Genomic DNA, 57,481 nt, shown 5'->3' on the forward strand with positions numbered 1-57,481 from the left:
CCGGCACGCGGTTGCGGCCGCACTGCTCGCAGGCGGCGATAGCGATTTTCTGCCACTGCTGGATTTTTTTATTCAGCCGTTCGGCATCAAGCTTAACGCCGCAGCGCTCAGAAAACAGCGGCGTAATGGTATTCACGCCCAGCTCTATCGATTTCTGGATAGTGAATTCCATTTTTTCGCCGCGCGACATCACCTGGCCCAGATGCAGATGCAGCGGCGACTCGCGGTCCGCCACTTCGCCTTTCAGCACCGTCACCCGCACGCTCTTTTTATCGGCGTGGGTGATTTCAGCATCGAAGACCTGGTTGCTGCCGTCGAATAAGTGTAATGCCTGACCCGGCCCCATGCGCAGTACGCGGCCAACATGGTTGGCGGCGTCTTCGCAAAGCGCAAGCTCATGGCCCGGGACAATCGGTTCGGGATGGTAAATGCGGGGAATTCGCATAAGGTTATTATCTGCCAGCAAGGGCGCGCCCGGCTTTCTGCGGAGCGCGCGATAAACAATGCCCGCTAGTGTAGGTTAGCGCTTTTGCGCCTGGCAAGCCTGCTGAACATAAGGGTTGTGGTTGCCCTGTACGCGAGCGATGCGCTCGTCGCGGGTACATTCCCACGCCGTTACCGGGTGGAGCTTGTTCCAGGCTTCAAACAGCTGCGTCTGCTGGCGTGAAAGGGAAAGCCTGTACTGGTCGCGCATGTAGAAATAGGTGCGGGCGATGGCGCCGCGGGCGCGGGCAGGCGGCTCAGCGGATTTGTCTTTGAAATCGACCTTCATTTCACACTGTCCGTACTGGCCTTCGCCCCCTTTCCACTGGTTGTAGAGGAAATTTCCACGGTCGCCGTTCACTTCGCCTACCGCAGGTTGCAGGTTATGCAGATCGATTTCCATCTGGCGGTAAACCGGATCTTTATCGCAGTTTTTACGTCCGCCATCCTGCCAGCACTGACGCTGGTGGCCGAACTGCCAGGCGGGCACGACGTGCTCCCACTCAATGCGCGAAGCGCGGTTCTCGTTTTTACGCACTTTGTAGCCGCAAGATGCCAGATCCGGAATGCCCTTTTTCCCCTGCCAGGTAATCTTGCAGCCGCAGTAAAAATCACCCGGTGCGTCAGCGTTTACTTTCACGCTGGCAGCCTTGGCCTGAGAAAAACTATGAATGCCTGCGGCGAATGAACCGCCGGAAAGCAGGGCGGCGGTTAGCGCCACCGTAAGCGAAATTTTGCGAGACATCTTCCAACTCCATGTGACAAGTGCTCGCACCGTAGCGAAGGAAAGCGTCAGAAGCAATTCAAAGGCGCTTAAAATTTCCGGTTCAGGATAAAGGCGGGGTTTCCGGGCGCAATTTTTCGCCGCAGCGCACGCAGCGGTACTCTGTTTCACCGCGCAGCACGCGGTTGTGGCGCCGTACGGTAAGCTGATGTTGCTGGCAACTGCAGCGGTAGGGATAGGTGTTGCGGCGAACGGAGTCCAGTTCAAACTGGTGCGTACGGCGCGCCGGCACGCCAAGCACCGCTTCCATCATCCATTTCCACTCTTTGCCGTGCGGCGCGACGCGTCCGAAATGTTTCCAGACCAACAGATGCGCCAGCTCATGCGGCACCACTTCTTCATAAAACGCCTGCTGGTTTTCCAGCAGCAACACCGGGTTGAGGCGAATTTCGTAGCTCTCAAGCCAGGCGGTGCCTGCCGCCGTGCCGCGCTGTTGATAAACGATTTTCGGCTCGGGATAGTTACGCCCAAGATGAAGGTTTGCGCGCTGCAGGTTTTCGCGCAGGCTGCGCATAACGGCCTGTTGAACGGCGATAGGGAGACGTGGGGTTTTCATAACGGCAGAGCATAGAGAATGGCGGGAAGGAGGGCAAGCGGCGGAAATAAGCCTCCCCCCGTGAGGGGAGAGGCCTGAAAGGTTAGTCGTGGGCGCCAATCTCGCGCAGGCGACGGCCTTTCATCAGGTTACGTTCAATATGCTCAAGCGAAACGTGCTTGGTTTCCGGCACCAGCCAGACGGTCAACACGATAAAGAAGAGGTTCAGCGCCGCGTATACCCAGAAGGTGTTGGCGTTGCCCAGCGTGTTGAGCATGGTCAGGAAGGTGGCGCCGACAATCATGTTGGCTATCCAGTTGGTCGCGGTGGAGAGCGTGATACCGAAATCGCGGCCTTTCAGCGGCTGGATTTCAGAACACAGCACCCAAATCAGCGGACCGGCGCTCATCGCGAAGCCGATAATAAACATCAGCAGCATCGCCACGGCAAAGTACTGCGCGGTCGGAGTGTGAATACCCAGATGCAGCATGGTGCCGAGAATGCCCATTCCCGACGCCATCACGATAAAGCCCAGGATAAGCGTCGGCTTGCGGCCCCAGCGATCCACCAGGCCGATAGCGATAAAGGTCGCCAGCACGTTAGTCAGGCCAACAATAACGGTGCCCCACATCTGCTCGTTGGTATTGGAATAGCCCGCCAGTTCAAAGATTTTCGGCGCGTAGTACATGATGACGTTCATGCCGGTGAACTGTTGCATCACCTGAAGCAGCACCCCCAGGAAGACGGCGCGGCGGAAGTTGCTGTTCTCCTTGAACAGCGCCCAGCCGCTCTGTTTTACCTTCAGGCTTTCACGGATCTCTTCAAGCTCATTGCGCGCCTCGGCGCTGGAGTCGCGCAGACGCATCAGCACGCGCTCCGCATCGTGGAAGCGGCGTTTGGCGGCGAACCAGCGCGGGCTGTCCGGCAGGAAGAAAACGCCAATCAGCAGCAGTACCGCCGGAATGGTGATGACGCCCAGCATCCAGCGCCAGTTGCCGGTATAGCTGAAGGCGGTGTCCGAAAGGTACGCGCCCAGAATCCCGATGGTAATCATCAGCTGATACATGGAGATCATGCTGCCGCGGATTTTTTCCGGCGCAATCTCAGAGAGATAGAGCGGGGCGGTGTAGGAAGCGATACCTACCGCCAGGCCCAGCAGTACGCGGGAAACAATCAGGACTTCTACGTTCGGCGCGAAAGCGGAGCAGAGCGAGCCTGCCACAAACAGCACCGAGCCAATCATCAGACTCTTTTTACGCCCGAGGCTGGATGAGAGCCAGCCGCTGCCCACTGCGCCAACCGCCGCGCCGAACATCATCGAGCTGACCACCCACTCCTGCTGGTGTGAAGTAATCTGGAAATCATCGGCAATAAAGGGCAACGCGCCCGCAATCACGCCAATGTCGAGGCCAAAAAGCAGTCCCGCCAGGGCCGCGAGAAAACAGACAAAGAACGTCATGGCCTTGTTTGAACGCCCCTGTTTTTTATTGTCAGGCATACTGCCCTCCAGTTGGTATTGGTTTTATCGATGTGAATCGTAGGTTAGCGTACCGTAAAATGATGTGATACGAATCACATGAGTGTAATCGGTTACATCAATGTCAAGCTATGTAATTCGCTAAAACCTTTATTTATCAGTTTATTAGTTTAACAGGCAGCGAAGCGGCCGGATAAATTTCAGAGTAAACCGAAGCGGCATGTAACAGAATGCGTTTTTTTACCATGCCGCAGGAATAATCTGAAAGTTTATGTAGCAGAATCACTATGTAATCGCTTTCAGAACGATACGGAAAGACAAACTGCGAGGAAGTATAGCTGGCAGAAAAGAAAGCGCAGAAAAAGCCGCCAGAAATGCAAAAGGCCAGCACGAGGCTGGCCTTTACGGGCAATGCGGCGAAGATTTATTTCAGACCGGCAGCATCACGCAGCAGCTGCGCTTTGTCGGTTTTTTCCCACGGGAAGTTTTCACGACCGAAGTGGCCGTACGCCGCCGTCTCTTTGTAGATCGGGTGCAGCAGATCCAGCATCTGGATAAGACCGTACGGACGCAGGTCGAAGAACTCGCGCACCAGCAGGGTCAACTGCTCGGTAGAGACTTTCTCAGTGCCGAAGGTTTCCACCATGATAGAGGTCGGCTCCGCCACGCCGATGGCGTAAGAAACCTGAATCTCACAGCGGTCCGCCAGGCCTGCGGCAACGATGTTTTTCGCAACGTAGCGCGCAGCGTAAGCGGCAGAGCGGTCAACTTTCGACGGATCTTTACCGGAGAACGCACCGCCGCCGTGACGGGCCATGCCGCCGTAGGTATCAACGATGATCTTACGACCGGTCAGGCCGCAGTCGCCCATCGGGCCGCCGATAACAAAACGGCCGGTCGGGTTGATGAAGAATTTGGTGGATTCATTAAGCCATTCAGCAGGCAGAACCGGCTTGATTATCTCTTCCATCACCGCTTCCTGCAGCGCTTTTTGCTCGATCTCTTCCGCGTGCTGTGTGGAAAGCACTACCGCGTCGATGCCGACGATTTTACCGGCGTCGTACTGGAAGGTGACCTGGCTTTTCGCATCCGGGCGCAGCCACGGCAGGGTGCCGTTTTTACGCACTTCAGCCTGACGCTGCACCAGACGGTGCGCGTAAGTGACAGGCGCAGGCATCAGCACGTCGGTTTCGTTAGTGGCGTAGCCAAACATCAGGCCCTGGTCGCCCGCGCCCTGCTCAAGCGGGTCGGAGCGGTCAACGCCCTGGTTGATGTCCGGGGACTGCTTGCCAATTGCGCTCAGCACCGCGCAGGAGTTGGCGTCAAAGCCCATATCGGAATGCACGTAGCCGATTTCACGCACCGTGTTGCGGGTGATCTCTTCGATATCTACCCATGCGCTGGTGGTGATTTCACCGCCAACCAGCACCATGCCGGTTTTGACATACGTTTCACACGCTACGCGCGCTTTTGGATCCTGTTCAAGGATAGCGTCCAGCACGGCATCGGAAATCTGGTCAGCGATTTTATCGGGATGCCCTTCTGATACAGACTCGGACGTAAAAAGGTGTTTTGCCATATTCTCTTTACCCTGGAGTAATTCGGTTAGTTCAGACTGCTGTGTAAAGGCTTCAGTCCAGTGCGATATTCTGAACGGAAAAACGCCCTCGCGTTTAGCGGAACGGGCTGTCTGAATGTTAATCAGTATAGATGGATTAACTTCTGGATGGCTATTCTAGGTGAAATCTTAACCTCATTTCCAGCGATTTTTACGCGCCGGCGCGCAGGGTAAAGAAAGGCGGAGCGGAGATTTCTGATAAGGACAGCAAAGCGGGCATTTTTATTTTGCTTTTTAACCCTGTTGTCGGTATAAAACGGCGCGCGCGGCTTATGCATTCAAGCGCACGATGGTTCCCCTCGTGTCGCCCACTTCCAGCCGGGTTAAGCAGTGATTTTTAAGGCTTTGGCTTGTCGCATACCCTAACGTATGCGTGGAGGTGATACGAAATAATGAACCATTGTTATCCGCTTATTCTGGCACACCGTTCTGGTGCCTTTTCATCCCCTGCATTCTGCATATCTTCTTTGCAAACCTGCCGATGTTCCACCCATCTCGGCGCTTCTCAGGATTCCCGGGCCGGTTACGCCTGGTGATAACTGAACAAGGGCGCTCCTGAACGTTCAGGAGTTTTCTCGTGGTTTCGCCGACCCGTCATACGGAGTTCGGTTACGTGTTTTACAATGATATGGAAAAGAAACCAGTCGCTCAGCCGGGCGATCAGCGCTATCTGCTGGTGAACCCGTCTGTTTATGGGTTGTTATCGCACTGTAACACTGCGATAGTAGTTAACTGTTTTACACTTTTACTAAAACATGAGGTTCGCTATGTCTGACGACATGTCTTCGGTTTCCCCTTCGTCAGCAGGCGAACAGGGTGTACTACGTTCTATGCAGGAGGTGGCAATGAGCTCCCAGGAAGCCAGCAAGATGCTGCGTACTTACAATATTGCCTGGTGGGGCAATAACTATTACGACGTCAACGAGCTGGGCCATATCAGCGTTTGCCCCGATCCGGACGTCCCCGAAGCGCGCGTCGACCTCGCCAAACTGGTGAAGTCTCGTGAAGCTCAGGGCCAGCGCCTGCCCGCGCTGTTCTGCTTCCCGCAGATCCTGCAACACCGTTTGCGCTCTATTAACGCGGCGTTTAAACGCGCCCGCGAGTCTTACGGTTATAACGGCGATTACTTCCTGGTTTATCCCATCAAGGTGAACCAGCATCGTCGCGTTATCGAATCGCTTATCCATTCCGGCGAGCCGCTGGGCCTGGAGGCAGGCTCCAAAGCGGAGCTGATGGCGGTGCTGGCGCACGCCGGGATGACGCGCTCCGTTATCGTCTGCAACGGCTATAAAGACCGTGAATATATCCGCCTGGCGCTCATTGGCGAGAAGATGGGCCATAAGGTCTATCTCGTTATCGAGAAAATGTCGGAAATCAAAATCGTGCTGGAAGAGGCGGAGCGTCTGAACGTGGTGCCGCGTCTCGGCGTGCGTGCGCGTCTGGCTTCCCAGGGTTCCGGCAAATGGCAATCGTCCGGCGGCGAAAAATCGAAATTCGGCCTCGCGGCGACGCAGGTGCTGCAACTGGTGGAGACGCTGCGCGAAGCAGGCCGTCTTGAAAGCCTGCAGCTTCTGCACTTCCACCTTGGCTCGCAGATGGCGAACATTCGCGATATCGCGACCGGCGTGCGTGAGTCGGCGCGTTTTTATGTAGAGCTGCATAAGCTTGGCGTGCAGATCCAGTGCTTTGACGTGGGCGGCGGCCTCGGCGTGGACTACGAGGGTACCCGCTCTCAGTCTGACTGCTCGGTAAACTACGGGCTTAACGAGTACGCTAACAACATTATCTGGGCTATCGGCGACGCTTGCGAAGAGAATGGGCTGCCGCACCCGACGGTGATTACCGAGTCGGGCCGTGCGGTCACTGCGCACCATACGGTGCTGGTCTCCAATATCATCGGCGTGGAGCGTAACGAGTTCACCGACCCGACGGCGCCAGCTGAAGACGCGGCGCGCCCGCTGCAAAGCATGTGGGAAACCTGGCAGGAGATGCATGAGCCGGGTACTCGCCGCTCGCTGCGCGAATGGCTGCACGACAGCCAGATGGACCTGCACGACATCCATATCGGCTACTCCTCCGGCACGTTTAGCCTGCAGGAGCGCGCCTGGGCGGAGCAACTTTACCTGAGCCTGTGTCACGAAGTGCAAAAGCAGCTCGACCCGCAGAACCGCGCGCACCGTCCGATTATCGACGAACTGCAGGAGCGTATGGCGGATAAGATTTACGTCAACTTCTCGCTGTTCCAGTCGATGCCGGATGCGTGGGGCATCGATCAGCTGTTCCCGGTGCTGCCGCTTGAAGGGCTGGACCAGGCGCCCAGTCGCCGCGGCGTGCTGCTGGACATTACCTGCGATTCCGACGGCACCATCGATCACTATGTCGATGGCGACGGCATCGCCTCGACCATGCCGCTGCCGGAATACGATCCGGATAACGCGCCGCCGCTGGGCTTCTTTATGGTGGGCGCTTATCAGGAAATTCTGGGCAACATGCACAACCTGTTTGGCGACACCGAAGCGGTGGACGTCTTTGTCTTCCCGGACGGCAGTGTGGAAGTGGAGCTTTCCGACGAAGGCGACACCGTGGCGGACATGCTGCAATACGTGCAGTTGGATCCAAACACCCTGCTGACGCACTTCCGCGATCAGGTGAAACAGACCGGGCTTGACGAGGCGCTGCAGCAGCAGTTCCTGGAAGAGTTCGAAGCGGGACTCTACGGCTACACTTATCTGGAAGACGAGTAAGCGTCGTTTCGCTGGAATCACGGGGCAGGGAGGCGTTGTTCGCCGCCTGCCCGATCCGCCGGGTTAACCGTCAGCGGAGGCAGAGCGTGAGCGTCACAGGCTTGAACCTGATTGAATTACCAGCGATAATCCGCCGCAATAAGCTGTATACCCATCAATCCCTTCCTCGTCGGGTTTAACGACGCGGAGGGGATTTTTTTTATCTCTTTTTTCACGTAACCAAGAGGTCATGTTCATGAACACCTTAGGCCATCAGTACGACAACTCCCTGGTATCCAACGCCTTTGGTTTTTTGCGTCTGCCGGTAAATTTCCAGCCGTACGACAGCGACGCGGAGTGGGTCATCACCGGCGTGCCGTTTGATATGGCGACTTCCGGCCGTGCGGGCAGCCGCTTCGGACCGGCGGCTATTCGTCAGGTTTCCACTAATCTCGCCTGGGAAGGCAACCGCTTCCCGTGGGATTTCGACATGCGCCAGCGCCTGAACGTGGTGGACTGCGGCGACCTGGTTTACGCCTTCGGCGACGCGCGTGAAATGAGTGAAAACCTGCAGGCGCATGCGGAAAAACTGCTGGCGGCAGGCAAACGCATGCTCTCTTTCGGCGGCGACCATTTTGTTACGCTGCCGCTGCTGCGCGCCCACGCCAAACATTTCGGCAAAATGGCGCTGGTGCATTTCGACGCGCACACCGACACCTACTCTAACGGCTGCGAATTTGACCACGGCACCATGTTCTACACCGCGCCGAACGAAGGGCTGATTGACCCGACCCGTTCCGTACAGATTGGTATTCGCACCGAGTTCGACAAAGACAACGGCTTTACCGTGCTGGACGCGCCGCAGGTTAACGATCGCTCCGTGGCGGACGTTGTGGCGCAGGTGAAGCAGATTGTGGGCGATATGCCGGTCTACCTGACCTTTGATATCGACTGTCTGGATCCGGCGTTCGCACCGGGCACCGGCACGCCGGTGATTGGCGGGCTGACCTCCGATCGCGCGCTTAAGCTGCTGCGCGGTATTCAGGATCTGAACATCGTCGGGATGGACATTGTAGAGGTGGCGCCGGCTTACGATCAGTCTGACATCACCGCGCTTGCCGCGGCGACGCTGGCGCTGGAAATGCTTTACATCCAGGCGGCGAAAAAAGGCGCGTAAGACAAGACAAAAAAGCCGGCGTTAACCGGCTTTTTCAACAGGGCGGGGGGCGTTAAGCCACCCCGCTTTTTTATTTGATGCCGTCGGCAGCCATGCGCTCGCGAATATGCTCGGCGCGTGCCGCGGAAGCCGGGTGGTCGTCAAACATTGAGCTCTGGCGGCCTGCTTCCTGTTGCGCGAGCTTCTCGAAGCTGGTGGCGAGGCCCAGCGGGCTAATGCCGCGCTTACGCAGCAGATCGTAGGAGTAATCATCCGCTTCGGATTCCTGGCGCTGCGAGAACTGCGCATTGACCAGCTGTTCGCCCAGCGCGCCAAGCTGCGACTGCGACAGGCTACCGACGATGCCGCCTGCGGAAGCGGCGGCGGCGCGTACGGCGTTAGTGCCGAGCGCCACCTGCATGCCGCGCTTCACATGGCCCAGCGCGACGTGACCCATTTCATGGCCGATTACCGCTTCCACTTCGTTGTCGGTCATCATATCCATCAGGCCGCTGTAGACGCGGATGCAGCCGTTCGCCATGGCGAAGGCGTTCACATCTTTCTGCATATAGACCTTGTAGTTTACCGGCTGGCCGTTGATGTTGTCGCCAAGCGCCGCGGCGATCGTTTTCAGGCGCTGGGCGTACTGGCTGCTGGCCGGGGCGATAGTCGCCTTGCTGTCCAGCTCTTTACAGGACTCATCGCTTAATGCTTTTACCTGCGCATCGCTTAACGTGTAAGCCTGAAACGCCTCGGCGCCGGAGGTAAGCAGGCCGTTGGAATCCATGTTCTGACAACCGCTCAGCAGGGCCGCCGCGCCCATAGCGAGCAGAATCGCGCGCATCTTCATGTGTGTGCTTCCGCAAAAGTGAATAAAAAGGGTATAGCCTCGCCAGCGGAGTTTACCGGCATGATGAGCAGTATAAAGAAGTCAGTACGCAGTGAGCGAGGCCGTAGCGCTTTCTGCGCACATGATCCAGAGATTTCTTAGGCAACAAAAGGATGCTCCATGTACATGCCCATCCGCTTGGGTTACATTGTTTGCCACTTTTTCCGGGCGTAGCCCATAACGCGTGGTAGTCAAGTCGTTACTAAGGCGTGGCCTTTAACTATCCGATCTGGAGTCAAAATGTCCTCTCGTAAAGAGCTTGCCAATGCTATTCGTGCGCTCAGCATGGACGCAGTACAGAAAGCCAAATCCGGTCATCCGGGTGCCCCGATGGGTATGGCTGACATTGCCGAAGTCCTGTGGCGTGATTTCCTGAACCATAACCCGCAGAACCCGAGCTGGGCCGACCGCGACCGTTTCGTGCTCTCTAACGGCCACGGCTCGATGCTGATTTACAGCCTGCTGCACCTCACCGGCTACGACCTGCCGATCGAAGAGCTGAAAAACTTCCGTCAGCTGCATTCCAAAACCCCGGGCCACCCGGAAGTGGGTTACACCGCAGGCGTTGAAACCACCACCGGTCCGCTGGGGCAGGGCATCGCTAACGCCGTGGGCATGGCTATCGCGGAGAAAACGCTGGCGGCGCAGTTTAACCGCCCGGGCCACGACATTGTTAACCACTACACCTACGCCTTCCTGGGCGACGGCTGCATGATGGAAGGCATCTCCCACGAAGTTTGCTCACTGGCGGGCACGCTGGGCCTTGGCAAACTGGTGGCGTTCTACGACGACAACGGCATTTCCATCGACGGCCACATTGAAGGCTGGTTCACCGATGACACCGCTAAGCGTTTTGAAGCTTACGGCTGGCACGTCGTGCGCGGCGTGGATGGTCACGATGCGGACGCCATCAAGCGCGCCATCGAAGAAGCGCGTGCGGTAACGGACAAACCGTCCCTGCTGATGTGCAAAACCATCATCGGCTTCGGCTCGCCGAACAAAGCGGGCACGCATGACTCCCACGGCGCGCCGCTGGGCGATGCGGAAGTGGCGGCGACCCGCGAACAACTGGGCTGGAAACACGAGCCGTTCGTGATCCCGCAAGAGATCTACGCGCAGTGGGACGCCAAAGAGATGGGCTCCGCGAAAGAGCGCGCATGGAACGAGAAGTTCGCCGCTTACGCCAAAGCCTTCCCGCAGGAAGCCGAAGAGTTTACCCGCCGCATGAAAGGCGAAATGCCAGCGGACTTCGCGCAGAAATCGCAGGATTTCATTGCGAAACTGCAGGCGAACCCGGCGAAAATCGCCAGCCGTAAAGCCTCTCAGAATGCTATCGAAGCGTTTGGCCCGTGGCTGCCGGAGTTTCTCGGCGGCTCAGCGGACCTCGCGCCTTCCAACCTGACGCTGTGGTCTGGTTCCAAAGCGATTAACGAAGACGCTGCAGGCAACTACATTCACTACGGCGTGCGCGAGTTCGGCATGACCGCTATTGCCAACGGCATCGCGCTGCACGGCGGTTTCCTGCCGTACACGTCTACTTTCCTGATGTTTGTGGAATATGCCCGTAATGCGGTGCGCATGGCGGCGCTGATGAAGCAGCGTCACGTGATGGTCTATACCCACGACTCCATCGGTCTGGGCGAAGATGGCCCGACTCACCAGCCGGTTGAACAGCTGGCGGCGCTGCGCGTAACGCCGAACATGAGCACATGGCGTCCGTGCGACCAGGTAGAATCTGCGGTCGCGTGGAAATACGCGGTTGAACGCCACGATGGTCCGACTGCGCTTATCTTCTCTCGTCAGAACCTGGCGCAGCAGGAGCGCAGCGAGCAGCAGCTGGCGGATATCGCCCGCGGCGCTTACGTGCTGAAAGATTGCGACGGCCAGCCGCAGCTTATCTTCATCGCAACCGGTTCTGAAGTGGAGCTGGCGGTAGCGGCATGGGAAAAACTGTCTGCCGAAGGCGTGAAGGCGCGCGTGGTTTCCATGCCGTCGACCGACGCGTTCGACAAGCAGGATGCGGCCTACCGCGAAGCGGTGCTGCCGAAAGCGGTTAGCGCGCGCGTGGCTATCGAAGCGGGCATCGCGGACTACTGGTTCAAATATGTCGGCCTGAACGGTGCGGTAGTAGGCATGACCACCTTCGGCGAATCCGCGCCAGCGGAGCAGCTGTTCACCGAGTTCGGCTTCACCGTGGATAACGTGGTAAGCCAGGCGAAATCGCTGCTGTAATCACATTTGTTAAAGTGAAACCAAACGGGAGGCCTGGCGCCTCCCGTTTTTTATGCATCTTTTTAGTCGCCCGGGTATTTTTTAAGCAGCACCTGAGTAAACGGCGTGAGGGTATAGTCTGATATTTCCCACGCTTTATACTCCAGCAGATCGTCCGCTATCTCCTGTATCACGCTGTTGAGCTCAAGGTTTTCCAGCCACGCCGTCCGGATAGCCGTGACGCCATACATCGCGCCCAGAAGATTGCCTGCAATGGCACATGTCGAGTCGGAATCCCCGCTATGATTCACCGCCATCAGCACGCCATGTTCAAACGAGCGGGCCGCCAGTGCGCAATAAACCGCAATGGCCAGCGCCTCTTCCGCTACCCAGCCTTCGCCAAGCTTCGCTATCGCCTCGTGGGACGGCGTCGGCGTTTGGGCTAGGTGTTGCGCAAGCTCAATGGCATGAAGCGTTTCTTCGTGCGCGGACTGCGTTTTCAATAGCGCAATCGCGCTGTCAGCCGCCGCGTGCAGCGTCTCTCCTTGTGCAAGATGGAAAACCAGCACGGCGAGTACGCCGCCCGTAAGCCAGCCGGTAGGGTGCCCGTGGGTAAGCGCGGCCAGCCTGCATCCCATATCGAAAGCCTGCCGGACGGCGTCCGTCTCCTGATTGCGGGCATAAAACAGCCCCACCGGCGCTACGCGCATTACGCCGCCGCAGCCTTTGCTGTTATTACTGGCGGGTTCGCCAAAGCGTTTCATCTCGCGTAGCGCGCTCAGGCAGGTAACGCCCGGCGCACGGGCGCTGTAAAGAGCTTGTTGCTGGATAAGCCAGCCGGAAAGCGAAAAGCCTTTCAGCAGCCCGTGACGGTTATGTTCTCCCTGCGTCAGCAGCCAGCGCTGGTAGGCGTGAGCGGTAGTGCCGGTAAAAGCAGGGGCAATGCCGCGCATCGCGCCGCGCACCCAGCCGCGCAGCAACCCTTCCGCTGTGAACAGTGTCATCTGCGTATCGTCGGTTATCTTCCCTTTGCCGCCCCAGGCCGCTTCGTAATCCGTAATTCCCTGCGCGCCGAAACGCGCCGTAATTTCCGGGAGGCTCAAAAACTCCACCGGACCGCCTAACGCGTCGCCAACCGCCCCTCCAAGCAGGCATCCGCGAAAACGCAGGCGCAGCGTGTTGAGATCAGACAAATTTTCGGAAAGCGGGGCGGTTAACATGGCGGTTTACCAGGGTAAGTCAGATGGTTTCTTATTGTAGGGCGGCAACGTTCATAGCGTAACCTCCCGTTTCTGGTGAAAGTTGTCGCTCTGATGACCAGTTCCAGGCGCAGTAATGCCAGGGGAATGGAATTTATTCCATTAAAAATGTGACGCAGGTCAGAACTTAAGGCGCTTTCCCTGGCCGATCGTTCCTTTTATTCCGGCTTTCGATTATTCTGGCTGAACCGTTTCAGTCGATTAAATGTTCGACAAATAATCAAACAGATGCAGTTTGTGACAGGCGAGGATTCCCCTCAGAGGATGGCTGCATTACTCTGTCAGCCAACTCAATCCGGGAATGCTTTGCAGGAGACCTATGACCCTACGCATAGCGATTAATGGTTTCGGTCGTATCGGGCGTAACGTGGTTCGCGCATTATACGAATCAGGGCGTCGGGCTGAAATCACCGTGGTGGCTATCAACGAGCTGGCGGATGCCACGGGCATGGCGCACCTGTTGAAATATGACACCAGCCACGGCCGCTTCGCCTGGGATGTGCGCCAGGAAGCGGAGCTGATGTGGATCGGCAACGACACCATTCGTCTGCTGCATGAGCGCAATATAGAAGCGCTGCCCTGGCGCGAACTGGGCGTAGATATCGTGCTGGATTGCACCGGCGTGTACGGTTCCCGCGCGGATGGCATAGCGCACCTGGAAGCAGGCGCGAAGAAAGTGCTTTTCTCCCATCCCGGCGGCAACGATCTTGACGCAACGGTGGTTTACGGCGTCAACCAGGCGCTGCTCGAAGCGGATCATCGCATCGTCTCTAACGCCTCCTGCACCACCAACTGCATTATTCCTGTGATAAAGCTGCTCGACGACGCTTTCGGCATTGAGTCCGGCACGGTGACGACGATCCATTCGGCCATGCACGATCAGCAGGTTATCGACGCCTATCACCCCGATTTGCGCCGTACGCGCGCCGCCAGTCAGTCCATCATTCCGGTGGATACGCGTCTTGCGGCAGGCATCAGCCGAATTTTCCCGAAATTTCATGACCATTTTGAAGCCATCGCCGTGCGCGTGCCGACCATTAACGTGACGGCGATTGACCTGAGCGTCACGGTTCGTCAGCCGGTAAAAGCGTGCGATGTCAACCTGTTGCTGCAAAAAGCGGCACAGGGTGCATTTCATGGTATAGTTGACTATACGGAATTACCGTTGGTCTCAACTGATTTTAACCACGATCCGCACAGTGCCATTGTGGACGGCACGCAGACACGGGTGAGTGGGGCGCACCTCATCAAAACGCTGGTGTGGTGTGATAATGAATGGGGCTTTGCTAACCGGATGCTCGACACCACGTTAGCCATGGCAGCTATTGGTTTCAGGTAAGACGCGATTTGCGTCTGCAAAACTTTAGAATCAACGAGAGGATTCACCATGTCTGTAATTAAGATGACCGATCTGGATCTGGCAGGTAAACGCGTACTGATCCGTGCCGACCTGAACGTACCGGTTAAAGAAGGGAAAGTTACTTCCGACGCGCGTATTCGCGCTTCTCTGCCGACCATCGAACTGGCGCTGAAACAGGGCGCGAAAGTGATGGTAACGTCCCACCTGGGTCGTCCGACCGAAGGCGAATACAACGAAGAATTCTCTCTGCTGCCGGTAGTGAACTACCTTAAAGACAAGCTGAATGCTCCGGTGCGCCTGGCAAAAGATTACCTCGACGGTGTTGAAGTCGCGCAAGGCGAACTGGTTGTTCTGGAAAACGTCCGTTTCAACAAGGGCGAGAAGAAAGACGACGAAACCCTGGCGAAGAAATACGCCGCCCTGTGCGACGTGTTCGTTATGGATGCGTTCGGCACCGCGCACCGCGCTCAGGCTTCCACCCACGGCGTTGGTAAATTCGCCGACGTAGCGTGCGCAGGCCCGCTGCTGGCGGAAGAGCTGGACGCGCTGGGTAAAGCGCTGAAAGAACCGGCTCGTCCGATGGTCGCCATCGTTGGCGGTTCTAAAGTTTCCACCAAGCTGACCGTACTGGATTCCCTGTCCAAAATCGCTGACCAGCTGATCGTCGGCGGCGGCATCGCTAACACCTTCGTTGCCGCTCAGGGCCACAACGTAGGTAAATCCCTGTACGAAGCAGACCTGGTTGATGAAGCCAAACGTCTGCTGGGCACCTGCGATATCCCGGTTCCGACTGATGTTCGCGTTGCGACTGAATTCTCTGAAACCGCGCCGGCTACCCTGAAGTCTGTTTCTGAAATCAAAGATGAAGAACAGATTCTGGATATGGGCGACGTTTCCGCTGAGAAACTGGCTGAAATCCTGAAAAATGCCAAAACCATTCTGTGGAATGGTCCGGTTGGCGTGTTCGAATTCCCGAACTTCCGTAAAGGCACCGAGATCGTCGCTCGCGCTATTGCTGAAAGTGATGCGTTCTCCATCGCAGGCGGCGGCGACACTCTGGCGGCTATCGATATGTTCGGCATCGCGGACAAAATTTCCTACATCTCTACCGGCGGCGGCGCGTTCCTCGAATTCGTGGAAGGTAAGGTACTGCCGGCAGTAGCTATGCTCGAAGAGCGCGCTAAGCAGTAATTGATACGGGCGAGGCTTCCTCGCCCGTTGTTTTCAGCGTGCTTTGACTGTCAGGGCTCGCACTTTTTTCTAACGGCCGAAGATACAGGACTACGTAAATGTCTAAAATTTTTGATTTCGTAAAACCGGGCGTCATCACGGGTGACGACGTACAGAAAGTGTTCCAGGTAGCTAAAGAAAACCACTTCGCGCTGCCGGCGGTAAACTGCGTGGGTACTGACTCCATCAACGCCGTTCTGGAAACCGCTGCCAAAGTAAAAGCGCCGGTTATCGTACAGTTCTCTAACGGCGGCGCTGCGTTCATCGCGGGCAAAGGCTTCAAAGGCGAAGGCCAGCAGGCGGCCATCCTGGGCGCTATCTCTGGCGCGCATCACGTTCATCAGATGGCGGAGCACTACGGCGTTCCGGTGATTCTGCACACCGACCACTGCGCGAAGAAACTGCTGCCGTGGATCGACGGCCTGCTGGACGCGGGTGAAAAACACTTCGCCGCTACCGGCAAACCGCTGTTCTCCTCTCACATGATCGACCTGTCTGAAGAGTCTCTGGAAGAGAACATCGAGATCTGCTCCAAGTACCTGGAGCGCATGTCCAAAATGGGCATGACCCTGGAGATCGAACTGGGCTGCACCGGCGGTGAAGAAGATGGCGTGGACAACAGCCATATGGACGCTTCCGCTCTGTACACCCAGCCGGAAGACGTTGATTACGCGTACACCAAACTGAACGCGATCAGCCACCGTTTCACTATCGCGGCGTCCTTCGGTAACGTACACGGCGTTTACAAGCCGGGTAACGTGAAGCTGACCCCGACCATCCTGCGCGACTCTCAGGAGTACGTTTCTAAGAAACACAACCTGCCGCACAACAGCCTGAACTTCGTGTTCCACGGCGGTTCCGGCTCTTCCGCTCAGGAAATCAAAGACTCCGTAAGCTACGGCGTTATCAAAATGAACATCGATACCGACACCCAGTGGGCAACCTGGGAAGGTATCCTGAAGTACTACAAAGAGAACGAAGCTTACCTGCAGGGTCAGCTCGGCAACCCGAAAGGGGAAGATCAGCCGAACAAGAAATACTATGACCCGCGTGTTTGGCTGCGTGCAGCGCAGGTCAGCATGGTGACGCGTCTGGAGCAGGCATTCAAAGAACTGAACGCTGTTGACGTTCTGTAACAATTGCCTTAACTCTTTCTCAGGCCCGCTTCTGGCGGGCCTTTCTTTTTGTTAAATCAACCTGCTGCGTCCTCCGCCCTCTGCCTGTCGCCTGGCGTAATCCCGCCGTTTTGTTTACCCTTAAATCACTTCGCTGCCGTCCTTCGGGCAGTAAATTTTTAACCCGGCCGGGGTCACTACGAGGAGTGCCGAATGGAAGATTTAAATGTGGTAGACAGCATCAATAATGCGGGAGGCTGGCTGGTGCGCAACCAGGCGCTGCTGCTGAGCTATGCCGTCAACATTGTGGCGGCGATAGCCATTATTATCGTCGGGATGATTGTGGCTCGCGCCATCTCCAACACCCTTAACCGTGTGATGGTGGCGCGTCATGTGGATGCGACCGTCGCAGACTTCCTCTCCGCGCTGGTGCGCTATGGCATCATCGCCTTTACGCTGATTGCCGCGCTGGGCCGCGTGGGCGTGCAGACTGCTTCTGTCATCGCCGTACTCGGTGCCGCAGGTCTGGCCGTGGGTCTGGCGTTGCAGGGTTCGCTGTCCAACCTGGCGGCCGGGGTGCTGCTGGTCACGTTCCGGCCTTTCCGCGCCGGTGAATATGTCGACCTCGGCGGCATTGCGGGTACGGTGCAACACGTACAGATTTTCTCAACCACGCTTATCACCGCCGACGGTAAATATGTGGTCGTGCCCAACGGGAAAATCATTGCCGGCAACATTATTAACTATTCCCGCGAACCGGTTCGCCGCAACGAGCTGATTATCGGTGTCTCTTACGATGCCGATATCGATCGCGTGCGTCAGATCCTTACCGATATTGTTATGTCTGACGAGCGTATTTTGAAAGATCGCGACAGAACGGTGCGTATGAATGAACTGGGCGCTTCCTCAATCAACTTTGTTATTCGTTGCTGGAGCAAGAGCAGCGACCTGCAGGAAGTCTACTGGGATATTCTGGAGCGCGCCAAGAAGGCGCTGGACGCGGAAGGCATCAGCATTCCTTATCCGCAAATGGACGTCAATGTGAAGCAGCTTGCGAAGCCTAAGCAGGAGCAGGCGGCTGAACAGGAGCCGAAACCGTCCGCCATTATTACGGAGCCGACGGCCCAGGAGGCCAAACCGGCGCCGCAGGATAAGCTCTCCGGCACCCAGTAAAGATTAAGCCAGCGTAACGCTGGCTTTTTTATGACTATTCCCATTAGCTCTACTTATTGGCGATTAAAATTTTGCGTTTGGGCTAATGAAAAAGGCGCATTACACTTGTTTTCCAACTCAAGAAATTCAGGGAAAAAGAGTGTTAAGCTATTATTTTCAAGGGCTTGCTTTAGGCGCGGCGATGATATTGCCCCTTGGCCCGCAAAACGCCTTTGTGCTCAACCAGGGCATCCGTCGCCAGTATCATCTGATGATCGCTTCGCTGTGCGCGTTAAGCGACATCGTGCTTATTTGCGCTGGCGTCTTTGGTGGTAGCGCCATCCTCATGCAGTCGCCATGGTTGCTGGCGCTGGTGACATGGGGCGGCGTGGCGTTCCTGTTGTGGTACGGCTTTGGCGCGCTTAAAACGGCGTTTAGCCAGCACGTTGCGCTGGCGAATGCCCAGGCGATGAATCAAGGCAGGCTGCGGATCATCGCTACGATGCTGGCGGTGACCTGGCTTAACCCTCACGTTTACCTGGATACCTTCGTGGTGCTGGGCAGTCTCGGCGGGCAACTGGCGGAAACGCCGAAGCGGGCTTTCGCGCTGGGCACCATCAGTGCCTCCATCCTCTGGTTCTTCGGCCTGGCGCTGCTGGCGGCCTGGCTTGCGCCGCGTCTTCGCACCGAAAAAGCCCAGCGCATCATCAACGGCATTGTGGGGCTGGTGATGTGGTTCATCGCTTTTCAGCTTGGCCGCGAAGGTGTTGCGCATATAAACGCGCTGCTCTAAACCTTCTCTGATGGACATTTGTTTTAAGAAAGCTAAGCTTGCAGCCAGACGCCCGCACGCGCAGGACGGGCCACTTCAGTGAAATGCAACACGGAGGAGAAACAGTGAAGTTTAAAGTGATGGCGCTGGCGGCTCTGGTCGCACTTAGCACGGCGAATATTCAGGCGAATGAATTGCCGGACGGCCCGCATATCGTGACGTCAGGGACGGCGAGCGTGGATGCGGTTCCGGATATCGCGACGCTGGCTATTGAGGTCAACGTAACGGCAAAAGACGCCGCTTCGGCCAAAAAGCAGGCGGACGATCGCGTTGCGCAATACCTCGGTTTCTTGCAGCAAAACAACGTGGAGAAAAAAGATATCAACTCCGCGAACTTACGCACCCAGCCGGAATATGAGTATCTGAAAGATGGCAAAGCCCAGCTTAAAGGATATCGCGCGGTACGTACCGTCGAGGTGACGCTGCGTCAGTTGGACAAGCTTAACGATCTGCTGGACGGCGCGCTGAAAGCGGGTCTTAACGAAATTCGCTCCGTATCGCTCGGCGTTGCGCATCCGGAAGAGTACAAAGACAAGGCGCGCAAAGCCGCTATTGACGACGCCGTACGTCAGGCGCAGCAGCTGGCCAGCGGCTTTAAGCGTAACCTGGGGCCGGTGTACAGCGTGCGTTATCACGTGTCGAACTACCAGCCGGGCCCGATGGTGCGGATGATGAAAGCCGAAGCCGCCGCGCCGGTGAGCGCTCAGGATACCTACGATCAGCAAACCATTCAGTTTGACGATCAGGTCGACGTGGTGTTTGAACTGCAGCCGGAGCAAGCGCAGCGCGAATCCGCTCCAGCTTCGCTTAATAGCGCGCCGGGGCAGAACGCCGCGCCAGCGACGAACGGCACCAATGCTAAGTAAAGAAAAACCCGCCGTCCGGCGGGTTTTTTTATTCCTGTCTTAACACCTTATGGCCATATTCCAGCAGCGCGTCGGTGACGTTGCGCATCATGCGGCTTTCCGGCGCAAAGCGATGCCAGTAAAGCATCCGGCGCTGGCAAAGGCCTGGCGTGAGATCGATAAGCTCGCCGCTTTGCAGCTCTTTTTCAATCTGCAAATGCGGGATCATGCAGCAGGTGGTGCCCTGGCGGGCGAGCTGTACAAAGGCTTCCGATGAGTTGACGATGTGGCACGGCACGCTGCCCGGCGGCAGGTCAAAGTTTTGTTGCAGGAAGGCCTGATGCATATCGTCGAGATGGTCGAACGCCACCGCAGGCGCTTTTAACAGCGAAGCGCGGGTGACGCCGTTGGGAAAGTAGCGTTCGGCAAACGCCTTCGAGGCGACAAACAGATAGTCAAGCGCGCCGAGCTTATCCACGAGGCAGCTTGGCAGCGCCTGCGGCTGGATACTTACCGCGCCCACCACTTCGCCCCGGCGTAAACGTTCCTGCGTGCGGGTTTCATCCTCCACTTGCAGGTTAAGGCGAATAGGGGAGTCGACCAGTACCGGCGCCAGCGCAGGCAACAGCCAGGTAGCCAGACTGTCGGCGTTGACCGCCAGCGACAGCAGAAGCGGAGTCGCGCCCGTCTGTTCGTCGCCGAGCCATTCATCCTCCAGCAACTCCACCTGACGCAGCAACGCCAGCAGCTTCTGGCCCTGTTCGGTAGGGCGCGGCGGCACGGTGCGAACCAGCAAAGGCTGGCCAAACATGTTTTCCAGTTGCTTGATGCGTTGCGACACGGCGGACTGGGTGATACACAGCTTTTGCGCGGCGCGCTCAAACCCGCGTTCACGAATGACCGCATCCAGCGCCTGTAGTGTCCTGTAGTCCGGGCGTTTCATCTTTTTAGCATGCTCCTGAATCGTAATGTTTCGCACTATGACATAAATTTTTGCCAGGCACAGGCAGAAACCGCAATCATCGGAGCAGTATGCCTGACGGAAGGAGTCTTTTTCAGCGAGCCTGTTCTATAATGCGCCACAGTTTTCACACACAGGCAAAAGATCATGACGCAGGATGAACTGAAAAAAGCAGTGGGCTGGGCCGCGCTTCAGTATGTGCAGCCGGGAACGATTGTCGGCGTGGGCACCGGCTCCACGGCGGCGCATTTTATCGACGCGCTCGGCACCATCAAAAATCAGATTGATGGCGCGGTATCAAGCTCGGACGCTTCCACCGCCAAACTGAAAAGTCTCGGCATTCACGTTTACGATCTCAACGAGGTGGATTCGCTCGGCATTTATGTCGACGGCGCGGATGAGATAAACGGCCAGATGCAAATGATTAAAGGCGGCGGCGCGGCGCTGACGCGTGAAAAAATCATCGCCTCGGTAGCGGAAAAGTTCATCTGCATCGCCGATGCGTCAAAGCAGGTCGATATCCTCGGCAACTTCCCGCTGCCGGTTGAGGTTATCCCGATGGCGCGAAGCGCAGTAGCCCGTCAGCTGGTGAAACTGGGCGGCCGTCCGGAATACCGCCAGGGCGTGGTGACCGATAACGGCAACGTCATTCTGGATGTCCACGGCCTCTCTATCATGGAGCCTGTTGCGCTGGAGAATGCGATCAACGCGATTCCAGGCGTCGTCACCGTGGGCCTTTTTGCTAACCGCGGCGCGGACGTTGCGCTTATCGGCACGTCGGAAGGTGTCAAGACCATCGTGAAATGATCTGACCGGGGCGCTCGCGCGCCCCGCCAGGGTAAAAAAATCTTAACCGCGAAATTTGGTGACATATGTCACATTCGTCGTCTCTGCTTTTCCATTTCTGCCGTCATATTTCTGCCACACAATATTTTCTTCTGCCTTTCTGCACTGCGTGACTTTTCTTCAGGACGCTGACGCAAACGTTCATATTGCCGGACCCGCAAATTTTGATATGTTGGCAGAAGGCTGACTTATTGCTCAGTACACAATCTGATAAGACAAGACAGGGTCGGGAAATGGCAAAAGTATCACTGGAGAAAGACAAAATTAAATTCTTGCTGGTGGAAGGCGTGCACCAGAAAGCCATCGATAGCCTGCGCGCAGCGGGTTATACCAATATCGAATACCACAAAGGCGCGCTGGACAGCGATGCGCTGAAAGAGTCGATCCGTGACGCTCACTTTATTGGCCTGCGATCCCGTACCCATCTGACCGAAGAGATTTTCGCCGCAGCGGAAAAACTGGTAGCGGTAGGTTGCTTCTGCATCGGCACCAATCAGGTTGACCTGAACGCGGCGGCGAAACGCGGTATTCCGGTCTTTAACGCGCCTTTTTCTAATACCCGTTCCGTAGCGGAGCTGGTGATCGGCGAGCTGCTGCTGCTGCTGCGCGGCATTCCGGAAGCGAACGCCAAAGCGCACCGCGGCATCTGGAACAAACAGGCGGCGGGCTCTTATGAAGCGCGCGGCAAAAAGCTTGGCATCATCGGCTACGGCCACATCGGCACCCAGTTGGGCATCCTGGCGGAAGCGCTGGGCATGCATGTTTATTTCTACGACATTGAAAGCAAACTGCCGCTTGGTAACGCCACGCAGGTTCAGCATCTTTCCGATCTGCTGAACATGAGCGATGTGGTCAGCCTGCACGTGCCGGAAAACGCCTCAACGAAAAATATGATTGGCGCAGAACAGCTCTCGTTGATGAAGCCGGGCGCGCTGCTGATCAACGCCGCGCGCGGCACCGTGGTTGATATCCCGGCGCTGTGCGACGCGCTGTCGCGCAAGCACCTCGCGGGCGCGGCGATTGACGTTTTCCCGACGGAGCCTGCCACTAACAGCGATCCGTTCAACTCCCCCCTGTGCGAATTCGATAACGTTATTCTGACGCCGCACATCGGCGGCTCCACGCAGGAAGCGCAGGAGAACATCGGTCTCGAAGTCGCGGGCAAGCTGGTGAAATACTCCGACAACGGTTCAACGCTCTCTGCCGTTAACTTCCCGGAAGTTTCGCTGCCGCTGCACGGCGGCACGGTAAGCCGCCTGCTGCATATTCACGAAAACCGTCCTGGCGTGCTGACCGCTATCAACCAGATCTTCGCCGAGCAGGGCATTAACATTGCCGCCCAGTTCCTGCAAACCACGCCGCAGATGGGTTATGTGGTTATCGACATTGATGCCGAAGAAGATGTGGCGAACAAAGCGCTGCAGAGCATGAAGGCGATTGCAGGCACCATTCGCGCTCGTCTGCTGTACTGATAAAAGAGTCATAAAAAAGCCCGCTTCGGCGGGCTTTTTGTTGGGCGCTTACCATGTCCAGATCTTTTCAGGCGTGACGACGGCGGGCAGCGGGATATCCCATTCTTCAACGGGAAGCGAGGCCACCTGCTGGCAATCATGGGCGTAACCCACCGGCCACAGCTCATGGCTGCGCCAGTTTTGCAGTGTACGGTCGTAAAAGCCGCCGCCCATGCCAAGACGTTGCCCCTGTGCGTCAAAAGCGACCAGCGGCGTGACCAGCACATCCAGTTCGCTTAGCGGCAACACGTGGCGGACATCGAGCGGCGGCTCGTAAATTTTCAGACGATTCAGCATCAGTTCGCTGTGCGGAAAGTAGCGCAGAAAAAGCAGATTACCGGGACTGAAGGGGTGAAGCACAGGCAGGTAAACTTGCTTACCGGCGCGCCAGAGTCCTTCTATCAGCGGGCGGGTATCGAGTTCACCATCAAAAGAGAGAAACGCCGCTACGGTTTTCGCTTCCACTACGGGCGCATAAGCCATCATTCGGGCAGCAGCCTGTTGAGCAAATCGCGTTTGCTGTTCGGGCGTAATAGCACGGCGTAACTGACGGATTTCTTTGCGGATTTGTTGTCTGAGTTCGGGAGTAACTGGCCGTTGCGTCATGGTAGTAAAAGTGGGGAATCTCCGAGATGCCGCCGTAGGCTGTAACCCTTGAACCCGCGGTTCAAGGTGAATGCGTCGTCACGGTTTTCAGGCTTCTCGGACGAACCGAGCATGCTCACCAACCGTGGAGCGTCACATTCTGTTTTTTTGAAATATCGGCTCAGGGGACTGGCCCACTTGCGAACATCTCAGAGAAATTTTTTTCTTCACGGTCACTCTACCATAGTAGACCATAAAGTATTATTCAAACTTTGGTCCCGTTCTCTCACTTATGCGACCTTGCTCAAGCAATGCTTGCTCGATGGTCTGCTGGAGCATCCGAATACGCTGTTCCATGCTGGCTGCGTAATCACGGGTTTTGGTCTTTTCCTGAGCCAGCTCATAACAGACGTTCAACGCCGCGATGAAAACCAGTTGCTCAGTATTGGTGACTCTAGTGCGAACTTTCAGATCTTGCAACCGTTGATTCAGATCTTCCGCCGCCTGATTTAGTGCATCCCGCTGCTCTGGCGGACAATTCACCCGCAGTGAACGACCAAAAATTTGGATATCGACTGGTTGTGCAGACATTCCACCTTCCTGCTGTTGATTCACCTGCCGTTCGCGCCTTCCGGGGCGGCGAAGGGGCGACACTATAGCTACCCTGATAGGGAGATACAAGCCCTTTTCTGGTATCACCAGGGTCCAGAGTGGTAGCATACCATGAATATCCCCTCAACGACGATGAATGCGCATGTCTATACAGAACCAAATGCCTCGCTACGGCGAGCTCGGCCAGTTGCTTAACCAACAAGGCGTGGGGCTGACCCCTGCGGAAATGCACGGTCTCATCAGCGGAATGCTGTGCGGCGGCAACCAGGACAGCAGCTGGCAGCCGCTGCTGCATGACCTCACTAACGAGGGGTTGGCGTTTGGGCAGCAACTTGCGCAGGCGCTGCGCGAGATGCACGCCGCGACCAGCGACAACCTGGAGGATGACGGTTTTCTGTTTCAGCTTTATTTGCCGGAAGGCGACGACGTCAGCGTCTTCGACCGCGCCGACGCGCTGGCGGGCTGGGTGAATCATTTCCTGCTGGGGCTTGGCGTCACGCAGCCTAAGCTTGATAAGGTCGCCGGCGAAACGGGCGAAGCTATCGACGATCTGCGCAACATCGCGCAACTGGGCTACGACGAAGACGAAGACCAGGAAGAGCTGGAGATGTCGCTGGAGGAGATAATCGAATATGTGCGCGTAGCGGCGCTGCTGTGCCATGACACGTTTACGCGCAACGCGCCGACCGCGCCGGAAATCCGCAAGCCCACGCTACACTAAAATAAAAACGCAGCAGGAGGTGCAATGACACAGGTAGAGTTTCTCCGCCGTCGCCAGGCATTGCTGGCGAAGATGGCGCCCGCCAGCGCCGCGCTGATTTTCGCCGCGCCTGAGACGACGCGCAGCGCTGACAGCGAGTATCCGTATCGCCAGAACAGCGATTTTTGGTATTTCACCGGCTTTAACGAGCCGGAAGCGGTGCTGGTGCTTATCAAAAGCGATGACACCCATAACCACAGCGTGTTGTTTAACCGCGTGCGCGATAAAACCGCTGAAATCTGGTTTGGCCGCCGCCTGGGGCAGGAAGCGGCGCCGGAAAAACTGGCCGTAGACCGCGCGCTGGCGTTTGATGAGATTAATGAGCAACTCTATCAGCTGTTAAATGGCCTGGATGTGGTTTATCACGCCCAGGGGCAGTACGACTGGGCTGATAACATCGTGTTCGCCGCGCTGGAGAAACTGCGTCGCGGTTCGCGCCAGAACCTGGCGGCGCCCGCCACGCTTACCGACTGGCGTCCCTGGGTGCATGAAATGCGCCTGTTCAAATCGCCGGAAGAGATAGAAATCCTGCGCCGGGCAGGCGAAATCAGCGCGCTTGCGCATACGCGAGCGATGCAGGTCTGCCGCCCGGGCATGTTTGAATATCAGCTGGAAGGGGAAATTCATCATGAATTTAACCGCCACGGCGCGCGGTTTCCCTCCTACAACACCATCGTCGGCGGCGGCGAGAACGGCTGCATCCTGCACTACACTGAAAACGAAAGCGAATTGCGCGACGGCGATCTGGTGCTTATCGACGCGGGTTGTGAATATCAGGGCTACGCGGGCGATATCACCCGCACCTTCCCGGTGAACGGCAAATTTACCCCTGCCCAGCGCGCCATTTACGACATTGTGCTGGAATCGCTCGAAACCTCGCTGCGCCTGTTCCGCCCGGGAACGTCCATTCAGGAAGTGACCGGCGAAGTGACGCGCATTATGGTCAGCGGGCTGGTGAAGCTGGATATCCTGAAAGGCGAGGTGGATCAGCTGATTGCCGATAATGCCCATCGCGCTTTCTTCATGCATGGCCTGAGCCACTGGCTGGGGCTGGATGTGCATGATGTGGGCCACTACGGTCCGGACCGCTCGCGCACGCTCGAGCCTGGCATGGTGCTGACCGTTGAACCCGGGCTTTATATCGCGCCGGACGCCGACGTGCCGCCAGAGTACCGCGGCATCGGCATTCGCATCGAAGATGACATTCTCATCACTGAAAACGGCAATGAGAACCTTACCCACAGCGTAGTGAAATCCGCAGACGATATCGAAGCGCTGATGGCGGCGGCGCGTCAGGCATGAGCGTTATCATCATCGGCGGCGGCATGACCGGCGCGACGCTGGCGCTGGCGCTTTCGCACTTCACCCGCGGCGCGCTGCCGGTGCACCTGGTCGAGGCCAGCGCGCCGGAATCCGCCGCGCATCCGGGGTTTGACGCGCGCGCTATCGCCCTGGCGCACGGCACCTGCCAGCAGCTGGCGCGGTTTGGCGTCTGGCAGGCCATTGCCGATAAAGCGACGCCCATCAGCGTCGTGCACGTCAGCGACCGCGGCCATGCGGGCTTCGTGACGCTGGAAGCGAAAGAGTATGACATCGCCGCGCTGGGGCAGGTGGTGGAGTTACACGATGTTGGGCAGCGGTTGTTCAGTATGCTGCGTAAAGCGCCTGGCGTGCAGCTGCATTGCCCTGAGCGTGTGGCAAGCTTCACGCGAAGCGAAGAGGGCGTGAGCGTGCAGCTTGAGAACGGCGCAACGCTTTCCGGCAGTCTGCTGGTGGCCGCGGACGGTACGCGTTCGCCGCTGGGCGCGCAGTGCGGCATCACCTGGCGCCAGCAGCCTTACCATCAACTGGCGGTTATTGCCAACGTGACCACCTCGCAGCCGCACGACGGCCGCGCCTTTGAGCGTTTTACTGAATATGGTCCGCTCGCGATGCTGCCGATGTCGCAGGGGCGCAGCTCGCTGGTGTGGTGCCATCCGCTGGAAAAAGAGGCGGAAGTCATGGCATGGGATGACGCGCGTTTTTGCCATGAGTTGCAAAAGGCGTTTGGCTGGCGGCTCGGGCGCATTACCCATGCTGGCGCGCGCAGCGCTTACCCGCTCTCGCTTACCCGCTCCTCGCAGGCTATCTCTCATCGCGCCGTGCTGGTCGGCAACGCCGCTCAGACGCTGCATCCCATCGCCGGGCAAGGGTTTAACCTCGGGTTGCGCGATGTGATGACGCTTGCCGAAACGCTCGCCCAGGCGCATGAACGGCAGCAGGATATCGGCAGCTATCCCGTGCTGGCGGCTTATCAACACCGCCGTCGACAGGACAGAGCCGCCACCATCGGCGTTACCGATGGGCTGGTGCATGTTTTTGCCAACCGTTGGGCGCCGCTGGTCGTAGGGCGTAATCTGGGCCTGATGGCGATGGAACTATTTACCCCGGCGCGTGATGCGCTGGCGCAACGCACCCTTGGCTGGGTTGCGCGTTAAAGGAGAAGAATGTGCAAAGCGTAGATGTGGCGATTGTAGGCGGCGGCATGGTGGGGTTGGCGGTAGCCTGCGGACTGGAAGGCTGCGGCCTGCGCGTGGCGGTGCTGGAGCATCAGCCGCCGCAGCCCGTGGCCGCCGATGCGCCGCCTTCGCTGCGCGTCTCCGCCATCAATGCCGCCAGTGAAAAGTTACTGGAGAAGCTGGGCGTATGGCGCGATATCCTGAAAATGCGCGCCAGCGCCTATCATGGCATGGAAGTGTGGGAGAAAGACAGCTTCGGGCGCATCGCCTTTGAGGATAAGGGGTACGGTTATACGCACCTCGGTCATATCATCGAAAACAACGTCATTCATCAGGCGCTGTGGAACAAGGCGCAGCAGGGCAAAGACATTACGCTGATGGCCCCTGCCGAACTGCAGCAGGTGGCGTGGGGCGAGAACGAGGCGTTTCTGACGCTGAAAGACGGCAATATGCTCACTGCAAGGCTGGTGGTGGGCGCCGACGGCGCCAACTCCTGGCTGCGCGATAAAGCGGACATTCCGCTGACGTTCTGGGATTACGAACACTCCGCGCTGGTGGCGACCATCCGCACCGAGGAGCCGCACGGCGCAGTCGCGCGCCAGGCGTTCCATGGCGACGGCATTCTTGCTTTTCTGCCGCTTAGCGATCCGCACCTGTGCTCCATCGTCTGGTCGCTGCCGCCGCTTGAAGCGCAGCGCATGCAGCAGGCCAGTGAAGACGAGTTTAACCAGGCGCTGTGCGTGGCCTTTGATAACCGCCTGGGGCTGACGAAGGTGGAAGGCGAGCGGCAGGTCTTTCCGCTGACCGGCCGTTACGCACGGCAGTTCGCCGCGCACCGGCTGGCGCTGGTGGGCGACGCCGCGCATACCATTCACCCGCTTGCCGGCCAGGGCGTTAACCTTGGTTTTATGGATGCGGCGGAGTTGATAGCCGAATTGCGTCGTCTGTTCGCGCAGGGCAAAGATATCGGTCAGCACCTTTATCTTCGTCGCTACGAGCGTAGCCGCAAGCACAGCGCGGCAGTCATGCTCGCCAGCATGCAGGGCTTTCGCGAACTGTTTGCCGGCAACAATCCGGCGAAAAAGCTGCTGCGTGATGTGAGTCTGAAACTCGCCGATTCGCTCCCCGGCGTTAAACCGCAACTGCTGCGCCAGGCGATGGGCCTTCACGATCTGCCGGAGTGGTTACGTTAACTGCGTCACACTTCTCTTTTCAACGGACGGAAAGAGGAGTGTTCACTCATTTGAAATATTCTAATTTCACCGCTTTTTTCGGATTAGTTTTTCTCATCACACGTTTTTTCTCTTAAGGCAATTTTTGCGCTGATTTGGTTGTTATTGCTGGGCAATAACGAAAAGCTCAGGATTAAAATCTGCTTTATCCGCTCTGTTTCGTTAGTAGATAGTTAAAAGCGCTGTGGCGCAGCTTTCCCATTTTGGTCATAAGCTAATGTGATGACTTAACTCACCTTATGGTTTACGCGCCATTTCGGTGATAACGTCAGGCGAAAGGTAACGTTTGCGTCGACGCCGGGATCGGTGTCGGCGACAGATGGCGGGCGCGGCAGTCAGAGGCCCAAAACCATCACCGACCCGGCAGAAAAACGAGGAAAAGATGGCCCAACAGACCCCTTTGTATGAGCAGCATGTTCAGTGTGGCGCACGTATGGTGGATTTTCACGGCTGGATGATGCCGCTGCACTACGGCTCGCAGATCGATGAGCACCACGCCGTGCGTAACGACGCGGGCATGTTTGATGTCTCGCACATGACCATCGTCGACCTGCGCGGCGAGCGCACCCGGGAATTTTTGCGCTACCTGCTGGCGAACGACGTCGCCAAACTCACCCAGCCTGGCAAGGCGCTTTACACCGCCATGCTTACCGCCTCCGCAGGCGTCATTGACGACCTGATTGTCTATTTCCTCGCTGAAGACTATTTCCGCCTCGTGGTTAACTCCGCCACCCGTGAAAAGGACCTTGCGTGGATTAACGAACATGCGGAGCCGTTCGCCGTTTCCGTTACGGTGCGCGACGACCTGTCGCTTATCGCGGTGCAGGGCCCGAACGCGCAGCAGAAAGCCGCCGCGCTCTTTAACGAAGCGCAGCGCAAAGCGGTCGCGGGCATGAAACCGTTTTTTGGCGTTCAGGCGGACGAGCTGTTTATCGCCACCACCGGTTACACCGGCGAAGCGGGTTATGAAATCGCCATGCCGAACGAGAACGCTGCAGGCTTCTGGGCGCAGCTGGTGGAAGCGGGCGTAAAACCCTGCGGTCTGGGCGCGCGCGACACGCTGCGTCTGGAGGCGGGCATGAATTTATATGGTCAGGAGATGGACGAGGGCGTATCGCCGCTCGCGGCCAATATGGGCTGGACCATCGCCTGGCAGCCGCAGGAGCGTGACTTCATCGGTCGCGAAGCGCTTGAAGCGCAGCGGGAGCAGGGGACCGAACAACTGGTCGGCCTCGTGATGAAAGAAAAAGGCGTATTGCGCGGCGGGCAGCCTGTTCACTTTACCGATGAGCTGGGCCGCGTGCGCGAAGGCGTCATCACCAGCGGTTCTTTCTCCCCAACGCTTGGCTACAGCATCGCGCTGGCGCGCGTGCCCGCCGGGATTGGCGATACCGCCATTGTGCAGATCCGCAACCGCGAAATGCCTGTCCACGTCACTAAACCGATTTTTGTCCGCGCCGGTAAGCCGGTCGCCCAATAAGTTTTGCTATCTGGAGAATAAGCATGAGCAATGTGCCGAATGAACTGAAGTACAGCAAAGAACACGAATGGCTGCGTAAGGAAGCGGATGGCACTTACACCGTCGGCATTACCGAACACGCGCAGGAACTGCTTGGCGACATGGTATTTGTGGACCTGCCGGAAGTGGGCGCGACCGTGGCGGCGGGCGATGATTGCGCCGTCGCGGAGTCGGTTAAAGCGGCTTCTGACATCTACGCCCCGGTGAGCGGCGAGATCGTTGCGGTGAACGACGCGCTGAGCGATTCCCCGGAGCTGGTGAACAGCGCGCCGTACGGCGAAGGCTGGATCTTTAAGATCAAAGCCAGCGACGAAAGCGAAGTAGCGGCGCTGCTGGACGCGGCGGCTTACGACGCGCTGCTGGAAGACGAATAATTTCAGCTCGCTTCCCGTACGGACGAAGAAAAAGGGATAAGCGCAGGCTTATCCCGCTCCTTCAGCGAGCAACAAGAACACCCATCGCATTAATTTGCTTCACTGCACGTTTCAGGAAATATCGCCCATGACCCAGACCCTGAGCCAGCTGGAAAACCGCGAAGCCTTTATCGAACGCCACATCGGCCCCTCTGCTTCGCAACAGCAGGAGATGCTGCGCACCGTTGGCGCGGACTCGCTGAATGCGCTGACCGCGCAAATCGTTCCCGCCGACATCCAACTGACCGCGCCGCCGTTTATCGGCGAAGCCGCCACCGAGTTCGCCGCGCTGGTGGAGCTGAAAGCCATCGCCAGCCGCAACAAGCGTTTTAAAAGCTATATCGGGATGGGCTATACCGCCGTTCATACGCCGCCGGTCATCCTGCGCAATATGCTGGAGAACCCGGGCTGGTACACCGCCTATACCCCTTACCAGCCGGAAGTGTCGCAGGGACGTCTTGAAGCGCTGCTGAATTTCCAGCAGGTTACGCTGGATCTCACCGGGCTCGATATTGCCTCCGCCTCACTGCTCGACGAAGCGACCGCTGCAGCCGAAGCGATGGCGATGGCTAAGCGCGTCAGCAAGCTTAAAGGCGCCAACCGCTTCTTCGTGGCGCAGGATATTCATCCGCAGACGCTGGACGTGGTGCGCACCCGCGCGGAAACGTTCGGCTTTGAGGTTATCGTCGATGAGCCAGGCAAGGCGCTGGATCATCAGGATATTTTCGGCGTGCTGCTGCAACAGGTGGGCACCACTGGTGAAGTGCATGATTACGGCCCGCTGATTGAAAAACTGAAAGCGCGCAATGTGATTGTCAGCGTGGCGGCGGATTTTATGGCGCTGGTGCTGCTTACGGCGCCGGGCAAACAGGGCGCCGATATTGTGTTCGGCTCCGCCCAGCGTTTCGGCGTGCCGATGGGCTACGGCGGCCCGCACGCGGCGTTCTTCGCGGCGAAAGACGAATTTAAGCGTTCTATGCCAGGCCGCATCATCGGCGTTTCCAAAGACGCGGCGGGCAACACCGCGCTGCGCATGGCGATGCAGACCCGCGAGCAGCATATCCGCCGTGAAAAAGCGAACTCCAACATCTGTACTTCACAGGTGCTGCTTGCCAACATCGCGAGCCTTTACGCCGTTTTCCACGGACCGAAGGGCCTCAAGCGCATCGCCAGCCGCATTCACCGCTTCACCGATATTCTGGCGGCAGGGCTGCAGCATAAAGGGCTGAAGCTGCGTCATAGCACCTGGTTCGACACGCTGTGCGTGGAAGTGGCCGATAAAGCCGCCGTGCTGGCGCGCGCGCAGGCCGCCGAGGTTAACCTTCGCAGCGACATTCTGAACGCCGTGGGCGTTACGCTTGATGAAACCACCACTCGCGAAGATGTGCTGCGTCTGTTCAGCGTGCTGCTTGGCGACAACCACGGTCTGGATATCGACGCGCTGGATAAAGACGTGGCGCTCGACAGCCGCTCCATCCCGCAGGCGATGCTGCGCGAAGACGACATCCTCACCCATCCGGTCTTTAATCGCTACCACAGCGAAACCGAGATGATGCGCTACATGCATTCGCTCGAGCGTAAAGATCTGGCGCTGAACCAGGCGATGATCCCGCTGGGTTCCTGCACCATGAAGCTGAACGCCGCGGCGGAAATGATTCCCATCACCTGGCCGGAGTTCGCCGAACTGCATCCGTTCTGCCCGGCGGAGCAGGCCGAAGGCTACCATATGATGATTGGCCAGCTTTCCGAGTGGCTGGTGAAGCTGACGGGCTACGACGCGCTGTGCATGCAGCCGAACTCCGGCGCGCAGGGGGAATACGCCGGCCTGCTGGCGATTCGCCATTATCATGAAAGCCGCAACGAAGGCGCGCGCGATATTTGTCTTATCCCGAGCTCCGCGCACGGCACCAACCCGGCTTCCGCACAGATGGCGGGAATGGAAGTGGTGGTCGTGGCTTGCGACAAGCAGGGCAATATCGACCTTGCCGATCTGCGCGAGAAGGCGGAGCAGGCGGGCGATAAACTCTCCTGCATCATGGTCACTTACCCGTCCACGCACGGCGTGTATGAAGAGACTATCCGTGAAGTATGCGAAATCGTTCATCAGTATGGCGGCCAGGTTTATCTCGACGGCGCGAACATGAACGCCCAGGTGGGCATCACGTCACCGGGCCATATCGGCGCGGACGTTTCCCACCTCAACCTGCATAAAACCTTCTGCATTCCGCACGGCGGCGGCGGGCCGGGCATGGGGCCGATTGGCGTGAAAGCGCACCTGGCGCCGTTCGTGCCGGGCCACAGCGTGGTGCAGATTGAAGGAATGCTGACCCGCCAGGGCGCGGTTTCCGCCGCGCCTTTCGGCAGCGCCTCAATTCTGCCTATCAGCTGGATGTATATTCGCATGATGGGGTCTGAAGGGCTGAAGCAGGCGAGCCAGGTGGCGATTCTGAACGCCAACTACATCGCCACGCGCCTGAAATCGGCTTATCCGGTGCTTTATACCGGGCGCGAGGGGCATGTGGCGCACGAGTGTATTCTCGACATCCGTCCGCTTAAAGAAGAGACCGGCATCAGCGAGCTGGATATCGCCAAACGTCTTATCGATTACGGCTTCCACGCGCCGACGATGTCTTTCCCGGTGGCGGGCACGCTGATGGTGGAGCCGACGGAATCAGAAAGCAAAGCTGAGCTGGACCGCTTTATCGACGCGATGCTGGCTATCCGCATGGAGATTGACCGCGTGGCGAAAGGGGAGTGGCCGGCGGACGATAACCCGCTGGTTAACGCGCCGCACGTTCAGCACGAGCTGGTGGAAGAGTGGGCGCATCCCTATAGCCGTGAACGGGCGGCTTTCCCGGCAGGCTTTGGCAACAAATACTGGCCGACGGTTAAACGTCTGGACGACGTTTACGGCGACCGTAACCTGTTCTGCTCCTGCGTGCCGATGAGCGAATACCAGTAATTCCGGCAAGAGGATGACGAAGGGCGCTGCGGCGCCCTTTTTTATTCGAAAGCGATAAATTCAGCGGGTGCCGCGCGGGTCAGCCAGACGCCGTTATCCGCCTGATGAAACGCGTAGCCTTGCTGATGCATATCGCTGGCGTTGATTTTCAGCACAACCGGTTTGCCGTGCCGCACGCCAACAGCGACGGCGGTCGCTTCATCGCCTGAAAGGTGCACGTAATGACGCGAACCGGCCACCAGCCCCTGCTGGCGAATGCTTTCAAGAAAACGGGTGGCGGTGCCGTGGTAAAGCGTCCCGGGAGGCGTTTTTTCCTCCCACTGGATAGCTACCTGTTTTGTAGAGTGGCCCTGCACGGCGCGAATGTGTAGTTTGTCAGCAGTTAACGCAAAGCGTTTTTTGTCGTTATCCTGCACCACCGCCTCAATCAGCTCGGGCGTAAGATGCTTGCCCGCTTTAGCGGCGCGCATTATCAGTTCATCCACCGAAGCCCAGCCTTCGGTATCCAGTTGCAAACCGATGGACTCGGGCTGGTGGCGCAAAACGTAGCTTAAAAATTTGCTGATGTCGGCGTGTGATTTCATCGCTTTACCTGTGTCTGTTTTCCTGCACTCAAGCCTTATGGCTGCGGCGCTGCTCTTAATAAAAGCATCGCCGATACGTCCCCAAATAAAAAGGAGAAAAGCATGTCTGTTGCACTTATCACCGGCGCCAGCCGCGGCATTGGCCGGGCCACGGCGCTATTGCTGGCCGCGCAGGGCTATAAGGTTGTGGTGAATTACCATAAAAACGCGCAGGCGGCGCAGGAGGTGGTAGAGGCCATCCACGCGAAAGGCGGCGAGGCGCTGGCGGTGCAGGCGGATATTGCGGACGAGGCGCAGGTCATGGCGATGTTTGCGCAGATAGATGCGCTTAACCAGCCGCTCGGCGCGCTGGTGAATAACGCGGGCATTCTTTTCACGCAGTGCCGCGTTGAGGAGCTTACCGCTGAGCGGATTAACAACGTGCTGATGACCAACGTCACCGGCTACTTTCTCTGCTGTCGCGAAGCGGTAAAGCGCATGGCGCATCACCACGGCGGCAAAGGCGGAGCTATTGTTAACGTTTCGTCGGCGGCCTCAAGGCTTGGCGCGCCCGGCGAATATGTTGATTACGCGGCGTCTAAAGGGGCGGTGGATACGCTTACTACCGGGCTTGCGCTGGAGGTCGCGGGGCAGGGCATCCGCGTAAACTGCGTGCGGCCGGGACTCATTTATACCGAAATGCACGCTTGCGGCGGCGAGCCGGGACGGGTGGACAGAGTAAAATCAAGCCTGCCAATGCAGCGCGGCGGCCAGCCGGAAGAAGTGGCGGAGGCCATTGCCTGGTTGCTTAGCGAGAAAGCCTCTTACGTGACAGGAAGCTTTATTGAACTGGCGGGCGGGAAGTAGGCGGAATTGAGCGTTCGCGGAGCTATGGCGGCGCTTCGCTCACTCGCTTCACAGGGAATAAACCCACAGAGTGGGTAAACGTTGTATCGCTGTCCAGCATACTGAATAAGCGACAGTCGTCTCTCTCCCGATGGGGAGAGAGACGCGCGAAAGTCAGAGTTTTTCGCCGTTGCTGGCGATGACTTCTTTGTACCAGTTGAAGCTTTTTTTACGTGCGCGTGACATATCGCCCGTGCCGTCATCGTGTTTGTTCACATAGATAAAGCCGTAGCGCTTGCTGTACTGACCGGTGGTAAACGACACGCAGTCGATGCAGCCCCACGGGGTATAGCCCATCAGATTAACGCCGTCGTATGTCACCGCTTTTATCATCTCGGCAATGTGGGCGCGCAGGTAATCGATACGGTAATCGTCATTGATGCTGCCGTCCGCTTCCACTTTATCGTAAGCGCCAAAGCCGTTCTCAACGATAAACAGCGGCTTCTGGTAGCGCTCGTAGAGCTCACACAGCGCGTAGCGCAGGCCCACCGGGTCAATCTGCCAGCCCCAGTCGGAGGCCTTCACGTGCGGGTTCGGCACGCTGCCCTGGAAACCGGTCAGCGCGTCGCCGCTGCCGCCTTCAGCTTTTACCGCGTTGGTCATGTAATAGCTAAAGCCCAGGTAGTCGCAGCAGCCTTCGCGCAGGATCTGCTCGTCGCCTGCCTCCATTTTGATGTTGAAGCCGCGGCGCTCCCATTCGTTCAGCACGTAGGAAGGGTAATAACCGCGCAACTGCACGTCAGTAAAGACATAGCGCTCGCGCATGGACTCCTGAGCATACATCACATCTTCCGGCTTACAGGAGAAGGGATAGAGCGGCACCATCGCCAGCATGCAGCCGATCTGCATCTGCGGGTTAATGCGATGGCCGATTTTCACCGCCATGGCGCTGGCCACGAACTGGTGATGCAGCACCTGATACATCGTCTCTTCGGGGTTGTCGTGTTCGGTATAGACCACGCCGGAGCAGCAGTAGCCGAACAGCGGCGCTCGCCAGTTACGCTGGTTGTTGATTTCGTTAAAGGTCATCCAGTATTTGACCTTATTCTTGTAGCGCTCGAACACCACTTCGGCGAAGCGAACAAAGAAATCGACGACTTTACGGTTGGTCCAGCCGCCGTACTGCTGCACCAGATGCAGCGGCATTTCGAAGTGAGAAAGGGTGATAACGGGTTCGATGTTATATTTCAGCAGTTCATCAAACACCGCGTCATAAAATTTCAGCCCCTCTTCGTTCGGCTCGGCTTCGTCGCCTTTCGGGAAGATACGCGTCCAGGCGATGGAGGTGCGGAAACATTTAAAGCCCATCTCGGCGAAGAGCCTGATGTCTTCTTTGTAATGGCTGTAGAAGTCGACCGCTTCATGGTTCGGGTAGTATTTCCCTGGCACGACGGACTCGGTAATTTCACGCGGAACGCCGTGCGCGCCGCCGGTCAGCACGTCGCAAATGCTGGGACCTTTGCCGCCCTGGTTCCAGCCGCCTTCAACCTGATGCGCGGCGACCGCGCCGCCCCAAAGGAACTCTTTCGGAAGTGTCAGTTGCTTCATTTCATTCATCTCTTCGTTATTCGATAAACCGATCAAAGACAATAAATCGCGCAGAGCCAATTAACGTTTAATGCGAGTCTAACAAAGGGAATTGTAAAGTCACGATATAACAAATAGTGGATAACGTGACTTGTTACAAATGAAAAACAGCCTGTTTTTTTACGCCAGTTTTTTCGCCATTTTTCGGCCCAGCGTCTCGAGAATATAAATTACCGGCACCTGCGTGGTAATATCATACACGCCGGCAATGCGGGTTTGCGGCACGTGCCAGGAGAGGTTGAAATCGGCAAGCTTTGCCAGCGACGAGTTGTCGTGGCTGGTAATAGAGAGCACCTTGCAGCGGTGAAGGCTGAACTGGCTGGCGAAACGCAGGATCTCCGCAGTTTCGCCGGAAACGGAAAGGACGATAGCCAGCGCATTTTTGGCCATGTCATTGGTGACGGGGAAATAAGGGTCGTCAATATGGTTGCTAAATTTCCCGACGTTGGAGAAAAAGCGCGCGCCATATTTCGCCAGAGCGCCAGAGGTACCCGCACCGACAAAAATAACGCGCTCAGAAGAGAGAATAATATCGACCGCGCGGTCGAGCAGATTATCGAATTCCTCATTATTAACGCTTCTGAAAAAACTGATGATTTCGCTGGCGCCGAAATTAGTCTGCTGAGGTTCGTTCTGTTCTAAATATAATTTAAAGCGTACGCGAAATTCGGAATAGCCTTCGCAGTTAAGCTTGCGGCAAAAGCGCAGCACCGTGGTCGTGGAGACGCCAGCCGCGTCCGCCAGCTCGCGAATGGTCATATACATCACTTTGTCGCGGTTTTTGATGACAAAGTTATAAACCCCCATCTCCAGATTATTGAGGCTGGCGATAGCGGAGTGGGTAAACATCGTCACGTGCGGGGCTTCCTTCGCGTAATGGCTGACAGCAGCATCTGCTCAACATATATCTTATGCTGCCATAAATCCCCACCGGGCGCGCCATTCTTTCGTTTGCGGATGCATAACCCGCGGCTGACGCTTATGATGCTTTTTTGCTTTTCGCCTGAGGAGAGACTGTTGCAAAACGACATTACCTTTTTCGCCCGCTTTGAGCCGGATATTCTGGCCGGGCGTAAAACCATCACGATCCGCGATGCAGCCGAATCGCATTTCCAACCAGGCCAGCGCCTGCGCACCGGACGCTATGAAGATAATGGCTATTTCTGCACGCTTGAAGTTATCAGCGCCACGCCAGTCGCGCTTAACGAGCTGAACGACGAGCATGCGCGCCAGGAAAATATGACGCTCGCTGAACTCCGGCAGGTGATAGCAGAGATATACCCTGGTCTGAACGAACTCTATGTGATTGCTTTTAAGCGGATTTCATAGCACAGCTGTAAGCTCTGAATCTGCTTTAAAGGTGCGATGCCTAAAGCGAAGCGGCGCGTTTACGACAGGTAACAGATTTATTTTAGCTAACAGGTGTTCACTGAAATCATTCTCAGTTAGGCTATGCATGTCGTCTGTTTTTTGACACCTCTGTCGGAGCTTCACTATGGTTCGCAAGCCGCTCATTGCTCAGGGATATTCGCTGGCTGAGGAAATAGCCAACAGCATCAGCCACGGCATTGGGCTGGTATTTGGCATCGTCGGTCTGGTATTGCTGCTCGTGCAGGCGGCTGACACCAATGCCAGCGCCGTGGCCATCACCAGCTATAGCCTTTATGGCGGCAGCATGATCCTGCTGTTTCTCGCCTCCACGCTTTACCATGCTATTCCTCATGCCAGGGCTAAGGTCTGGCTGAAGAAATTCGACCACTGCGCTATTTATCTGTTGATAGCAGGCACGTATACGCCGTTTTTGCTGGTAGGGCTTAACTCGCCGCTGGCGAAGGGGCTCATGATTGTAATCTGGAGCCTGGCGCTGCTGGGAATTCTTTTTAAGCTCACCATCGCGCACCGCTTTAAGGTCCTGTCGCTGGCGACCTATCTGACGATGGGCTGGCTTTCCTTAGTGGTGATTTATCAAATGGCGGTAAAACTGGCGGCGGGCAGCGTGACGCTGCTGGCGGTGGGCGGCGTGGTTTATACCCTCGGTGTGATTTTCTACGTTTGTAAACGCATCCCTTATAACCACGCCATCTGGCACGGCTTTGTGCTGGGCGGCAGCGTCTGCCACTTCCTCGCTATTTATCTCTATATCAAATAACGCTAACCCCCTCGCGTGGGCGAGGGGGCTTCAGACTCAGGCTTCTTCCAGCGAATAAGGCAGCGGTTCGATAGCCAGCGTATGGCTGCTCTCGTCGCGAACGCGGAATACGCTGCCGCTTTCCATGTCGTTATTCATCACTGCCTGCACCAGCAAACGGCCGTCGTCGAGTTGCACTGCTGCCAGCACAGTCCCGGTGCGACGCCAGTTTTCGCCCATCTGCAGCTCAAGGTCTTCGCCCGCCTGCGGCACGCGGCTCGCTTTGCCCGCCAGATACCACAGCGCGCGCTTGTTAGCGCCGCGGAATTTTGCCCGCGCCACCATCTCCTGACCGGTATAGCAGCCTTTCTTAAAGCTGATGCCGCCCAGCGCCTGGATATTGGTCGCTTGCGGAATAAACTGCGCGCTGTTGGCGTCGTCAATCACCGGATACCCGGCTTCAATATCCAGCGCCAGCCATTGTTGACTGGCGTTGAGCTGCGCTTCGCCGCGCAGCTTTTCCGTAATATCGCTGGCGGTGGTTTTATCCGTTACCAGCAGAAAACGCTCGGCCGGCAGGTTGAACCACAGCAGCGTGGTAGCCCCTTCGCGCACGACCTGATTTTGTTCATCCGGCAGGACGCTAAAAAGGTTAGCCAGCGCTGCACGCGCCTGAAAACCCGCCACGCCCAACAGCACCGCTTCCTTATCTTCGGCGATAGCCACTTTGGAGAACACCGCGTATTTTTTCAGCTGCGCCAGTTGATTATCCTGCACGCTGCGGCGAACAATCCAGGCGAACCCTTCGCCATGGCGAAACAGGCGCAGGTTGCTCCACATTTTGCCCTTTGCGTCGCAGTGCGCCGCCAGCAAGTGTTGGTTTTCAGCCAGGTGGGCCACGTCCGCCGTCACCTGACCTTGCAGATACTTTTCGCTGTCGGCGCCAGTGAGGGTTGAGAGCGCCCAGTCATCCAGAGAGATAAGCGTCAGCGGCAGGCGCGCTGCGGCGGCGGGCTGACGCGGAGGAAATGGAGTGAATGCCATAACAATAAAGTCCCAGGTTGCTTACGCGAAATTACGTTCACGCTAGAGGTGCGATAACCACATATTGTTAAAGAGGCTGCGGACAATGCAAGTCTTTTGATATCCCCTTTCGTGCGCTTAAAGAAGAAGAGGGAGATGCCTCGCAGCAAAAGTAAATTGTTGCGCAAGGAAATTATTTTCCTGGATAACGCTTCGCAATTCGCAACATTCCTGTCAAAGGCGGAGAAAAAAAGCGGTACACTAGCAGCCGTCTTCTAAAAGCGGTTAAGCGGGAATATGCACATGGACATCAATAACAAAGCCCGAATCCACTGGGCATGCCGTCGCGGTATGCGCGAACTTGATATCTCTATCATGCCGTTCTTCGAGTATGAATATGACACGCTGAGCGATGAGGATAAGCGGCTGTTTATCCGTCTTCTTGAATGCGACGATCCTGATTTATTTAACTGGCTGATGAACCACGGCAAGCCTGCGGATGCGGAATTAGCGCGGATGGTGCAGTTAATCCAGACACGGAATCAGGAACGTGGTCCTGTGGCAATCTGATTTACGCGTCTCGTGGCGAGCGCAGTGGCTTTCGCTGCTACTCCACGGCCTTGTTGCCGCAGCGATTTTGCTGTTGCCCTGGCCGCTGAGCTATATGCCGGTCTGGCTGCTGTTGCTCTCGCTGGTGGTATTTGACTGCGTGCGCAGCCAGCGGCGCATTAACGCCTGTCAGGGCGAGGTGAAGCTCACTGCCGATTATCGCCTGCGCTGGCAAGGAGTAGAGTGGGAAATCGGCGATTCGCCATGGATGCTCAACAGCGGCATGATGCTGCGTTTGCGGGATGAACAAACTGCGCGTCGCCAGCATCTGTGGCTGGCGGCAGACAGCATGACGGAAGGCGAGTGGCGCGATTTACGGCGCTTAATGCTGCAACGCCCGGGCCACCCTTGCTCCTGAAACGGTCTCAGGCGAACTGTTCAGCCATTTCGCCCAGAATTTGCTCGCACCAGTTTTCGATGCGGCTTTCGCTTAAGTCATACTGGTTCGTTTCATCCAGCGCCAGGCCGACGAACAGCTGGCCTTCGGCAATTACCGGCTTATTGCTGGTAAACTCATACCCTTCGGTAGGCCAGTAGCCGATAAACTTAACGCCTTTCGGGGCGAGTTTATCGTGCAGCATGCCGAGGGCGTCCAGGAACCATTCGCCATACCCCAGTTGGTCGCCCATACCGTAAAGCGCCACGATTTTGCCCTCAAGGGCGAGGCTGTCGAGCCGATCCCAGACGGCTTCCCAGTCTTCCTGAAGTTCGCCGAAATCCCAGGTAGGAATGCCGAGGATCAGCACGTCATACTGCTCCATCAACGTGGGCGAGTCATCTTTAAGGTTATGCAGCGTTACCAGCTCAGGGCCAATAATATCGCGTATTTTTTCAGCCGCCATTTCGGTGTAGCAGGTGCTGGAACCATAAAAAAGACCAATGTTCATAGCGGTAACTTCTCATTTCTTCATCTGCAGAGGCGCCAGTGTACCAGATCCCGTCTGCTATCAGGCATAATGGCGCGACCCAGGCGAAAGGCGGAAAAGCGATGGAACAAGATTTAGCTCGTATAGAACAGTTTCTCGACGCGCTCTGGCTTGAGAAAAATCTCGCCCAGAACAGCCTGAGCGCCTACCGGCGAGACCTGACCATGGTAGCGCAGTGGCTGCATCACCGGGGGTTGACGTTGCTGACCGCCCAGCGTGACGATCTGCAGGCGCTGCTTGCCGAAAGGGTGGAAGGCGGCTATAAAGCGACCAGCTCCGCCAGGATGCTGAGCGCTATGCGCCGTCTTTTCCAGCATCTTTACCGTGAAAAAGCGCGTGCGGATGACCCAAGCGCCATGCTCGCCTCGCCCAAACTGCCGCAGCGGTTGCCTAAAGATCTCAGCGAGGCGCAGGTTGAACGCCTGCTGCAGGCGCCGGTGGTGGATCAGCCGATTGAACTACGTGATAAAGCAATGCTCGAAGTGCTGTACGCCACCGGGCTTCGCGTGTCGGAGCTGGTGGGGCTGACCATGAGCGATGTTAGCCTTCGCCAGGGCGTGGTGCGGGTTATCGGCAAGGGCAATAAAGAGCGGCTGGTGCCGCTTGGCGAAGAGGCAGTCTACTGGCTTGAACAGTATCTGGCGCATGGGCGCCCCTGGTTGCTGAACGGTCAGTCGCTGGATGTGCTTTTTCCCAGCAGCCGCGCCCAGCAAATGACGCGCCAGACCTTCTGGCATCGCATCAAGCATTATGCTCAACTGGCCGGTATCGACAGCGAAAAATTATCGCCGCACGTTTTACGTCATGCTTTTGCCACGCATCTGCTCAACCACGGCGCGGATTTGCGCGTAGTGCAGATGCTGCTGGGGCACAGCGACCTTTCCACCACGCAGATTTACACTCATGTGGCGACGGAACGGCTGCGGCAACTTCATCAACAGCACCACCCGCGGGCGTGAGTGCGATATCCAAGGATCGATTATGAAAAAACAGGTTTTACTGCTCTCTTTTCTGGCGGCGACGCTTTCCAGCTTCGCGCATGCCGATGACGCCGTTATCCGGCAGTCGCTGGCGAAGCTTGGCGTACAGGGAGCGGAAATCCAGCCCTCTTCGCTGCCGGGCATGAAAACCGTGCTGACGGAAAGCGGCGTGCTTTACGTGACTGAAGACGGCAAGCAGATGATCCAGGGGCCGCTTTATGACGTCAGCGGCGCGCAGCCGGTTAATGTCACCAACCAGCTGCTGCTTGGCAAGCTCAATGCGCTTGAAAAAGAGATGATCGTTTATAAAGCGCCCCAGCAGCAGCATGTGATTACCGTCTTTACCGATATCACCTGCGGCTACTGCCACAAGCTGCATGAAGAGATGAAAGACTACAACGCGCTGGGTATCACCGTGCGTTATCTCGCTTTCCCGCGCCAGGGGCTGCAAAGCCAGGCGGAAAAAGATATGCAGGCTATCTGGTGCGCCAAAGATCGCAATAAAGCCTTTGATAACGCAATGAACGGCGGGCAGACGGCCCCGGCCAGCTGCGATATGAACATCGCTAAACATTACTCGCTGGGCGTGCAGTTTGGCGTTCAGGGTACGCCCGCGATTGTGCTGAGCAACGGTTACGTTGTGCCGGGCTACCAGGGGCCGAAAGAGATGAAAGCTTTCCTGAATGAACATGATAAGCCGTTAAAGGCAGGTGGGCAGTAACGGGTGAAACAACAAACGCAACTTCGTCGTCGGGCCGTGGATGAATCCGCGCAGTTGCCCGATGATTTACCGCCATTGCTGAAGCGGCTTTATGCCAGCCGCGGAGTGAAGAACGCCGAAGAGCTGGAGCGCAGCGTTAAAGGCATGCTGCCCTGGCAGAAGCTTGGCGGCATTCAGCAGGCGGTGGAAATGCTGCATAACGCGTTTCGCGAAGGATTGCGAATTATGATCGTGGGCGATTTCGATGCCGACGGCGCCACCAGCACGGCGTTAAGCGTGCTGGCGCTGCGCGCGCTCGGCGGCGGGAATGTCGCCTATCTGGTGCCCAATCGTTTTGACGATGGTTATGGGCTGAGCCCTGAAGTGGTCGATCAGGCGCACGCTCGCGGCGCGCAAATGATCATGACCGTAGACAACGGGATCTCCTCTCACGCAGGCGTGAGCCGCGCCCATGAGTTAGGGATCCCGGTGCTGGTGACCGATCACCACCTGCCAGGCGAAACGCTGCCAGAGGCGGATGCGCTGGTTAACCCGAACCTGGCGTACTGCGAGTTTCCATCTAAATCGCTGGCAGGCGTCGGGGTGGCCTTCTACCTGATGCTGGCGCTGCGCGCTCACCTGCGTGAGGCGGGCTGGTTTGAAGAAAAAGGCATACCCATGCCTAACCTCGCGGAATACCTTGATTTGGTCGCGCTTGGCACCGTGGCTGACGTGGTGCCGTTGGACGCTAACAACCGTATTCTGACCTGGCAAGGCTTAAGCCGCATTCGCGCCGGCAAATGCCGCCCGGGCATTCGCGCGCTGTTGGAAATCGCCAATCGCGATATGCAAAGGCTCGCGGCAAGCGACCTTGGCTTCGCGCTCGGCCCGCGGCTTAACGCGGCGGGCAGGCTGGACGATATGTCTGTCGGCGTGGCGCTGCTGCTGTGCGACAACATCGGCGAGGCGCGCATGCTCGCTAACGAGCTGGACGCGCTGAACCAGACGCGTAAAGAGATCGAACAGGGCATGCAGGCTGAAGCGCTGACGCTTTGTCAGCAGCTTGAGCGCAGCGCGGAAACGCTGCCTGCGGGCATCGCTATCTATCATCCTGAATGGCATCAGGGCGTGGTGGGCATCCTGGCGTCACGGATTAAAGAGCGATTCCACCGTCCGGTTATCGCCTTCGCGCCGGCAGGCGACGGGCTGTTGAAAGGTTCGGGCCGCTCCGTTCAGGGGCTGCATATGCGCGATGCGCTGGAGCGCCTCGACACGCTCTATCCCGGCTTGATGCTGAAATTTGGCGGTCACGCCATGGCGGCGGGACTGTCGCTTGAAGCGGAACGCTTTGATGAGTTCCAGCAGCGTTTTTCCAGCCTGGTGAATGACTGGCTCGACCCGGCTATGTTGCAGGGGGAAATCTGGTCCGACGGGGCGCTTGCGCCGCAGGAGATGACGCTGGAAGTGGCGGAGATGCTGCGCGAAGCGGGCCCCTGGGGGCAGATGTTCCCCGAACCGCTCTTTGACGGCCGTTTTCGCATTCTCCAGCAGCGTCTGGTGGGCGAGCGTCATCTCAAACTCATGCTGGAGCCAGTCGGCGGCGGCCCGTTGCTTGATGGCATAGCCTTTAACATTGATACCACCCGCTGGCCCGATCAGGGCGTGCGCGAGGTGGAGCTGGCGTACAAACTGGATGTGAACGAGTTTCGCGGCAACCGTAACGTGCAGTTAATCATCGACTATCTCTGGCCAGTTTAACGCCAGGATTCGCTATAAAAGGCGGCGTAAATCCGGTAGACTTTCCGTTTTACGACCGCATTTTGACATTCGTCCTCACTAAAAGATCTTACAGACCATGTTTGAAATTAACCCGGTAAAAAACCGCATTCAGGACCTCACAGAGCGCAGCGACGTTCTTAGGGGGTATCTTTGACTACGATGCCAAGAAAGAACGACTGGAAGAAGTAAACGCCGAGCTGGAACAGCCGGACGTCTGGAACGAACCGGAACGCGCTCAGGCGCTCGGTAAAGAGCGTTCCTCTCTGGAAGCTATCGTAGACACGTTAGATCAGATGACTCAGGGGCTGGACGATGTTTCCGGCCTGCTGGAGCTGGCTGTGGAAGCCGACGACGAGGAGACCTTCAACGAGGCTGTCGTCGAGCTGGATCAGCTGGAAGCGAAACTCGCGCAGCTTGAATTCCGCCGCATGTTCTCCGGCGAGTATGACAGCGCCGACTGCTACCTGGATATTCAGGCGGGCTCTGGCGGCACCGAAGCGCAGGACTGGGCCAGCATGCTGCTGCGCATGTATCTGCGCTGGGCGGAAGCGCGCGGCTTCAAGACGGAAGTTATCGAAGAGTCTGAAGGCGAAGTGGCGGGCCTGAAATCGGCCACCATTAAAATTTCCGGCGATTACGCCTACGGCTGGCTGCGTACCGAAACCGGCGTTCATCGCCTGGTGCGTAAGAGCCCGTTTGATTCCGGCGGTCGTCGTCACACCTCGTTCAGCTCCGCGTTCGTTTACCCGGAAGTGGATGACGATATCGATATCGAAATTAACCCGGCGGATCTGCGCATCGACGTTTATCGCGCTTCGGGCGCGGGCGGTCAGCACGTAAACCGTACTGAGTCGGCGGTGCGTATTACCCACATCCCGACCGGCATCGTAACGCAGTGCCAGAACGACCGTTCGCAGCACAAGAACAAAGACCAGGCCATGAAGCAGATGAAGGCGAAGCTGTACGAGCTGGAAATGCAGAAAAAGAATGCTGAAAAGCAGGCCATGGAAGATACCAAATCCGATATCGGCTGGGGCAGCCAGATCCGCTCTTACGTGCTGGACGATTCCCGCATCAAAGATCTGCGCACCGGGGTAGAAACCCGTAATACCCAGGCGGTGCTGGATGGCGATCTGGACAAATTCATCGAAGCAAGTTTGAAAGCAGGGTTATGAGGAACCAACATGTCTGAACAACAACCACAGGGCGCAGAAGCGGCAGTCGATCTTAATAATGAGCTGAAAACGCGCCGTGAGAAGCTAGCCCAACTGCGCGAGCAGGGCGTCGCTTTTCCGAACGACTTCCGCCGCGACCAGACCTCAGACCTTCTGCATGCTGAGTTCGATGAGAAAGAGAATGAAGAGCTGGAAGCGCTGAACGTGGAAGTGAGCGTGGCGGGTCGTATGATGACGCGCCGCATCATGGGTAAAGCGTCCTTCGTAACCCTGCAGGACGTGGGCGGGCGTATTCAGCTGTATGTCGCTCGCGACGATCTGCCGGAAGGCGTGTACAACGAGCAGTTTAAAAAGTGGGACCTCGGCGATATCCTGGGCGCGCGCGGCAAGCTGTTCAAAACCAAAACCGGCGAGCTTTCCATCCACTGCACCGAGCTGCGTCTGCTGACCAAAGCGCTGCGTCCGCTGCCGGATAAATTCCACGGCCTGCAGGATCAGGAAGCGCGTTATCGTCAGCGCTACCTCGACCTGATTGCCAACGACGAATCCCGCAAGACCTTTAAAGTCCGCTCGCAGATCCTGGCTGGCATCCGCCAGTTCATGGTAGGCCGCGGCTTTATGGAAGTCGAAACGCCGATGATGCAGGTGATCCCGGGCGGCGCCTCTGCGCGTCCGTTTATCACGCATCATAACGCGCTGGATCTCGACATGTATCTGCGCATCGCGCCGGAGCTTTACCTGAAGCGTCTGGTGGTGGGCGGCTTTGAACGCGTGTTCGAAATCAACCGTAACTTCCGTAACGAAGGCATTTCCGTTCGCCATAACCCTGAGTTCACCATGATGGAACTCTACATGGCTTATGCGGACTACAAAGATCTGATTGAGCTGACCGAGTCTCTGTTCCGCCAACTGGCGCAGGATGTGCTGGGCACCACTCAGGTTCCTTATGGCGAAGAGGTGTTCGACTTCGGCAAGCCGTTCGAGAAGCTGACCATGCGCGAAGCCATCAAAAAATACCGTCCGGAAACCGAAATGGCGGATCTGGATGATTTCGAAAAGGCGAAAGGCATTGCGCAGTCTATCGGTATTAAGGTTGAGAAGAGCTGGGGTCTTGGCCGCGTCGTCACTGAGATCTTCGAAGAAGTTGCCGAAGCGCACCTGATTCAGCCGACTTTCATCACCGAATACCCGGCGGAAGTCTCTCCGCTGGCGCGTCGTAATGATGAAAACCCGGAAATCACCGACCGCTTCGAGTTCTTTATCGGCGGCCGTGAAATCGGCAACGGCTTTAGCGAGCTGAACGATGCGGAAGATCAGGCGCAACGCTTCCAGGACCAGGTTGCCGCGAAAGACGCCGGTGACGACGAAGCGATGTTCTATGACGAAGATTACGTGACTGCGCTGGAACACGGCCTGCCGCCTACCGCCGGTCTCGGCATCGGTATTGACCGTATGGTGATGCTGTTTACCAACAGCCACACCATCCGCGACGTGATCCTCTTCCCGGCGATGCGTCCGGTGAAATAATCCGTCACGCTTGCCATAAAGCCGCGTGTTCCGCAGGGAGCGCGCGGCTTTTTCTTTTTATAAGGCCGTGCGGGTTTGGCGAACGAAACGGAACTGCTAAGATAAGCGCCGTCAATTGATTATCGTCTGTAACGAGGAGCTGTTTTGAGCACGGATTGGTCGTCCGCACTACTGAATAAGAAAGCCTTGTGTCTGCTTTTTTGCCTGTTTCTTGCCGCTTGCTCCAGCAACAAAGCGGGGGTCTCGAACGCGACGAAAGGCAGCTACAGCGGTTCGACTTATACGGTTAAGCGCGGCGACACGCTTTATCGCATCTCAAGAATGACAGGCAGCAGCGTCGGCGAACTGGCGCGTCTCAATGGGCTTTCTCCTCCTTACACAATAGAGGTCGGACAGCGGCTGCGCGTGAAATCTTCCGCAAGCGCTGGCGCATCGCGAACCGCTTCTCGCTCAACAACCGCTTCACGCAGGCCTGCCACATTGCCGAAAGTGGATGCGCCGCCGCCAGGGCAGCGCTGCTGGCGCTGGCCGACCAGCGGGAAAGTGGTGCTGGGCTATTCCACCGCAGACGGCGGCAACAAAGGGATAGATATCGCAGGCCAGCGCGGCCAGCCGATTTATGCTTCGGCGGCGGGCAGGGTGGTTTACGTGGGTAATCAACTGCGCGGCTACGGCAATCTCATCATGATTAAACACACCGAAGATTACATCACCGCCTACGCGCACAACGACACGACGCTGGTAAACAACGGCCAGCAGGTGAAAGCGGGGCAGAAGATAGCCACCATGGGCAGCACCGGCACCGATTCGGTGAAGCTGCATTTCCAGATACGCTATCGCGCCACCGCGCTGGATCCGCAGCGTTATCTACCGCCGCAGGGGCGTTCGCCCTCCTGTTAAGTTAGCGTGTCCGGCAACTGCTTATTATTCCGCCAGTTAGTAAAGGGCGGGGGTTGCCATCAGGAGGTGAAGGGCTATAATGCCATACGCACCTCAACGCGGGCGTAGTTCAATGGTAGAACGAGAGCTTCCCAAGCTCTATACGAGGGTTCGATTCCCTTCGCCCGCTCCATGACAACCTTCCCCAGTTCTCTCAACCCTTACAAAACTGAGTCACTACAAGCATTTCAGGCTGATTTGATCCTTTTAAAATCTCTATGCACCCTCCAGATGCGAACCCGGCGATACCATGTCGTTTATCTCCATGCATACGGAAAGTGCGCATATTGCGGGAAGTAGTTTCTTTTCTGCTCATCAAGCCATAGATAACTGGTATTCCCATCCCGGTAACTCCTTGCGGGTTTGTAATATTTCATTAACCCTACAGCACAATACATTGTGTAAATGTAATGTTTAATTGGTATGGATTAACCATTATTGTCGTGACTGATAGTCTGGTGTGATTCATTCATGAAAAGAGCGAAAAGCTGACGTGTGAGGAGGTAATCTCTGGAAGCCATAGCCAATGTGACGGCCCGCCTGATCAGATTATCCCCGCGAAATTAAATTTTCAGTGAAGCGCATTTTAGCCCGATCTCCATTCTATGGCCGTCACGAGACGTCGCAGGGGAAAACAGGTTTATGGTGGTCATGATACTGGCAGAGAGTAGACAGGCTCTGTCAGCGGTTCGGCCGTGCTTTCTTTAGAAACATGCTTAGCCTAATAAATCCTAGCGCCTTACATGCCGCTGATGATGTCGCCTGACGGTTCCGCGCGTTGTCTTACCACCACCGGGCTTTATGGCTTCTCTTGTGTAAAAGCATAGAGTTAGATCGCAGACTGCGCTTTTAGTAGCCGTTATGGTCATATTTCACGCAGGGTTTGTAAGGGATTATGAAGTGGACACAGTAGAGGAACTAAACGGAACATACTTCTATGCGGGAAAAGCGAATCTTACTGCCACTGAACTCTTTTTTATGGTGTTTATTTTCAACACTGCTGATCAGTTCGGCATTAAAGACATTACTGCAGTCTATGCACTGTATGCAGGTATGAACGATCAAAAGACGCGAACTAAACCAGGAACAGCAATTCAAGGGACTTCACGCCTTTCTAAAGGGATTAGAAAAACATTGGGAAAAAGGTTCTTTCCGTTCGGTATTAAACTTCCTACATGGATCGGTGGTTATACTCCGTGGACGGTAAAACTTAGAATGGTTAGAAGTATCGGAACGTGGGTAGGTCGAACTATTCCGTTAGCTGGCGAGATTGTTCTTTTGGTTGATGTTTCACAGATTACCTACAATTCGATCCGAGAATATAACACCATAGCGAGAGGCAACGATAAGTTATGGTAGATCCTATTGAGCAACGCGTCATCGAAATGATCACTATTCGTAGTGGTTGTTACATGTTCAGGAAAAAGAAATACGATACGTACACGGCAGAATCAAACATTCATTTTGATGTGCAGCTTGATCAGGATGATGTTGAAGAATTAGTTGAAGAGTTTGAAAAGGAATTTGGCGTTGACATGTCTAACTTCCATCTTGAAGTCTACTATCCCGAAGTTAAGTTTTCATGGAATCCATTCAAGAAACCCGATCCTGTAGATGTTCCTGATTTCACGATTGACATGTTTATTAAATCAGCTAAAGCCGGGAAATGGTTATACGATTAATTGCAAGGAGCTTAATAAATGGCTGTACCAGTACATCTATTTTTGACCGATGACGGCGGCGCAATGATCCGTGGCTCTTCTGATGTACAAGACCGTGAAGGCAGTGTCGAGCTACGAGGATTACATCATAACCTAACTATCCCTACTGACCCAATGACAGGGAAAGTGACGGGTACGCGTCAGCATTCACCTTTCCAGTTTACCAAAGAGCTGGATAGCTCCTCCCCCTATCTCTTCAAGGCTGCCGCAACGGGTCAGACACTGAAAACTGCTGAGTTTCGTTTCTATCATATCAACGACGCTGGGCAGGAGGTGGAGTATTACCGGATCACGCTGGAAAACGTCAAAGTTATTTCTGTTAGCCCGGTAATGCACGATACGCGAGGTTGTCCGGGGACTGGTCACATGGAAGATGTGGCTCTGAATTATGAGAAGATCACTCATCTGTACAAAGATGGCAATTTATTAGCTCATGACGCCTGGAACGAACGCCCTACAGCATAATTCCATTAGCTCCGCCCTTATCTGACAGTTACGGTTGTTTATACAAGTATCTGTCAGACTATTTCTGGCTTAAATTTTCCACAGTCCAGATGCGTTTTTTACCAAGTACGCGTTGATACGTCGCGTGCTTACGCGTTCTGCGTCACCGGCTCCCTGACCGCCCCAGGCGATTTCCCGACGATGCGTTTGAACGCCCGGCTGAAGGCTGCCAGCGAACTGTAGCCGAGTTCGAAAGCGACAGACTCCAGCGGCTGGCGCGCCTCGTTGATGTACTGCACCGCAAGACGCATACGCAGCTCGGCCAGATAGCGCGCCGGCGAACTGCCGGTGGCGGCGAGAAAGCGTTCGGCGAAAACTGAGCGGGAGATGCCCGCCTCGCGCGCCAGCTTCTCCACCGTCCAGTTTTCGCCAGGCTTACGGTGCATGGCGTAAATGGCGCGGCTCAGCTTCGGGTCGCGCAGGACCTCCACCCAGCCGGTGGCTTTGTCGCAGCCGCATTCCACCCAGGCGCGAACGATAAGCGCCGCCACCACGTCGGCAAGCCGCGCCAGAATGGTGGCGTAACCTGCCTGGCGCGTCAGCGACTCCCGCTCCATCGCCGCCAGCAGCGGCTGGATCTCCGGCCAGCTTTTCTGCAACCGGCTTATCAGCATCACTTCTGGCATGGCGGAGATTAACGGCTGCATGCCACCGAGCTCGAATTCCATACATGCGCTGAATACTACAGCAGGCGGCTGAGGAGGATCGCTGTCGTCCGCTTTGCTGATTTCACAAACCGATTTACACAGCGGTTCAGTCGCAAGCTGCGCGACGTCGACTACCGCCGCGTCTGGCTCGGAAAGCAGCGTATGGGCGTCGCCGTTGGGCATCAACAGCGCATCGCCGCTCTCCAGTTCATAAATCTTGCCGCTGACGGTGCGCAGCAGCAGCGGCCCGCGGCTGACGAAGTGAAACTGCGCCCGCCCCGGCGCGTAGTTAAAGTGCACGCCAAACGGGCGGCAGGCTTCAATCCGCCGGTAGTTAACGCCGGAAAGACGCATGCCGCGCAGCAGTTCGCTGGTGAGATCGGGTGTAGAAGCCGTCATAACGTAACTCCGGACGAATTATCAATAGATGAGGATTATATGTCATAGATCGTCCTGGCAGAACTGCCTATGCTTGCCGCCTGTGTAAATATATTGCTGGAGATAAGTTAATGAATTCCTGCACCGCCGCTGCCGCAACGTCGGCACCTGCAAAAGCCGCCTGGCCCGCCGTATGGTCGCTCGGGCTTGGCGTATTTGGGCTCATCACTGCGGAGTTCTTGCCGGCAAGCCTGTTAACCCCGATGGCGAACAGTCTTAGCATCAGCGAAGGTACCGCGGGCCAGGCCGTTACCGCCACCGCGCTGGTGGCGCTTTTCAGCGGCCTGCTCATCACCGCCGCCACGCGTAATATCGACCGCCGCTGGGTCCTGATCTTTTTCTCTTTTTTACAGGCCGTTTCCAGCGTGATGGTGGCGTGGGCGCCTTCGTTTGATCTGTTGCTGGTTGGCCGTTTGCTGCTGGGCGTGGCGCTGGGCGGTTTCTGGGCGATGTCTACCGCCACCGCAATGCGTCTGGTTCCCGCCGCACAGGTGCCGAAAGCGCTGGCGATTATTTTCTCCAGCGTGTCGATGGCGACCGTCGTCGCCGCGCCGCTCGGCAGCTTCCTCGGCAACCTGATCGGCTGGCGGGCGGTCTTTGCGCTAACCGCATTGCCGGGCGTGCTGGCGTTGCTCTGGCAGCTGTGGGTATTGCCGACCATGAAGCCAGAGAATGTCAGCAGCCTGCATACGCTGATAAAGGTGCTGAAGCGCCCGGGCGTGGTGGCCGGTCTGCTGTCTACGATCCTTATCTTCAGCGGCCACTTCGCCTTTTTCACCTACCTGCGTCCGTTCCTTGAAAAAGTCGCAGGGGCAGGCGTTGAGGCCATCTCGCTCATCCTTTTAGCTTTCGGCGTGGTGAACTTTATCGGCACGTCGCTTGCGGGGCATTTTATCTCCCGCAGCCTGCGTCATACTCTGGCGCTGGCGCCGGGCCTGATGGGCGTGCTCGCCCTGCTGCTGACGCTGTTTGGTCATTTGACACTGCTGGACGGCGTGCTGGTGGCGCTCTGGGGGCTGGCGTTCGGTATGGTGCCGGTCGGCTGGTCCACCTGGCTTGCCAGCACGGTGCCGGATGAAGCTGAAAGCGCGGGCGGCCTGCTGGTGGCTTCCATCCAGCTTGCAATAAGCGCAGGCGCTGCGGGCGGCGGGATTATCTTTGACATGAATGGCGCGACCGGGGTCTTTACCGGCAGCGCGCTGTTGCTGCTGGCCGCCATGGCGACAGTGCTGGTGGCGGTGAGAGTCAGACCGCTGCCAACCGCAGAATAACGAAAGGGGCGCGCTATGCGCCCCTTGTTTTACCTGCCTGTAAGCGCGTCAAAGATAAGGCGTGACTGCATTCACTCTTTTTATACATCGCTGATACCACTTCTTAACAATCGACTACTATAGGCCGGTTCTGTCAAGGGAGTGTTAACCATGAAAGATGTCGTTATCGTTGGGGCTGCGCGCACGCCCATCGGCTGTTTCCAGGGGGCGCTCGCCTCCCGCTCCGCCGTGGAACTGGGCAGCCTGGTGGTGGAGGCGCTGCTCGCCCGCACGGGACTCAACCCGCAATGGGTGGATGAGGTTATCCTGGGGCAGGTTTTAACCGCAGGCGCCGGTCAGAACCCGGCGCGGCAAACCGCCATCAAAGGCGGGCTGCCGACCACGGTTTCCGCCATTACCATTAACGACGTCTGCGGCTCCGGGCTTAAGGCGCTGCATCTGGCAACGCAGGCCATTCAGTGCGGCGAAGCCGATGTGGTTATCGCGGGCGGCCAGGAGAACATGAGCCGCGCGCCGCATGTGCTTATCGACAGCCGTACCGGCGCGCGCCTTGGCAACAGCCAGCTTATCGACAGCCTGGTGCATGACGGCCTGTGGGATGCATTTAATGACTACCATATGGGCGTTACCGCCGAAAACCTGGCGCGGGAATATGGCATCAGCCGCGAGTTGCAGGACGCCTGGGCGCTCGCTTCGCAGCAAAAAGCGCGGGCGGCCATCGACAGCGGCCGCTTTCGCGATGAGATTGTCCCGGTTACGGTTGAGCAGCCGCGCGGCGCCGCTGTGGTCGTGGATACGGATGAACAGCCCCGTACCGACGCCAGCGCAGAAGGGCTTGCAAGGCTTGCGCCAGCGTTCGATAAAACCGGCAGCGTAACGGCCGGCAACGCTTCCTCTATTAATGACGGCGCGGCGGCGGTCATGATGATGAGCGCCAGTAAAGCGGAAGAGCTGAACCTGCCGGTGATGGCGCGCATTCGCGCTTTCGCAAGCGTTGGGGTGGATCCGGCTTTCATGGGCATCGCCCCGGTTTATGCCACGCGCCGCTGCCTTGAGCGGGCGGGCTGGCAGCTTGGCGAGCTTGATCTTATCGAGGCGAACGAAGCCTTTGCAGCGCAGGCGCTCTCGGTGGGCAAAGTCCTGGAATGGGATCAGCATAAAGTGAACGTTAACGGCGGCGCTATCGCGCTGGGCCACCCGATTGGCGCTTCCGGCTGCCGTATACTGGTGTCGCTGGTGCATGAGATGGTCAAGCGGCAGGCGCGTAAGGGGCTTGCCACGCTGTGCATTGGCGGCGGGCAGGGCGTGGCGCTGGCAATCGATCGCAATTAATAATTTGACGGCCCTTCAAGCGCCTTCCTTGAGAAGGCGTTTTTATTTCCCCGAAGGCATAACTTCAGGCAATACGCCATTCATGTCTGACCTGGCAGGATGATTTATTTTCCGGCGCTCCATGCTTTCTGAATTATTTTTCTGCCATTTGTCACGCCCTTTATTATTTATATAGATTTTATTTCATCCTTTTTGAAACAAACGACGTTTCCAAAATTAAATTACAAGAACGTTATTCAGAACGCCCTTATTTTGTGATCTGGCGCTTTATTAATGGCTATTTTTCTGACGTTTTAATGCGCGAAGTCACGCCCTGTTTTTTCGTTATTTTTGAAACAACCAATTACGATCGAGATCACTAAAATAATCGCACCTTAAAAATAAAATGCAGTTCCATAAAAACGAAACGTTATTTTATTAAGGGTGCTCTATGTTTAAGAAAGCTCTGGGACTGGCGGTGCTTTGTGGCGCAACTTTTACGGCGCAGGCCGTCACCGTGGATCTCCGTCATGAATATATCGACAGCGGTTCTAACGCTGACCGCGTAGCCGTGTCACACCGTTTTGAAAATGGTTTTGGTTTTGGCGTGGAAGCCAAATGGCGCTCCGGCGGTGACGACCAGTCTCGTCCTTTTAACGAAGTGGTAGGCAGCGGCCATGAAGATAATATTAGCTGGCGCTGGAAAGCGACGGATAATATTGCCATTACGCCGGGCTTTACGCTGGAAAGCGGCGACAGCAAAACCATTTATAAACCGAACCTGCATGTGCAATACAGTTTCGATAATGGCGTTTACCTCGCGGCGCGCTATCGCTACGAATATACCCGTGTGCCGGATGGCGCAGAAGAGGATGACCGCGTAAACCGCGGCGACGCCTGGGTGGGTTTTGCGCTGGGCGAATGGCGTACTGAATTAAACTATGTCTACGCGAAAAGCGATCAGGGCTTTGCACGTAATAACAATAAAAACTATTCCAACGAATATAACGCTAAAGTGGCTTATAAAATTGATAAAAACTGGGCGCCTTATTTTGAAGTCGGCAACGTGGGTGTAAAAAGCACCGATGAGCGCCAGACACGTTTACGTGTCGGCGTCGCTTACAGCTTCTGATAAAAACTTACCCTCGCTGAGTCTCCCCTGCTGTAAAAGGCAGGGGATAATTGATGTGCTTTTATATAAACCATGTTGTACTTATCTGCAAAATAATGGGCCGTCCTGCGGGACGGTTTTTTTATTTATCCCGGCGGAAATAAAAAGGCCCTCCCGCAAGGGGAGGGCAAGGCCAGTTACGGAACCACTCAATTAATTCAGGCTTGCAGCATTTCACGTTGTTCGGGCAATTTCGCAATGTAGATTGCAGGCTTGCCATCTTTATCCGAGCTGAAGAGCACGGCGCTGTCGTCGGGGGTAAAAGAGGGATGCGGATGCGTGACCTGGCGGCTATTGGCAAACGTCGCCCATGAGGTATCGTGGCGCGCTACGCGGAAATAACGCTTGCGCGCCACGTCGAATACATAGAGGTAAGGATCGTTGTCGATGGTGTAGCCGCCCGTGTCCTTCACATCTACCGGCGTGCCGGAACCGTCGCCCACCAGCAGCGTGCCCTCAACGTTACTCATCAGATGGGAGCAGGCCGGTATCGGCATAATCTCTTCATTACGCTGGCTTTTTGGATCATAGCGATAAACCGTGCGGCCCTGCTTGCCCTTCAGGTAAGAGACGTAAACCAGCGCGGAACCGTTCGGCACCCAAAATTCATGGGTGCAGCTTTCGCCATCCGCATGCTCTTTTACCTTGCGAACGTTGCTGCCGTCTTCATTGACCAGCCACATGCGCGCATCCACAAGATCGTGCGGACCTTCATGGCAGAACGCGACGGTATTGTCATCAAATGGACGGTAAATCGGGTGGCCGAGCCAGAGCTTCTCTTCGTGAATGGTCTGGCTTTCACCGGTTTGCAGATCCACGCGCAGCAGTCGACAATGCGGGCCTTTATGGAAGAAATCGTGAAAAATCTTCCAGTCGCTCAGCGGCACATAGTCGCTTTTCGCAATTTCGATGCCGACCAGTTTGGTGCAGTCGCTGTTGGCAACCCAGGTGCCATAGCCCACCCACTCTTGCGGCACGCGGTACACTTCACGCTCCGCCAGGGTTTGCAGATTCACTTCAAGCAGCGTGCGGTCATTTTTCACGTAATAGAGAAAAGCGTCGTCAGGAGACAGGAAGCCGCCGAAGGTGTTATCGCCAGCGCCTTCGGTTAGCTGTACCGCCTCGGCTTTCGCCAGGTTCAGTAAGTAGTAATTCCAGTGCCCGTCGAATTCGCCTGCGAACAGCAAATGGCTGCCGTCGTTAAAAAAGCATTTCTGGTAGAAATAGTTACGGTGGCAGGTCACTTCCGGAGGCGTTAAGCGCGTCACTTCCGCCCCTGTATCCGGGTCACGGCTGACCTCATAGTTCAGTTTAACCCGCATGCCTTTCGCCATAGTGCGCTCCTCGTTTGTCGGTCCGTGAATGTTTTCAAAAATAGAGTGTTAATTTATCAAAACATTGTTTCATTATGTGTGACTGTGGGCGCACTTTCGTTTTATGGCTTTGCTTATCCAGCACAAATTCTCCTGTAGCAGCTTGCGTTTATTTTTATGGTTTTGCTTATGCGCTTTCACACTTTTTTCGTTTTAGCGCAGCCATAGTATGGCTGCTCTCTCTTAAGGTAAACGATGGGTCAGGTAATAATAACTATTATTATCAATATTTTAAGAAATTCATCGTTAACAGGCCGAAAGAGAAAAATAGGATAAGCGTGATCGGAACATCAAATTAGACAGGAATCTCGAAGAAAATTGAAACATTGTTTTAAGTATAATTGAAAACGTGTTTCGGTAAGTTTAATATGATGTCATTGATGAAAACGAAACGATGTTTTGTTGATAATGCAAGCAACGGTTCGTCCACGTTATCGCTGTTTTCCGCTGGGTTTCAGGGGAGCGATGCGAACTGCGGACAGCGTAATTACAGTCACGCCTGTTCGTGACAGGCTCGATTAACAAGGAAACACACATGATTCTGGATGCATTTTCTCTTCAAGGTAAAGTCGCTGTAGTATCCGGTTGCGACACCGGTCTGGGTCAGGGCATGGCTATCGGGCTTGCTGAAGCGG

General features: G+C 56.5%; 55 protein-coding genes, 1 tRNA gene and 1 other RNA gene (2 of these 57 running past the window's edge). 38 read left to right on the plus strand and 19 right to left on the minus strand.

The genetic code is table 11. From position 1 onward, the window contains the following. The 5 genes from rsmE to metK all read right to left on the minus strand — a co-directional run. Positions 1-445: the 5' portion of a 16S rRNA (uracil(1498)-N(3))-methyltransferase gene (gene rsmE, locus MT962_RS11320; protein WP_247365612.1), read on the minus strand. 287 nt of this gene lie to the left of the window's left edge; only the first 445 of its 732 coding nucleotides appear in the window; it begins with the start codon at positions 443-445; its stop codon lies beyond the left edge, outside the window. A gap of 75 nt (positions 446-520) precedes the next feature. Continuing rightward, positions 521-1,228: a deoxyribonuclease I gene (gene endA, locus MT962_RS11325; protein ID WP_247365614.1), complete on the minus strand. Its 708-nt coding sequence runs from the start codon at positions 1,226-1,228 to the stop codon at positions 521-523. Positions 1,229-1,310: 82 nt separating this feature from the next. Further along, complete coding sequence (locus MT962_RS11330) at positions 1,311-1,823, minus strand: SprT family zinc-dependent metalloprotease (protein WP_071788405.1); 513 nt, start codon at positions 1,821-1,823, stop codon at positions 1,311-1,313. An 82-nt stretch (positions 1,824-1,905) separates the two neighbouring features. After that, entirely contained in the window at positions 1,906-3,300 is a 1,395-nt protein-coding gene (locus MT962_RS11335; protein ID WP_024555558.1) for a sugar porter family MFS transporter, read from the minus strand. 403 nt (positions 3,301-3,703) lie between these two features. Further along, positions 3,704-4,858: a methionine adenosyltransferase gene (gene metK / locus MT962_RS11340; RefSeq protein WP_024560374.1), complete on the minus strand. Its 1,155-nt coding sequence runs from the start codon at positions 4,856-4,858 to the stop codon at positions 3,704-3,706. Positions 4,859-5,525: 667 nt separating this feature from the next. On the opposite strand from metK, the gene yqgB reads away from it, so the two are divergent. Beyond that, positions 5,526-5,672, plus strand: a complete 147-nt coding sequence (yqgB, locus tag MT962_RS11345; RefSeq protein WP_139025656.1) for an acid stress response protein YqgB — start codon at positions 5,526-5,528, stop codon at positions 5,670-5,672. After that, positions 5,665-7,641 carry a biosynthetic arginine decarboxylase gene (gene speA / locus MT962_RS11350; protein ID WP_034882199.1) on the plus strand — a complete coding sequence of 659 codons (1,977 nt, stop codon included), beginning with the start codon at positions 5,665-5,667 and terminating at the stop codon, positions 7,639-7,641. Before yqgB ends, speA begins: the two co-directional genes overlap by 8 nt. Before the next feature lie 93 nt (positions 7,642-7,734). Here the strand turns inward: speA and MT962_RS11355 are convergent, their stop codons facing one another. Beyond that, the gene (locus MT962_RS11355) at positions 7,735-7,878 is read right to left on the minus strand and encodes a hypothetical protein (RefSeq protein WP_154663433.1); all 144 of its coding nucleotides are present in this window, start codon (positions 7,876-7,878) and stop codon (positions 7,735-7,737) included. On the opposite strand from MT962_RS11355, the gene speB reads away from it, so the two are divergent. Beyond that, positions 7,877-8,797 carry an agmatinase gene (gene speB, locus MT962_RS11360; protein WP_024560373.1) on the plus strand — a complete coding sequence of 307 codons (921 nt, stop codon included), beginning with the start codon at positions 7,877-7,879 and terminating at the stop codon, positions 8,795-8,797. The genes MT962_RS11355 and speB overlap by 2 nt on opposite strands. A 70-nt stretch (positions 8,798-8,867) precedes the next feature. Here the strand turns inward: speB and MT962_RS11365 are convergent, their stop codons facing one another. After that, positions 8,868-9,626 carry a M48 family metallopeptidase gene (locus tag MT962_RS11365; protein ID WP_024555552.1) on the minus strand — a complete coding sequence of 253 codons (759 nt, stop codon included), beginning with the start codon at positions 9,624-9,626 and terminating at the stop codon, positions 8,868-8,870. A 279-nt stretch (positions 9,627-9,905) separates the two neighbouring features. Between MT962_RS11365 and tkt the strand changes: the two genes are divergently transcribed. Further along, a complete protein-coding gene (tkt, locus tag MT962_RS11370) occupies positions 9,906-11,897 on the plus strand; it encodes a transketolase (protein ID WP_024555551.1) in 1,992 nt (663 codons plus the stop codon). A gap of 62 nt (positions 11,898-11,959) precedes the next feature. On the opposite strand, the gene MT962_RS11375 is transcribed toward tkt, so the two are convergent. After that, a complete protein-coding gene (locus tag MT962_RS11375; RefSeq protein ID WP_247365615.1) occupies positions 11,960-13,096 on the minus strand; it encodes an ADP-ribosylglycohydrolase family protein in 1,137 nt (378 codons plus the stop codon). A gap of 358 nt (positions 13,097-13,454) precedes the next feature. On the opposite strand from MT962_RS11375, the gene epd reads away from it, so the two are divergent. From epd to MT962_RS11405, 6 genes are all read left to right on the plus strand, one after another. Then, positions 13,455-14,474: an erythrose-4-phosphate dehydrogenase gene (epd, locus tag MT962_RS11380; protein ID WP_024555549.1), complete on the plus strand. Its 1,020-nt coding sequence runs from the start codon at positions 13,455-13,457 to the stop codon at positions 14,472-14,474. A 48-nt stretch (positions 14,475-14,522) separates the two neighbouring features. Continuing rightward, complete coding sequence (pgk, locus tag MT962_RS11385) at positions 14,523-15,686, plus strand: phosphoglycerate kinase (RefSeq protein WP_024555548.1); 1,164 nt, start codon at positions 14,523-14,525, stop codon at positions 15,684-15,686. A gap of 98 nt (positions 15,687-15,784) precedes the next feature. Further along, complete coding sequence (gene fbaA, locus MT962_RS11390; protein ID WP_024555547.1) at positions 15,785-16,861, plus strand: class II fructose-bisphosphate aldolase; 1,077 nt, start codon at positions 15,785-15,787, stop codon at positions 16,859-16,861. Positions 16,862-17,053: 192 nt separating this feature from the next. Next, positions 17,054-18,013, plus strand: a complete 960-nt coding sequence (gene mscS, locus MT962_RS11395) for a small-conductance mechanosensitive channel MscS (protein ID WP_048887931.1) — start codon at positions 17,054-17,056, stop codon at positions 18,011-18,013. A 139-nt stretch (positions 18,014-18,152) separates the two neighbouring features. Then, a complete protein-coding gene (argO, locus tag MT962_RS11400; protein WP_029591054.1) occupies positions 18,153-18,785 on the plus strand; it encodes an arginine exporter ArgO in 633 nt (210 codons plus the stop codon). A gap of 104 nt (positions 18,786-18,889) precedes the next feature. Continuing rightward, on the plus strand, positions 18,890-19,690 hold the full coding sequence (locus MT962_RS11405; protein ID WP_024555544.1) for an oxidative stress defense protein: 801 nt from the start codon (positions 18,890-18,892) through the stop codon (positions 19,688-19,690). Positions 19,691-19,718: 28 nt separating this feature from the next. On the opposite strand, the gene argP is transcribed toward MT962_RS11405, so the two are convergent. After that, on the minus strand, positions 19,719-20,612 hold the full coding sequence (gene argP, locus MT962_RS11410) for a DNA-binding transcriptional regulator ArgP (protein WP_024555543.1): 894 nt from the start codon (positions 20,610-20,612) through the stop codon (positions 19,719-19,721). Between the two features lie 165 nt (positions 20,613-20,777). On the opposite strand from argP, the gene rpiA reads away from it, so the two are divergent. Continuing rightward, a complete protein-coding gene (rpiA, locus tag MT962_RS11415; protein ID WP_024555542.1) occupies positions 20,778-21,437 on the plus strand; it encodes a ribose-5-phosphate isomerase RpiA in 660 nt (219 codons plus the stop codon). A gap of 272 nt (positions 21,438-21,709) precedes the next feature. Next, entirely contained in the window at positions 21,710-22,948 is a 1,239-nt protein-coding gene (gene serA / locus MT962_RS11420; protein ID WP_024555541.1) for a phosphoglycerate dehydrogenase, read from the plus strand. Between the two features lie 48 nt (positions 22,949-22,996). On the opposite strand, the gene MT962_RS11425 is transcribed toward serA, so the two are convergent. From MT962_RS11425 to zapA, 3 genes are all read right to left on the minus strand, one after another. Continuing rightward, on the minus strand, positions 22,997-23,593 hold the full coding sequence (locus tag MT962_RS11425) for a 5-formyltetrahydrofolate cyclo-ligase (RefSeq protein ID WP_247365616.1): 597 nt from the start codon (positions 23,591-23,593) through the stop codon (positions 22,997-22,999). A 14-nt stretch (positions 23,594-23,607) separates the two neighbouring features. After that, positions 23,608-23,791, minus strand: a non-coding RNA gene (gene ssrS / locus MT962_RS11430) — 6S RNA. Positions 23,792-23,833: 42 nt separating this feature from the next. After that, positions 23,834-24,163, minus strand: a complete 330-nt coding sequence (zapA, locus tag MT962_RS11435) for a cell division protein ZapA (protein WP_024551313.1) — start codon at positions 24,161-24,163, stop codon at positions 23,834-23,836. Positions 24,164-24,326: 163 nt separating this feature from the next. Here zapA and MT962_RS11440 point away from each other — a divergent pair, with 163 nt between their 5' ends. The 7 genes from MT962_RS11440 (at position 24,327) to gcvP (ending at position 33,568) form a co-directional block, all read left to right on the plus strand. After that, positions 24,327-24,905, plus strand: coding sequence for a YecA family protein (locus MT962_RS11440; protein ID WP_024555539.1), 579 nt, complete (start codon positions 24,327-24,329; stop codon positions 24,903-24,905). A 24-nt stretch (positions 24,906-24,929) separates the two neighbouring features. Next, positions 24,930-26,246, plus strand: coding sequence for a Xaa-Pro aminopeptidase (pepP, locus tag MT962_RS11445; protein WP_247365617.1), 1,317 nt, complete (start codon positions 24,930-24,932; stop codon positions 26,244-26,246). Continuing rightward, positions 26,243-27,421, plus strand: coding sequence for a 2-octaprenyl-6-methoxyphenyl hydroxylase (ubiH, locus tag MT962_RS11450; protein WP_247365618.1), 1,179 nt, complete (start codon positions 26,243-26,245; stop codon positions 27,419-27,421). Before pepP ends, ubiH begins: the two co-directional genes overlap by 4 nt. 11 nt (positions 27,422-27,432) lie before the next feature. Further along, entirely contained in the window at positions 27,433-28,635 is a 1,203-nt protein-coding gene (gene ubiI, locus MT962_RS11455; RefSeq protein ID WP_247365619.1) for an FAD-dependent 2-octaprenylphenol hydroxylase, read from the plus strand. Positions 28,636-29,056: 421 nt separating this feature from the next. Then, complete coding sequence (gene gcvT / locus MT962_RS11460; RefSeq protein ID WP_024555535.1) at positions 29,057-30,154, plus strand: glycine cleavage system aminomethyltransferase GcvT; 1,098 nt, start codon at positions 29,057-29,059, stop codon at positions 30,152-30,154. Positions 30,155-30,177: 23 nt separating this feature from the next. Next, the gene (gcvH, locus tag MT962_RS11465) at positions 30,178-30,567 is read left to right on the plus strand and encodes a glycine cleavage system protein GcvH (RefSeq protein ID WP_024555534.1); all 390 of its coding nucleotides are present in this window, start codon (positions 30,178-30,180) and stop codon (positions 30,565-30,567) included. Positions 30,568-30,694: 127 nt separating this feature from the next. Further along, a complete protein-coding gene (gcvP, locus tag MT962_RS11470; protein ID WP_247365620.1) occupies positions 30,695-33,568 on the plus strand; it encodes an aminomethyl-transferring glycine dehydrogenase in 2,874 nt (957 codons plus the stop codon). A gap of 41 nt (positions 33,569-33,609) precedes the next feature. Here the strand turns inward: gcvP and MT962_RS11475 are convergent, their stop codons facing one another. Beyond that, a complete protein-coding gene (locus MT962_RS11475) occupies positions 33,610-34,152 on the minus strand; it encodes an RNA 2'-phosphotransferase (protein ID WP_247365622.1) in 543 nt (180 codons plus the stop codon). A gap of 102 nt (positions 34,153-34,254) precedes the next feature. Here MT962_RS11475 and MT962_RS11480 point away from each other — a divergent pair, with 102 nt between their 5' ends. Next, positions 34,255-34,998, plus strand: coding sequence for an SDR family oxidoreductase (locus MT962_RS11480; protein WP_024555531.1), 744 nt, complete (start codon positions 34,255-34,257; stop codon positions 34,996-34,998). A gap of 153 nt (positions 34,999-35,151) precedes the next feature. Here MT962_RS11480 and MT962_RS11485 read toward each other — a convergent pair whose 3' ends face one another. After that, positions 35,152-36,585, minus strand: a complete 1,434-nt coding sequence (locus MT962_RS11485) for a 6-phospho-beta-glucosidase (protein ID WP_247365624.1) — start codon at positions 36,583-36,585, stop codon at positions 35,152-35,154. Between the two features lie 159 nt (positions 36,586-36,744). Then, the gene (locus tag MT962_RS11490; protein ID WP_024555529.1) at positions 36,745-37,473 is read right to left on the minus strand and encodes a MurR/RpiR family transcriptional regulator; all 729 of its coding nucleotides are present in this window, start codon (positions 37,471-37,473) and stop codon (positions 36,745-36,747) included. A gap of 168 nt (positions 37,474-37,641) precedes the next feature. Between MT962_RS11490 and yqfB the strand changes: the two genes are divergently transcribed. Beyond that, the gene (gene yqfB / locus MT962_RS11495) at positions 37,642-37,953 is read left to right on the plus strand and encodes a N(4)-acetylcytidine aminohydrolase (protein WP_247365626.1); all 312 of its coding nucleotides are present in this window, start codon (positions 37,642-37,644) and stop codon (positions 37,951-37,953) included. 166 nt (positions 37,954-38,119) lie between these two features. After that, positions 38,120-38,773, plus strand: a complete 654-nt coding sequence (locus tag MT962_RS11500; protein ID WP_024555527.1) for a hemolysin III family protein — start codon at positions 38,120-38,122, stop codon at positions 38,771-38,773. Positions 38,774-38,809: 36 nt separating this feature from the next. On the opposite strand, the gene ygfZ is transcribed toward MT962_RS11500, so the two are convergent. Beyond that, a complete protein-coding gene (gene ygfZ, locus MT962_RS11505) occupies positions 38,810-39,796 on the minus strand; it encodes a tRNA-modifying protein YgfZ (protein ID WP_024560361.1) in 987 nt (328 codons plus the stop codon). A 282-nt stretch (positions 39,797-40,078) separates the two neighbouring features. Here ygfZ and sdhE point away from each other — a divergent pair, with 282 nt between their 5' ends. Next, positions 40,079-40,345: an FAD assembly factor SdhE gene (sdhE, locus tag MT962_RS11510; protein ID WP_024555525.1), complete on the plus strand. Its 267-nt coding sequence runs from the start codon at positions 40,079-40,081 to the stop codon at positions 40,343-40,345. Next, complete coding sequence (locus tag MT962_RS11515) at positions 40,326-40,742, plus strand: protein YgfX (RefSeq protein WP_247365629.1); 417 nt, start codon at positions 40,326-40,328, stop codon at positions 40,740-40,742. Before sdhE ends, MT962_RS11515 begins: the two co-directional genes overlap by 20 nt. A gap of 7 nt (positions 40,743-40,749) precedes the next feature. Here MT962_RS11515 and fldB read toward each other — a convergent pair whose 3' ends face one another. Further along, entirely contained in the window at positions 40,750-41,271 is a 522-nt protein-coding gene (gene fldB, locus MT962_RS11520; protein WP_024555523.1) for a flavodoxin FldB, read from the minus strand. 101 nt (positions 41,272-41,372) lie between these two features. Between fldB and xerD the strand changes: the two genes are divergently transcribed. The 10 genes from xerD to tssD all read left to right on the plus strand — a co-directional run bounded on the left by xerD (position 41,373) and on the right by tssD (position 50,596). Then, positions 41,373-42,269, plus strand: coding sequence for a site-specific tyrosine recombinase XerD (gene xerD, locus MT962_RS11525; protein ID WP_024555522.1), 897 nt, complete (start codon positions 41,373-41,375; stop codon positions 42,267-42,269). A 22-nt stretch (positions 42,270-42,291) separates the two neighbouring features. Then, on the plus strand, positions 42,292-43,011 hold the full coding sequence (gene dsbC, locus MT962_RS11530; RefSeq protein ID WP_247365631.1) for a bifunctional protein-disulfide isomerase/oxidoreductase DsbC: 720 nt from the start codon (positions 42,292-42,294) through the stop codon (positions 43,009-43,011). 3 nt (positions 43,012-43,014) lie between these two features. After that, entirely contained in the window at positions 43,015-44,748 is a 1,734-nt protein-coding gene (recJ, locus tag MT962_RS11535) for a single-stranded-DNA-specific exonuclease RecJ (RefSeq protein ID WP_247365634.1), read from the plus strand. 97 nt (positions 44,749-44,845) lie between these two features. After that, positions 44,846-45,944, plus strand: a protein-coding gene (gene prfB, locus MT962_RS11540) for a peptide chain release factor 2 (protein ID WP_125454235.1) whose coding sequence is annotated in 2 segments (ribosomal slippage) — positions 44,846-44,920 and positions 44,922-45,944 — 1,098 coding nt in all. Because the reading frame shifts where the segments join, the coding sequence is not laid out codon by codon here. 9 nt (positions 45,945-45,953) lie between these two features. Beyond that, a complete protein-coding gene (lysS, locus tag MT962_RS11545; protein WP_024555518.1) occupies positions 45,954-47,471 on the plus strand; it encodes a lysine--tRNA ligase in 1,518 nt (505 codons plus the stop codon). Between the two features lie 144 nt (positions 47,472-47,615). Next, complete coding sequence (actS, locus tag MT962_RS11550; protein WP_247365636.1) at positions 47,616-48,371, plus strand: amidase activator ActS; 756 nt, start codon at positions 47,616-47,618, stop codon at positions 48,369-48,371. A 98-nt stretch (positions 48,372-48,469) separates the two neighbouring features. Continuing rightward, positions 48,470-48,543, plus strand: a tRNA-Gly gene (locus tag MT962_RS11555). Positions 48,544-49,310: 767 nt separating this feature from the next. Continuing rightward, the gene (locus MT962_RS11560) at positions 49,311-49,769 is read left to right on the plus strand and encodes an STM2901 family protein (RefSeq protein WP_048887922.1); all 459 of its coding nucleotides are present in this window, start codon (positions 49,311-49,313) and stop codon (positions 49,767-49,769) included. Continuing rightward, positions 49,763-50,092 (plus strand): DUF1493 family protein, encoded by a 330-nt coding sequence (locus MT962_RS11565; RefSeq protein WP_024560356.1) that lies wholly within the window; start codon positions 49,763-49,765, stop codon positions 50,090-50,092. The genes MT962_RS11560 and MT962_RS11565 overlap by 7 nt, the downstream gene beginning before the upstream one ends. Before the next feature lie 18 nt (positions 50,093-50,110). Beyond that, positions 50,111-50,596, plus strand: coding sequence for a type VI secretion system tube protein TssD (tssD, locus tag MT962_RS11570; RefSeq protein ID WP_024560355.1), 486 nt, complete (start codon positions 50,111-50,113; stop codon positions 50,594-50,596). A gap of 128 nt (positions 50,597-50,724) precedes the next feature. Here tssD and MT962_RS11575 read toward each other — a convergent pair whose 3' ends face one another. After that, positions 50,725-51,681: an AraC family transcriptional regulator gene (locus MT962_RS11575; protein ID WP_024560354.1), complete on the minus strand. Its 957-nt coding sequence runs from the start codon at positions 51,679-51,681 to the stop codon at positions 50,725-50,727. 110 nt (positions 51,682-51,791) lie between these two features. On the opposite strand from MT962_RS11575, the gene MT962_RS11580 reads away from it, so the two are divergent. From MT962_RS11580 to MT962_RS11590, 3 genes are all read left to right on the plus strand, one after another. After that, positions 51,792-52,991, plus strand: a complete 1,200-nt coding sequence (locus MT962_RS11580) for an MFS transporter (RefSeq protein WP_024555515.1) — start codon at positions 51,792-51,794, stop codon at positions 52,989-52,991. Positions 52,992-53,141: 150 nt separating this feature from the next. Beyond that, on the plus strand, positions 53,142-54,323 hold the full coding sequence (locus tag MT962_RS11585; RefSeq protein WP_247365638.1) for an acetyl-CoA C-acetyltransferase: 1,182 nt from the start codon (positions 53,142-53,144) through the stop codon (positions 54,321-54,323). Between the two features lie 430 nt (positions 54,324-54,753). Continuing rightward, positions 54,754-55,434 (plus strand): oligogalacturonate-specific porin KdgM family protein, encoded by a 681-nt coding sequence (locus tag MT962_RS11590; protein ID WP_024555513.1) that lies wholly within the window; start codon positions 54,754-54,756, stop codon positions 55,432-55,434. A gap of 197 nt (positions 55,435-55,631) precedes the next feature. Here the strand turns inward: MT962_RS11590 and MT962_RS11595 are convergent, their stop codons facing one another. Continuing rightward, positions 55,632-56,807, minus strand: coding sequence for an oligogalacturonate lyase family protein (locus MT962_RS11595; RefSeq protein WP_024560352.1), 1,176 nt, complete (start codon positions 56,805-56,807; stop codon positions 55,632-55,634). Positions 56,808-57,381: 574 nt separating this feature from the next. Between MT962_RS11595 and kduD the strand changes: the two genes are divergently transcribed. Beyond that, on the plus strand, positions 57,382-57,481 hold the 5' portion of the coding sequence (gene kduD / locus MT962_RS11600) for a 2-dehydro-3-deoxy-D-gluconate 5-dehydrogenase KduD (RefSeq protein WP_024560351.1). The gene runs 662 nt beyond the window's last position; 100 of the gene's 762 nt are visible here — the first part of the coding sequence; it begins with the start codon at positions 57,382-57,384; its stop codon lies off the right edge, out of view.

Source organism: Franconibacter sp. IITDAS19 (genome assembly GCF_023079515.1).
In the GTDB taxonomy this organism is placed as follows: domain Bacteria; phylum Pseudomonadota; class Gammaproteobacteria; order Enterobacterales; family Enterobacteriaceae; genus Franconibacter; species Franconibacter pulveris.

Coding starts and splice junctions, on each gene's coding strand:
- endA (WP_247365614.1), bottom strand. CDS start 1,228: ATGTCTCGCAAAATTTCGCTTACGGTGGCGCTAACCGCCGCCCTGCTT.
- MT962_RS11330 (WP_071788405.1), bottom strand. CDS start 1,823: ATGAAAACCCCACGTCTCCCTATCGCCGTTCAACAGGCCGTTATGCGC.
- MT962_RS11335 (WP_024555558.1), bottom strand. CDS start 3,300: ATGCCTGACAATAAAAAACAGGGGCGTTCAAACAAGGCCATGACGTTC.
- metK (WP_024560374.1), bottom strand. CDS start 4,858: ATGGCAAAACACCTTTTTACGTCCGAGTCTGTATCAGAAGGGCATCCC.
- yqgB (WP_139025656.1), top strand. CDS start 5,526: ATGGAAAAGAAACCAGTCGCTCAGCCGGGCGATCAGCGCTATCTGCTG.
- speA (WP_034882199.1), top strand. CDS start 5,665: ATGTCTGACGACATGTCTTCGGTTTCCCCTTCGTCAGCAGGCGAACAG.
- speB (WP_024560373.1), top strand. CDS start 7,877: ATGAACACCTTAGGCCATCAGTACGACAACTCCCTGGTATCCAACGCC.
- MT962_RS11355 (WP_154663433.1), bottom strand. CDS start 7,878: ATGAACATGACCTCTTGGTTACGTGAAAAAAGAGATAAAAAAAATCCC.
- MT962_RS11365 (WP_024555552.1), bottom strand. CDS start 9,626: ATGAAGATGCGCGCGATTCTGCTCGCTATGGGCGCGGCGGCCCTGCTG.
- tkt (WP_024555551.1), top strand. CDS start 9,906: ATGTCCTCTCGTAAAGAGCTTGCCAATGCTATTCGTGCGCTCAGCATG.
- MT962_RS11375 (WP_247365615.1), bottom strand. CDS start 13,096: ATGTTAACCGCCCCGCTTTCCGAAAATTTGTCTGATCTCAACACGCTG.
- epd (WP_024555549.1), top strand. CDS start 13,455: ATGACCCTACGCATAGCGATTAATGGTTTCGGTCGTATCGGGCGTAAC.
- pgk (WP_024555548.1), top strand. CDS start 14,523: ATGTCTGTAATTAAGATGACCGATCTGGATCTGGCAGGTAAACGCGTA.
- fbaA (WP_024555547.1), top strand. CDS start 15,785: ATGTCTAAAATTTTTGATTTCGTAAAACCGGGCGTCATCACGGGTGAC.
- mscS (WP_048887931.1), top strand. CDS start 17,054: ATGGAAGATTTAAATGTGGTAGACAGCATCAATAATGCGGGAGGCTGG.
- argP (WP_024555543.1), bottom strand. CDS start 20,612: ATGAAACGCCCGGACTACAGGACACTACAGGCGCTGGATGCGGTCATT.
- rpiA (WP_024555542.1), top strand. CDS start 20,778: ATGACGCAGGATGAACTGAAAAAAGCAGTGGGCTGGGCCGCGCTTCAG.
- serA (WP_024555541.1), top strand. CDS start 21,710: ATGGCAAAAGTATCACTGGAGAAAGACAAAATTAAATTCTTGCTGGTG.
- MT962_RS11425 (WP_247365616.1), bottom strand. CDS start 23,593: ATGACGCAACGGCCAGTTACTCCCGAACTCAGACAACAAATCCGCAAA.
- zapA (WP_024551313.1), bottom strand. CDS start 24,163: ATGTCTGCACAACCAGTCGATATCCAAATTTTTGGTCGTTCACTGCGG.
- MT962_RS11440 (WP_024555539.1), top strand. CDS start 24,327: ATGTCTATACAGAACCAAATGCCTCGCTACGGCGAGCTCGGCCAGTTG.
- pepP (WP_247365617.1), top strand. CDS start 24,930: ATGACACAGGTAGAGTTTCTCCGCCGTCGCCAGGCATTGCTGGCGAAG.
- ubiH (WP_247365618.1), top strand. CDS start 26,243: ATGAGCGTTATCATCATCGGCGGCGGCATGACCGGCGCGACGCTGGCG.
- gcvT (WP_024555535.1), top strand. CDS start 29,057: ATGGCCCAACAGACCCCTTTGTATGAGCAGCATGTTCAGTGTGGCGCA.
- gcvH (WP_024555534.1), top strand. CDS start 30,178: ATGAGCAATGTGCCGAATGAACTGAAGTACAGCAAAGAACACGAATGG.
- gcvP (WP_247365620.1), top strand. CDS start 30,695: ATGACCCAGACCCTGAGCCAGCTGGAAAACCGCGAAGCCTTTATCGAA.
- MT962_RS11475 (WP_247365622.1), bottom strand. CDS start 34,152: ATGAAATCACACGCCGACATCAGCAAATTTTTAAGCTACGTTTTGCGC.
- MT962_RS11480 (WP_024555531.1), top strand. CDS start 34,255: ATGTCTGTTGCACTTATCACCGGCGCCAGCCGCGGCATTGGCCGGGCC.
- MT962_RS11485 (WP_247365624.1), bottom strand. CDS start 36,585: ATGAAGCAACTGACACTTCCGAAAGAGTTCCTTTGGGGCGGCGCGGTC.
- MT962_RS11490 (WP_024555529.1), bottom strand. CDS start 37,473: ATGTTTACCCACTCCGCTATCGCCAGCCTCAATAATCTGGAGATGGGG.
- MT962_RS11500 (WP_024555527.1), top strand. CDS start 38,120: ATGGTTCGCAAGCCGCTCATTGCTCAGGGATATTCGCTGGCTGAGGAA.
- ygfZ (WP_024560361.1), bottom strand. CDS start 39,796: ATGGCATTCACTCCATTTCCTCCGCGTCAGCCCGCCGCCGCAGCGCGC.
- sdhE (WP_024555525.1), top strand. CDS start 40,079: ATGGACATCAATAACAAAGCCCGAATCCACTGGGCATGCCGTCGCGGT.
- fldB (WP_024555523.1), bottom strand. CDS start 41,271: ATGAACATTGGTCTTTTTTATGGTTCCAGCACCTGCTACACCGAAATG.
- xerD (WP_024555522.1), top strand. CDS start 41,373: ATGGAACAAGATTTAGCTCGTATAGAACAGTTTCTCGACGCGCTCTGG.
- dsbC (WP_247365631.1), top strand. CDS start 42,292: ATGAAAAAACAGGTTTTACTGCTCTCTTTTCTGGCGGCGACGCTTTCC.
- lysS (WP_024555518.1), top strand. CDS start 45,954: ATGTCTGAACAACAACCACAGGGCGCAGAAGCGGCAGTCGATCTTAAT.
- MT962_RS11565 (WP_024560356.1), top strand. CDS start 49,763: ATGGTAGATCCTATTGAGCAACGCGTCATCGAAATGATCACTATTCGT.
- tssD (WP_024560355.1), top strand. CDS start 50,111: ATGGCTGTACCAGTACATCTATTTTTGACCGATGACGGCGGCGCAATG.
- MT962_RS11575 (WP_024560354.1), bottom strand. CDS start 51,681: ATGACGGCTTCTACACCCGATCTCACCAGCGAACTGCTGCGCGGCATG.
- MT962_RS11580 (WP_024555515.1), top strand. CDS start 51,792: ATGAATTCCTGCACCGCCGCTGCCGCAACGTCGGCACCTGCAAAAGCC.
- MT962_RS11585 (WP_247365638.1), top strand. CDS start 53,142: ATGAAAGATGTCGTTATCGTTGGGGCTGCGCGCACGCCCATCGGCTGT.
- MT962_RS11590 (WP_024555513.1), top strand. CDS start 54,754: ATGTTTAAGAAAGCTCTGGGACTGGCGGTGCTTTGTGGCGCAACTTTT.
- MT962_RS11595 (WP_024560352.1), bottom strand. CDS start 56,807: ATGGCGAAAGGCATGCGGGTTAAACTGAACTATGAGGTCAGCCGTGAC.